Source organism: Mycobacterium sp. GA-1285 (assembly GCF_001499905.1).
In the GTDB taxonomy this organism is placed as follows: domain Bacteria; phylum Actinomycetota; class Actinomycetes; order Mycobacteriales; family Mycobacteriaceae; genus Mycobacterium.
On sequence record NZ_LQIS01000054.1, the window covers coordinates 56,420 to 113,749 of the forward strand.

A 57,330-nucleotide genomic window follows, 5' to 3' on the forward strand; every position below is an offset into this window, starting at 1 on the left:
AGTCACCCGGCCCCCGAGCCCCTCGGTCTTGTCCGCCAGGAACACACGCTCGGGGGCCGACCCATATCTGGCCGCCGAATCGGTGCGGTTCAGCCGGCGGGTCCCGGTGCGAACGTGGCACACGCCTGCATGGCCTCGTTCCACGCGTCGGCGTCGACGCCTGGCGGTGGGCCCGCAGGTCCGGGCGCCGCGGGTACGCCGTGATCGGCCAGGCACTCCGCCAGCGAACCGTGACCGGCAGGGGCTTCGGAGGTGGTGGTCTGAGCCGGCGCCTCGGAGGACGTGGTGGTCTGGGTCGGGGTCTCGGAGGTGGTGGTCTGCGGCTCGGCCGGTGGTTCGGACCCGCAACCTGCGAGCGCTACGGCCGCGGCGAGGCCCCCGACGAACAAAGTCGCGCGCATCATCCGGCGAACCTCGACAGCCGGGCCGACAGGTGGGGGACCAGACCGCCGTCGGCGTCGACCCGCTCCTCGACGTAGGCCAGATCTCCGCCCTCGACGATGCCGTACAGCCGTTTGGCGCCACCGACCAGCATGCCGGACTTGCTGCGTGCCAACGCGTCGGTGGCCAGTTCCCACGACGACTGGGAGCGGGGGCGGCCGTAGAACAGCTCGATGTAGCCCGCGGAATGGGCCAGCAGCAATTCGATGGCCTGGGACTCGGAAGGATCTGTCGGATCGGCGATGAATCGCCAGAAACCGGACTCGCGCAGCGTGTGCGCCTCGTAGTCGCCGGATTCGCTGAGCCGCCACGAGCGCGCTTCCCAGATCAGGTAGTCGCCCCCGTCATGGGCGACCACGATCTGCTGGCCGAACCGGTAATCGCCGTCGGCGCCGCGACCCTCACCCTCACCACGCCAGACGCCGACGAGCGGCAGCAGCGCCAGTAGGGCGTCGTTGAGGTTCGCGCCCTCGCGGAGGTTCGCGGTGTCGGGGGGCGCTGGGAGATCGCCGAAGACCGGGATGTTGCGAGCGGCGGTCGTTTTCGCGCGTTCCGCCGCGGCCGCTAATGCGTCGTCTCCGGACGTCACGACTCGTCGGTGATCAGCCGGTACACCGTGTACAACGCGAACCAGGTGATCACCAGAGTCGCGGCAACGAGCAGGAGTTCGAAGAACAGCACCACGGGCACGAGTCTAGTCGGCCGCGCGGGGCCGAGCGCGTCGGCCCAGGCGCCGGATGAGGCGTCGGCCTTGCGCGCCGAAACTGAACTTGTGTGCGAAATGCTCGCGGTTCGTCGCACACAAGTTCAGGTTCGAGCCGAAACGCGTCAGGCGACCTTGACGTCGACCTCGTGGATACCGGCGCCGGACGGCGCGACGACGGCGTCGCCGTTACCGACCTTCGACAGTGCGCGCAGCGTCCAGGTGCCGGGCGCGGCGAAGAACCGGAAGTCGCCGGTGGCCGACGCGACCACCTCGGCGGTGAACTCGTCCGAGCTGTCGAGCAGGCGCACGAACGCGCCGCCGACGGCCTGACCGGATCCGTCCACGACGCGACCGGTGATCACCGTCTCCTTTTCCAAGTCGACGCTGGCGGGCAACGTCAGTCCTTGCTTAGGGGCAGAGCACATATCAACTTCCCAACTCGATCGGGGCACCCACCAGGGAGCCGTATTCCGTCCAACTGCCGTCGTAGTTCTTGACGTTCTTGTGTCCCAACAACTCCTGCAGCACGAACCAGGTGTGCGATGAGCGCTCACCGATGCGGCAGTACGCGATGGTCTCCTTCTCGCCGTCCAGCCCGGCCTCGGCGTACAACTTCTCCAGCGCCTCATCGGACTTGAAGGTGCCGTCGTCGTTGGCCGCCTTGCTCCACGGAACGTTGATGGCGCCAGGGATATGCCCGGGGCGCTGGCTCTGCTCCTGGGGCAGGTGCGCCGGAGCCAGGATCTTGCCGGAGAACTCGTCGGGGGAGCGCACGTCGACGAGGTTCTTGTTGTTGATCGCCGCGATCACCTCGTCGCGGAAGGCCCGGATGCTGTTGTCGGGCGCCTTGGCGGTGTAGCTGGTGGCGGGCCGCTTGACGACCTCGGTGGACAGTGGACGCCCGTCGAGCTCCCACTTCTTGCGGCCGCCGTCGAGCAGCTTGACGTCCTGGTGCCCGTACAGCTTGAAGTACCAGTAGGCGTACGCGGCGAACCAGTTGTTGTTGCCGCCGTACAGGACCACGGTGTCGTCGTTGGAGATGCCGCGTTCGCTGAGCAGCTTCGAAAACTGCTGCTGGTCAACGAAATCGCGGCGTACCGGATCTTGGAGGTCGGTCTTCCAGTCGATCTTGACGGCCCCCTCGATGTGGCCGTCGTCGTAGGCGCTGGTGTCTTCGTCGACCTCGACGAACACGATGTTCGGTGCGTTGAGATTGCTCTCGGCCCAGTCAGCCGTGACCAGGACGTCGGAGCGTGCCATAGAGGAAATCCTTTCGGTTGCTTCAGGTTTGAAGTTCTATGCGGGTGACGGTGCGCTTGTCTTCCTTCGAACGCGCGCGACGAGCGGGTAGATCCGGCAGCCGAGGCAGATGCCGAAGGCCGCATTGAGAAACGCCGCCACGAGCGCGAAAGCGGTGGCGATCAGACCGAGCAGCGGAAGGCCGCTCGCGAATCCGACGACGCCGGCCACCGCGAACGCGAGCCCGACCAACTGGGCGAACCTCAGCGGCGCCACCGGCTCCTTCTCGCCGACGGGTCCGAGTCGCGGCGCGACGAGCCGGGCGAAGATCTGGCCGTAGGGATGCGAACGCGGCCCGCGCCATGCTCCGATGGCGAACACCGTCGCTTGGGCGCACAGCACGACCGCCGAGACCGCCGGGCTCACGGGCCACAGCAGAAGGGCCGCCGCCAGCGCAGTGGCGGTGAGCCATGCGGCGAACCGCGGGCCCCGCACGTCCACCTGGTCGGGTGTCCGGGCTCGTGTACTCGACATATCTGTCGTTGGCATTCATGTGCTCCTGTTGCGGTCATCGGGTCGGGCTGGCTGAAACGGGAAGGACCGCAAGGGTCGCTCCCGAGCGCGGCGCGAAGAAGGGCGCGGCTACTCAGCAGCTGCAACAACAACAGCAAGAACCCGCGACGCGGCACAGGTCGACTGCGCGGCGCTTGGTGAGCATCGGCTCGAGGCGGGCGGACACGCCGGACAGCTTACCAATCGACATGGTGATCAAGCCAACAGCGGTTCCAGAGCCGAGCGCAGGTCAGCGGCCTTGGGAACGCCATGGGTCCGGTAGCGGGGCCGGCCGTCCCGGTCGAACAGGATGGTCGTGGGAAGCGAGAGCACCGAAAGTCGGCGCGCCGCCTGCGGGTTTGCGTCGATGTCGATCTCGACGTGCGCCACCGCGGGCAGCTCCGCGCAGACCTCGTCGACGATCCTGCGCACCGCGGCGCACGGTCCGCACCACTCGGCGGAGAAATGCACGACCGTCGGTCCGGTCGACGACAGCCCGAGGTCGCTGGTGTCGACGTTGGCGGCAGCTTCGCTCGCCTTGAGCAGTCCGGCTCGAAGCGTGAGCAGCCGCCCGATCACGTATGCGACACCGAGCGCCGCGATGAGCACGGTGATCGCCAACACCCAGGAAGAGCTCATGACAGATGGAACTCCGTTAGCGCGACGGATACTCCATCGGCGATGCCCTCGATGATGATGTCGGAGCCCCGCGCGCCCTGCGCCGTCGGCGCCAGTCCGAACGGCAGCTTTTGACCGGGCAGGCTCGCGGTGAACGCGGCCAGCACGGCGTCCCTCTTGTCGTCGGGCACCTCCTGGTCGGCGGTGCCGGGGCCGGTCAGCACGCCGATGGCCGTCATCACCAGCGTCGTCTGGTCCGGTCCGGCGACCTCGAGGTCCACTGCGATGCTCACCCTTTCGTGGAAGTCGGCCGCGGTGGGTGTTCCGGTGAACACCACGCCCTTGTTGCTGGAGATACCCGATTCGGTGGTGCCGCCCGTGGCGTCGTTGCTCTCTTGCGTCGGCGCCTCGACCAGAAGGTCCGGGATGCCCATGTACCGGCCCAGATGGGTCGAGTCGATGATGATGCGGCTCTCCGCCTTGGCGACCCGCATCGTCGCGTCGGGCTCGACGAGCCACGAATCGCCGGGCAGCTCGATCTCGTGCAGCGTCGTTTCCAGGGAGGCCCTGCCCACCTCCCGATTGTCGACGCCGTTGGCCCTGATCTCGACCTCGTCGAAGTGGCGGTCCATCGCCTGGGTGGCGAACGGGAACCCGAGGATCGCCACCGACGGGTCGTGTTGCAGGTCAGCGGCGGTGCGCACGCTTCTGGCCAGCCGATATTCGGCGTAGATGGCCGCGCCGAAATCGGCCCCGACGGCGCAGAGCGCGACCGCCAGCACCGTCACCAGGACCCCGAGTAGCAGCTTGCGCACCCGCACATTCTGGCCCACGACAGGCCCATCGTTCCGTTCGACGCAGCTGAGAAGCGGGTTGCGCGCTATCGTTAGAAAACCATCGCCCCGGTAACGGGCGCATGTCGAGCATGAATCTGGGAAGTCACCGACCGACAAAGATGTCCAGGCGAGGTCCCCGTGGCTGTTGGAGGGCCAGTTGGATCTACTGCTACTGACAGTCGACCCACACCCCGAGTCTGTGCTGCCGTCGCTGTCGCTACTCGCTCATACGGTGCGGACCGCGCCGACCGAGGTCTCGTCCCTCTTGGAGGCGGGCAGCGCCGACGTCGCGATCGTCGACGCACGTACCGACCTTGCCGCGGCTCGCGGATTGTGCCGGCTGCTGGGCACCACCGGCACCTCGGTGCCTGTGGTGGCCGTCGTCAACGAAGGCGGCCTGGTGGCCGTCAACGTCGAGTGGGGCCTCGACGAGATCCTGCTGCCCGGCACCGGGCCCGCGGAGATCGACGCGCGGCTGCGACTGCTCGTCGGCCGCCGCGGCGGGGTGGGCAACCAGGAGAACGTCGGCAAGATCAGCCTCGGCGAACTGGTGATCGACGAGGGCACCTACACCGCCCGCCTCCGCGGTCGCCCGCTCGACCTGACCTATAAGGAATTCGAGCTGCTCAAGTACCTGGCCCAGCACGCAGGTCGGGTGTTCACCCGCGCGCAGCTCCTTCAGGAGGTCTGGGGTTACGACTTCTTCGGGGGCACCCGCACGGTGGACGTGCATGTGCGACGGCTGCGCGCCAAGCTCGGTCCCGAATACGAATCGCTGATCGGCACGGTGCGCAACGTCGGATACAAAGCGGTCCGCCCGGCGCGCGGCCGTGCACCCGCGTCTGACGCCGCGGTGCCCGACGATTTCGACAGCGTGGACTACGAGGCGCCGGACAGTGTCGCGGAAGCACTTGCCGACCCGCTGCGAAGCCCGTGACGGAACTGCTGTGGCGCACCGGACTATCCGGCGACGAGCAACGTCGCATCCATGAACTGATCGAGGCCGCTACAGCGGCGGACGGCGTCGCCCCGGTCGGCGAGCAGGTGCTGCGGGAACTGCCGCACGACCGCACCCGCCACCTGGTGGCTCGCGTCGACGAGGACATCGTCGGCTATCTGAACCTCGCCGGAGGCGGCGAATCCGCGATGGCGGAGGCGGTCGTGCATCCGCGATTCAGGCGTCGCGGGGTCGGCGCGGCGCTGGTGCGTGTGGGCCTCGCCGAGGGCGGAGACGGTGCCCGGGTGTGGGCGCACGGCAACCTGGAGGCGGCGCGCGCGACCGCGGCCTCGCTCGGGCTGACCGTGGTCCGCGAACTCCTCCAGATGCGGCGTCCGCTGACCGGCCTGCCGCCGACGCCGACGCCCGACGGTGTCCGCATCACCACCTATTCCGGTCCGGCAGACGATGCCGCGCTGCTGCGCGTCAACAACGCGGCCTTCGTCTGGCATCCCGAGCAGGGTGGATGGACCGAGGACGACATCGCCGAGCGTCGCGGCGAATCGTGGTTCGACCCGGACGGGTTGTTCCTGGCCGTCGACGAGGACACCGGGGATGTGCTCGGATTCCACTGGACGAAAATCCACGGCGCCGATCTGGGCGAGGTCTATGTCGTCGGCGTCGACCCGGCGGCCCAGGGTCGTGGTCTGGGTGGCGTGCTGACGCTGACCGGGCTGCATCACCTCGCCGAGCGACTGTCGGCGAGCCCGAATCCCGTCGTGATGCTGTACGTGGAGGGCGATAACTCGGCGGCGGTGAGCACCTACCGGAAGCTGGGGTTCGAGGTGTTCGCCGTCGACACTGCGTACGCGCGCGGTCCCGGCCCCGACCTGTGAGGTCGCCGACCTGTTCACCGTCCGTTCACCGTCCATGTGCGGTCCGTCCACCACGGCCGCATACGTTGCCGGAGAGTGCGAAGTCGGCGACGAAAGTGGGATAAGTGAAGCGCATCAGCATCGGTAAGACCCTGGGTACGACCGCCTCCGCAGCGGCTGTGCTCGCCCTGACGCTGGCCGGGTGCGGCAGCGACAACAACACCGGCACGGGAACCGACGGCACCGGCACTGGTTCGTCGGCCAGCGGCGAGAACTGTGACGGCAAGGCGACCATCAACGCCGAGGGCTCTACCGCGCAGCAGAACGCTATCGGGCTGTTCAATCAGGTGTGGGGTCAGAAGTGTCAGGGCAAGAACCTGTCCTACAACCCGACCGGATCGGGCGCGGGCCGCCAGCAGTTCATCGCCGGCAACGTCGACTTCGCCGGGTCGGACTCCCCGCTGTCCGAGGAGCAGGTCCCGCAGGCCGCCCAGCGCTGCGGTGGCAATCCCGCCTGGCACCTTCCGTTGGTGTTCGGTCCCGTCGCGATGGCCTACAACCTGGAGGGTGTCGACGGCCTCGTGCTCAACGCCGACGTGCTGGCGCGCATCTTCCAGGGCCAGGTCGCCAAGTGGAACGATCCGGCCATCGCGGCGCTGAACGCGGGCAAGAACCTGCCGGATCAGAACATCACGCCGGTCTACCGATCGGACTCCTCGGGCACCACCGACAACTTCCAGAAGTATCTGGCTGCCGCGGCGCCGCAGACCTGGACCAAGGGCGACGGCTCCGAGTTTCAGGGCGGCGCGGGCGAGGGTGCGCAGAAGTCCGCCGGTGTCGCCCAGGCGGTGCAGGCCACGTCGGGCGCCATCGGCTACGTCGAGAAGGGCTTCGCCGACCAGGCCGGCATCGCGTACGCGCAGATCGACAACGGTAGCGGTGCAGTCGCGCTGACCGACGAGTCGGCGGGCAAGGCGATCGACGCGGCTCAGTTCGCGAGCGAGGGCCAGGATCTGGTGCTCGACCTGCAATCGCTGTACGCGAGCAAGGAGCAGGGCGCGTACCCGCTCGTGCTGGCCACCTACGAGATCGTGTGCTCCAACGGTTACGACAAGCCGACGGCCGATGCGGTCAAGTCGTTCCTGCACCACGCGGCCAACGATGGTCAGCAGGGGCTTTCGGCCGCCGGATACGTCCCGCTGCCGGACCGATTCAAGCAGCGGCTGCTGGGCTCGATCGACGCCATCTCGTCGCCTGCCTAGTTCTGCTGGCGAAACGGGATCGCTGCGGCGAGGATGGACGCGTAACCGATGACCGACAGGGTCCAAGTGACAGAACCGAATCCAGCGGAGGCCGGGTCGGGCGCGGCGATGGCCGTGCCCCGCCCGGAGCCGGAACCCATGTCGACAGACCCGGGCCGGAGCTCGAAGGTCCGACCCGGGGACCGCATTTTCCGCTGGTTGTCGGAAGGTTCGGGCATCTTCATCGTTGCCCTGATCGCGGCCATCGGCTTCTTTCTGGTGTGGCGGGCAATCCCGGCATTGGCGCGCAACGAGGCGAACTTCTTCCTCTACGGCGGCACCTGGGTCACCACCGACACCTCGGCGATGCGGTTCGGCATCCTCGACCTTCTGCAGGTAACGGTGTTCGTCTCGGTGTTCGCCCTGATCCTGGCGATGCCCGTGGCGTTGGGGATCGCGATCTTCTTGACGCAGTACGCGCCGCGCCGGGTCGCCGGACCGCTGGCGTACATGGTCGACCTGCTGGCCGCGGTGCCGTCGATCATCTACGGCGTCTGGGGGCTGTACGTGCTCGCTCCCGTGCTCAAGCCGTTCGCGGTGTGGCTCAACGAGAACCTCTCCTGGCTGTTTCTGTTCCAGAGCGGCAACGCATCGGTGGCCGGTGGTGGCACCATCTTCACCGCGGGGATCGTGCTCGCGGTGATGATCCTGCCCATCATCACCGCGGTGACTCGTGAGGTCTTCGTGCAGACGCCGAAGGGCCACATCGAAGCGGCACTCGCGCTGGGCGCCACCCGCTGGGAGGTGGTGCGCACCACCGTCTTGCCGTTCGGCATGTCGGGCTATATCAGCGGTGCGATGCTCGGCCTGGGCCGTGCGCTCGGTGAGACGGTCGCCCTGCTGATCATCCTGCGCGGCACACAAGCGGCGTTCGGCTGGTCGCTGTTCGACGCCGGCTACACCTTCGCGAGCCTCATCGCCTCTGCCGCTTCGGAATTCAACGACCAATACAAGGCCGGCGCCTATATCGCCGCGGGCCTGGTGCTGTTCATCCTGACGTTCGTGGTGAACTCGCTGGCGCGCGCCGCGGTCGCTGGAAAGGACAGGTCCGCATCATGACCGCAACGCTGGACCAACCGGTGAAGGCGCCGACCTTCCACAGCGTGAGCATGAGGCGGAAGTTGACCGACAAGTTCGCCACGGTCCTGGTGACCCTCTCGGTCCTCGTCGCGGTCGTCCCGCTGGTGTGGGTGCTGGTCACGGTGGTGGTCAAGGGCTTCGGCGTGGTGACCTCCCAGACGTGGTGGTTCAACTCGCAGTCCGGGATGACCGCCTTCACCGCGGGCGGCGGCGCCTACCACGCGATCGTCGGCACGCTGTTGCAGGGCCTGGTGTGTGCGTTGATCTCGATTCCGATCGGTGTCTTCGTCGGGATCTACCTCGTCGAGTACGGCGGCGGAACCAGGATGGGAAAGGTGACCACCTTCATGGTCGACATTCTCACCGGCGTCCCCTCGATCGTCGCCGCACTGTTCATCTATGCGCTGTGGGTCGCCACGCTGGGCTTCGAGCGGTCGGGCTTCGCGGTGTCGCTGGCGTTGGTGCTGTTGATGATTCCCGTCATCGTGCGCTCGACCGAGGAGATGCTGCGGATCGTTCCGATGGATCTTCGCGAGGCCAGTTACGCACTCGGCGTTCCGAAGTGGCGAACCATCGTGTCCATCGTGATCCCGACCGCCCTGTCGGGCATCGTCACGGGCATCCTGCTGGCATTGGCCCGCGTGATGGGTGAGACGGCTCCGCTGCTGATCCTCGTCGGATACGCCCAGGCGATCAACTTCGACATGTTCAGCGGGTTCATGGGCTCACTGCCCGGCATGATGTACGACCAGGTGTCGGCTGGCGCGGGCGCCAATCCTGTTCCGACCGACCGGCTTTGGGGCGCGGCGTTCACGCTCATCGTGCTGATCGCGGTGCTCAACGTCGGCGCCCGCTTCGTCGCCAAATTCTTTTCGCCCAAGAAGGTTTAGGAGTCTTCCATGGCCAAGCGCTTCGACCTCAAAGACGTCAACATCTACTACGGCACCTTCCACGCAGTCGCCGATGTGTCCCTGTCGGTGCCGCCGCGCAGCGTCACGGCGTTCATCGGTCCCTCTGGCTGCGGTAAATCGACGGTGCTGCGCACGCTGAACCGCATGCACGAAGTGATCCCCGGCGCTTACGTCACAGGCTCGGTGCTGCTCGACGGTGAAGACATCTACGGTGCGGGAGTGGATCCGGTCGGCGTACGCAAGACGATCGGCATGGTGTTCCAACGGCCGAATCCGTTCCCCACCATGTCAATCCGTGACAACGTCGTCGCCGGGCTCAAGTTGCAGGGTGTGCGGAACAAGAAGGCGCTCGACGAGGTGGCCGAGCGGTCGTTGCGGGGCGCCAACCTCTGGACCGAGGTCAAGGACCGGCTCGACAAGCCCGGCGGCGGGCTTTCGGGCGGTCAGCAGCAGCGGCTGTGCATCGCCCGTGCGATCGCCGTGGAACCCGACGTGCTGCTGATGGATGAGCCGTGCTCGGCACTCGATCCCATCTCGACGCTGGCGATCGAGGATCTGATCGCCGACCTCAAGCAGGAGTTCACGATCGTCATCGTCACGCACAACATGCAACAGGCCGCGCGGGTCAGTGATCAGACGGCGTTCTTCAACCTGGAAGCCACAGGAAAGCCCGGGCGCCTCATCGAGATCGACGACACCGAGAAGATCTTCTCCAACCCGACGCAGAAGGCAACCGAGGACTACATCTCTGGCCGCTTCGGCTGATCCGCCATGACCACCCGCGTCAGCGTGGCGCGGGGATCTCCTCTTCGGTGGGATGCTTGCCGGTGACCTGGAAGATCACCCGCCGGGCGACCTCGACGGCATGGTCGGCGAACCGCTCGTAGAAGCGGCCCAGCAGGGTCACGTCCACCGCGGCGGCCACGCCGTGCTTCCACTCCCGGTCCATCAAGACCGTGAACAGATGCCGGTGCAGGTCGTCCATCGCGTCGTCTTCTTCGCCGATGCGGGCCGCCTTCTCCGGATCGCGGGTCACCAGCACCTCTTGCGCGCTGTTGCCCAATTCAACTGCGAGACGGCCCATCTCGGCGAAGTAGCCGTTCACCTCCTCGGGTAGCGCGTGCTGGGGATGGCGGCGCCGTGCGATTTTGGCGACATGGAGCGCGAGCGCACCCATGCGGTCCACGTCGGCGACGATCTGGATCGAGCTCACGATTGCGCGAAGGTCACCGGCCACCGGTGCCTGCAGCGCGAGCAGTACGAACGCCGCCTCCTCGGCCCGTGCGCTCATCGCGGCGATCTGCTCGTGGTCGGTGATGACCTGTTCGGCCAGCACGAGATCGGCTTGCAGCAGGGCTTGGGTTGCGCGCTCCATCGCCGCCCCGGCCAACCCGCACATCTCGCCGAGTTGGGTGGTCAGGGCTTCCAACTGCTCGTGATACGCAGTACGCATGTCTCCACCCTACGGGCATCACCGGCGAAACGGCATGAAGCGAGCCGTGAACGGAAGGTGAACCCCACCTGCTGAAACGCTGTGACCGGCGCGGTTACTCGCAGCTGGTGTCGGCCGCGTTCGTGACCGCGAGGTCCTCGGGGAGTTGCGTCGGGGTGCTGTTGGATCCGCGCACGACGTGCACCTGAACCGGAGACCCGCTCGGTGACGGTGGGTTCACGGTGTGGAAGTCGCTACCCAGCACCACCCGCACCGTGTCACCCATCCCCGAAGTTCGCTCGACCTTGGCATTGGCGAAGGAGGACGCCACCGTCGCCGCCGCCTCTTCGTTGCCGGGCGAGAAGAACACCGTCGTCTCGTCCAGCGGACCCGGGTAATCGTCGGGGGAGGTGACGTTGAAACCGTGTGTCTGCAGTTCGCCGGCCGCGGTAGCCGCGAGACCGTTCTGCCCGGTGGAGTTGGATACCTGGACCGTGATGTCCGCCGGATCGGTGGTGATCGCGTCCACCAGCTCACCCGACGGTGCGGAGTCGTGGGTCGGCGGGGCCGACTCCGGCTGGGCGCTGGTCGACGACTCGGGCGTGCCGGGCACCGGGGTGTTGTCGGCGTTCTTCTCCTCAGGCAGCGGATCGTCGTTGATGATCGCGTCGAAGATCGCGCGGGTGTCCTCATCGCGCAGATGCTCGTTGCCGTACTCGTCCATGTAACCGGTCGTCGGGACGGTCAGGAACGTGATCCGGCCCGCCGCGATGCCCTGGATCGACTGGCCAAGCGTGACGAGGTCTTTGGTGTCCATGTTGTCGACGTAGCTGTCGTTGATGAACATGTTGACCACGTTGTTGAGCTTCGACAGCGAGAAGAAGACCTCTTTGGAGATCATCGAGCGCATCAGCGACGACAGAAACAGTTGCTGACGTTTGATCCGCCCGTAATCGCCGTTGGTCTCGGTGGTGACCTGGCGGGCCCGCACGTACTGAAGTGCCGTGTGCCCGTCGACGAGCTGCCGGCCCGCGTGGGGGAGCACCGTTCCGAGTTCGTAGTCCTCGAGCGGTGTGGTGCTACACACCTCGACTCCGCCGAGAGCATCCACCATCTTGGAAAAACCCGCGAAATCCACTGCCATGAAACGGCTTATCGACAGGCCGGACATTTTCTGGATGACCTTGACCAGACACTTGGGGCCTCCGACGGCGTACGCCGAGTTCAGCTTGTACTCGGTGTAGACCTCCTCGGCCCCGTACATCGGCGACTCGGGGTCGGTGATCGGACCGTAGCTGCCGGTCTGGGGATTCCACGGCTCGCACTTCATCGGCTCGATCGCCAGATCCCGCGGGAACGACACTGCCACAACACGTTCCCGGTTCGCTGGGATGTTCACCAGCATCACGGTGTCCGAGCGCGCACCCGCGGCGTCCTCGGTGGTCCCCGCGCCCATGCCACTGTTCTCGCCGATCCGGCTGTCGACGCCGACGATCAGGAAGTTCTCGTCACCGAATTGCGCGTTGGGGTCGAGGATGTCGCGGGAGTCGGGATCCAGCGCGGAGATCCTGTTCAGCATGTTGTTCTTCGCCGACTGCCACTGCCAGGCCCCACCGGTCAGCGTGAGTGCGAACACGGCGATCAGCGCGGCAAGCGCGCGCCCGGCGATGAGCGACCGGCGCCGACGGCGGCGGGGCTTCGACGGCTTGCGTGCGGTGGCAGTGTGCGCGGCGGGGACCCGGCTGGGCCTGCGAATCAGCGCCAGGTTGGGCAGTTCGGCATCGGCGCGGACGACCGGCAGGATCTCGGTGTCGCAGTCGTTGTCCTCGCTGTCGGTGGGCTGCGCCGGTGGCGTTGGCGGCTCGGGAGGCTCCGGTACGCGGCGACGTCGGCGGCGCAGTTCCGGCGGCACCGCGTCGTCACCAGACAGTTTGGCGATGAGGTCGGCGACGGTCACGCCGTCGGTGTGGTTACCGGTGGACTCGGTCTCGGCAGCTTCGGCCGACGGGTCCTGCCGACGCGGAATGTTCGCCCGCTCCCAAGGCGCGGCGCCCGGCGCCGGCCGTTGACTCCGGGTCAGCCAGCGGTTGTCCCCATCGGTGGGGTCGGGAGGGCCAGGAGTGGCGTTATCGCCGTCACTCATGTCCTACCGCCTCCGACTCTCGACACGTGGCGAACAGGGTGCTGCGCGCCATTGCCACAGCACCTGGGTGACTCCGCGACGGGAGCGCATTGCGAACGAGACTCATATCGTACTGAGACATCCTGAGAGATGTGATGTCAGAGTCGTCTCAGGACGGAGACGACTGGGAGACGCCGGCAGACGGCTAACCCCCGGAGTGCATGACTTCGGCACCGGCGGGCACCGTGCAGTCGTCGGGATCGGCCAACCAGCCCTCCGGAAGGGCGACCGCGGCAGCGGAGCCTTGACGCCCGCGTGGACCGGTCGCGGCCTCAGGGAAGGGCACGTCGGGATCGAGTCTGCCGAGCAGTTCCTCGAGCTCGGCAAGGGATTTGACCAGCGCCAACGCCCGTCGCAGGTCGGCGCCGGCGGGGAATCCGTGCAGGTACCAGGCGACATGCTTGCGGATGTCGCGCATGCCCTTGTCCTCGCCGAAATGGGCCGCCAGCAGTTCGCCGTGGCGCAGGATGATCGACGCCACCTCGCCGAGTGTGGGCGGTGTGGGCGCGGGACGCCCGGTGAACGCCGCCGACAGTTCAGCGAACAACCAAGGCCTGCCGAGACAGCCCCGGCCGATCACCACGCCGTCGCATCCGGTGGCTGACATCATCGCCAGCGCGTCGGCAGCTTCGAAGATGTCGCCGTTACCCAGCACGGGAACGCCCGTGACGTGGTCTTTGAGCGCCGCGATCTGGTCCCAATCGGCCGTGCCGGAGTAACGCTGAGCCGCCGTCCTGGCGTGCAGGGCGACCGCTGCGGCGCCCTCCTCGGCGGCGATCCTGCCGGCGTCCAGATGGGTACGGTGCGCATCGTCGATCCCGATCCGGAACTTCACCGTCACGGGGACGTCGGTGCCTTCGGTCGCGCGCACCGCCGCGGCGACGATCTGTCCGAACAACCTGCGCTTGTACGGCAGGGCTGCACCTCCACCGCGCCGTGTGACCTTGGGTACCGGGCAGCCGAAGTTCATGTCGATGTGGTCGGCCAGCCCTTCGTCGACGATCGTCTTCGCTGCGGCGTAGGTGTTCTGAGGGTCGACCGAGTACAGCTGCAGCGAGCGCGGGGTCTCATCGGGAGCGAACGTCACCATGTGCATAGTCCCCGGATGCCGCTCGACGAGGGCTCGCGCGGTGACCATCTCGCATACGTACAGGCCGCTGACCGTGCCCGCTCTGGCCAGCTCGAGTTCGCGGCACAGCGTGCGGAAGGCGACGTTGGTCACACCGGCCATCGGTGCCAGTACGACCGGGCTGCGGAGCCGTATCGGGCCGATCAGCAGTTCTGGCTTGTCGACCAGGACCGTCATGATGACGAGGAGGCCAAAACCTTCTTCGCGGAGAGCTTCTCGGCCTTGCGCGCTTCGCGCTCGAGGCGACGCTGCTTGGATTCCTCGAACTTCTGCGAGGCCTCCTCGAGCTCCTCGACGAGAACCCCGAGGTCGTCACGCATGCGCGCGGCCTCGCCGGTGAAGTCTTCGCGTTCGAAGATCCGCCATTTCTTGAGCACTGGCATCACCACGTCGTCGAGGTGGATGCGCGGGTCGTAGACGCCGCCGACGGCGATGATCACGGCCTTACGGCGGAACTCCGGGACCGTGTAACCGGGCATCTTGAAGTTGCGCAGCACGCGGTGCAGCGAGTGCATGGCCTGGTCGGGCGCGATCTCGAAGCCCGCTTCGCTGACGTCGCGATAGAAGATCATGTGCAGGTTCTCATCGGCGGAGACCCGCGCGAGCAGTTGGTCGGCGACGGTCTCGTTGCACGCCTTGCCGGTGTTGCGGTGTGAGACGCGGGTCGCCAGCTCCTGGAACGTCACATAGATGACCGAGTCGAAGAGGCTCTCCGCGAAAAGGTCGCCCTGCTGGTTCTGGCCCGGCGAGAAACCACGCGTGACCTGCTCGACGCGCAGCTGTTCCAATTGCACGGGGTCGACCGCGCGGGTGACGACGAGGTAGTCGCGCAGCGCGATGCCGTGCCGGTTCTCCTCGGCCGTCCACCGGTTGACCCACTGGCCCCAGGCACCGTCCATGCTCATGTTCATCGCGATCTCGCGGTGATACGACGGTAGGTTGTCCTCGGTCAGCAGGTTCTGGATCATTGCCACCTGCGCCACTTCCGACAGTTGCGACTGGTCTGGATCCCAATCCTGGCCGCCCAGGGCGTAGTAGTTCTTGCCGTCCGACCACGGGATGTAGTCGTGCGGATTCCAGTCCTTGCGCATCGCCAGGTGCCGGTTGAGGTACTTCTCAACGACGGGCTCGAGCTCATGCAGCAGATGTAGGTCAGTCAAGTTCTCGTGCATTGATCCTTACTCCTTCTCGCGTGCGAGAGCCCCACCCAAGTTATCTGTACCTATTGGTTGCACTCAATATATCTGTGTCCTCCAGTGACATTCAAGTTCCGGCGCGGGTGTCACAACCGCCCCAGGAGGCGCATCCGTCGTTGTAGTATCCCGTCGGGCAAACGCGTACGCCCGGAATTCGGCCACTGGAGACTCGGAGGACGGGCGTTGCTCAACTTGCGGCATCTGTTGGCAGCGGCCGTCGCCGCGGCAGCGGCGGGTACGGCGCTCGCGTCAGCGGGACAGGCCGCCGCGGTTCCCGACGTCGTCGACCGTCCCTTTGAAGACGCCCAGAAGATCATCCAGCAGTACGGCGGCAAAGCCGTGGTCGCGACGCGGGTCGGAAGCGGCGCCGACGAAGGCAGCTGTCTGGTGACGAACGCGTGGGATGCGGCGGTCCGCCGCCCGAACTCGCGGGGACGTCCGGTCGCCAACAGCGACGTCATGGTGGCGCTGAACTGCAACGCGGCCGTTGCGGCGCCCGGAGCGCCCGGCAACTCGGCGATGAGCCCCGTCGGCCGCGACGCCAAAGCTGACCAGCAACGCCGGGAGGCCAAAGCCGCGCGCGAAGCGGCCATGCTCGAAGAGCGGGAGTTGGCCGCCCCGGTGACGCCGGACAACTGATTTCTCGCAGGTCCCACCTCCACGACCGGCGATTCGCTCCGGTAGCGGTGTATACCGAACCGCAATAGACTGCCGACAGCGTTCACGCGGCGGCATCGCCCGAACACGGAGGTTGGGGTACGTGAAGAAGATCTTGTCTGTCGGCTTGATGTCGGCGATGGGCGTTGCGGCGGCGTCGGTTGTCCTGCTCGGCTCGGGCACCGCCTCGGCCGCTCCCAGCGTCGTGGGCATGAAGTACTCCGACGCTCAGGAAGAGATCGAGAACGCCGGCGGGACCGCGGTGGTCGCCTCTCGGGTCGGTGACAAGCTCGACCTCGGCGATTGCATCGTCACCAACATCTGGGACTCGTCCTTCCTGCGTATCAGCGAGGCCGACGAGAGCGAGATGTCTGTTGCGTTGAACTGCGCCGGCGAATACGCGACCGCCACGAATCCCGGTGCGTCTGTTGCCAATCCGCTCGGACGGGCGGCCAAGTCCAAGGCCGAAGAGGAAGCAGCGAGCGAGGAACAGCGCGAACTGGAAGCGCCCGTGACACCGGACGAATAGGCCCCGGCCTAGTAGCTCGACACCCGGCCAACCAACATCTCCACGCAGTAGTCGATGAAGCGCTCTCGGGTGGCGGCCAGCCTGCCGTTGAGGTAAGCGGTGAACAGCGCGGTCAGGGCCCCGACCAGCCCGGTGGCCGTCATCGCCGCCCTGTCGGGATCGGTGATGCGGGTGAGCTTGCGCTGCAGCAGTTCGATGAAGCTGGGCATCCACTCGGCGCCTGAACGAGTCAGCACCGGCTCGCTGGCCGGCGCGAGCAGCAGCACCCGGCCCCGCGTCGGGTCGTCGACCATCAAGGCGACGAATCGTTCGACGGCGTCGCGCGGGGTCTCCGCCGAGCTCAAGGTGGACATGGCTTTGGCGCAGACGTCGTCGTAGACGGCGCGGACGAATTCGTCGCGGTCGGCGAAGCTCTCGTAGAAGTAGCGCTCGGTCAATCCGGCTGCCCGGCACACGGCGCGGACGGTGAGGGAAGGACCCTCGGCGGCACCGAGAAGCCCCACGCCCGCGGCGATGAGTTTCTCGCGGCGCAGTACCTGACGGTCCTGCAGCGGCACCCCCGACCATCGGCCCCGTCTTTGACCCGAAGGCACATCCCTCCTAAGCTCGGTATGACAACGCCCGTAGTCAGCTTCTGATAAATCCGGACGGAAGTACACCAGTGACTCAAGATACGTCTGAAACGTGCCCCGTGTCCTGGGAGCGCCACCCGCCCGAAGGGCAGGAGGACGCGTCACCGATGGCGTCAGGGTGCCCGGTGACATCCGGCGGCTACGACGCGCCACCGGCGCCGCTCGGCCCCGACTCGCTGACGTGGAAGTACTTCGGCCAGTGGACCGGCCTGTTCCAGGGCACGTGGGCTGGGTCGATGCAGAACATGCACCCGCAGTTGGGTGCCGCCGTTCAGGAGCACTCAATCTTCTTCCTGGAGCGGATCCCGCGGCTGCTGCGCTCGATCTACCCCATCGGCGGCGTGGTCTTCGACGGTCACCGGGCGCCGACGACGGGCGCGGAGGTCCGCGATTACCACATCGGTATCAAGGGTGTGGACGAGCGCGGCCGACGGTACAGCGCGCTGAACCCCGACGTCTTCTACTGGGCGCACGCGACGTTCTTCAAGTCCACCTTGCTGGCGGCCGAGAAGTTCGGTGGCGGGCTGACCGAGGACCAGAAGCGGCAGTTGTTCGACGAGCACATCACCTGGTACCGGATGTACGGGATGAGCATGCGGCCGGTGCCCAAGACGTGGGAGGAATTCCAGGAGTACTGGGATCACATGTGCATCAACGTCTTGGAGAACAACTGGGCGGCCCGCGAGGTGATGGATCTCTCGACGATGCCCAAGCATCCCTCGATGGAGTGGATCCCGGATCCGTTGTGGCGGCTGAACCTCAAAGTGATGCAACGCTTTCTGACGTTCATGACCGTCGCACTCTACGATCCCCCGGTCCGGGAGTTGATGGGCTACAGCTGGTCGCCTCGGCAGGAATGGCTGCACCGGCGCTTCTGCGATGTCGTGACGCTGGCCACCAAGGTGCTGCCCAAGCGATGGCTGATGCACCCGCGCAAGCGTTCGGCGATCGACCGCGCGACCGGTCGACTGCCGGTCGACGCCCCGCTGGTCGAGACGCCGGCGCGCAATCTGCCGCCGATCGAGTACCGCGGTCAGCCGCAGTTCTATTGCCCGCAGGTCTGATTGAGCCGCTAGCGCGTGTGCGCCGTCGATGCGGTTAAAATTCCGCGATAGGTGGCTACGTGACTCGCTAGGCGCGAGAAGTCTTGTGGGTCAGAATGTTCGGCCATTTCGACGATGAGCGGTTACTCGTCGATGGCAATTGGCGCAGCGAACTTCGCACTTTGCGATCTCGGCTTGTATGGCGGCCAGATTCCAGCCGGCGCGTGCCATGGATCCGACGTCACGGAGTTTGTTTCCTGTCACGTGGTCGAACTCGGGCACCACGGTGTCCTCTTCGCCGCAATCGACGCACGGGTGGGTCAGCAAGTACTGCAGAACGTATGCCTTGGCGCCGGCGATCGCCTTCTGTTTGCCCTCGCGGCGCGACGAATTCTTCTCAGGAGTTCGCCGGTAGTACGCCCGGTTGTATTCGCGTCGGCAGTCGGGGCAATACGTGCCGTTGAAGTCCGGGCGATCCTGGCGGCAGCGCGGACAGCGGCTGGATTTCACGCTTCGGTCTTACCGTCAGTGCCCGACAGCAGTGCCCCCACCAGGGCTCGAACCTGGGACCTGCGGATTAAAAGTCCGTAGCTCTACCAACTGAGCTATAGGGGCGCGAGGGACAGGATACTGGGTGGCCGATGCCGACCTCGTTTGAGGATTCCGGTGCCGATAACCTAAGCTATCGAAGCTCCCAACGTCATCGCGTTGCGAGTACCCCGGAGAGATTCGGCTGGCCCCCTTCGTCTAGCGGCCTAGGACGCCGCCCTTTCAAGGCGGTAGCGCGGGTTCGAATCCCGTAGGGGGTACACGCAGCGACCCGTACGATGGGACGCAAAGCAAGGCCCTGTGGCGCAGTTGGTTAGCGCGCCGCCCTGTCACGGCGGAGGTCGCGGGTTCAAGTCCCGTCAGGGTCGCCATTGCGGCGAGGCATCTGGGTTACGCCCGACCGGTGCCTTCCGGGCCAGGTAGCTCAGTTGGTACGAGCGTCCGCCTGAAAAGCGGAAGGTCGCCGGTTCGATCCCGGCCCTGGCCACTTCAGAGGCTATGTCTGCCTCGGTTCCTACCTCGGCTCGACGTTTATTCGTCGTTTATGCCAACCGCTCGATCCAATACATCGGCCACTTCGGCGTGCACCCGGCCGCGACTCATGTACACGTCCTGCGTCATCGAGGGGCGCGCATGGCCTAGCTGGTCCGCGCCGATCCTCGCGGAGAGTCCCGAGTCGTCGATCAGTGTCGCGACTGTCTTGCGGAAGCTGTGGCTTGACACGTCGGGCAAACCCAGCTCGTCGCGAACCTCGCGCCACTGCTTGCCGAAGTCGTCCGGGTCGCGCAGCGTGCCCGCTGAGGACGGGAAGATCACTCCGACGCTGTTTGGCCCCTGCCTACCGCCCTTGCGTCGGTGCAAGACATCGACCGCGAACTGAGGTAGCGAGACCGACCTTCCACCGCCTCCTTTGGTGGTGTCTTGGCGGACTAAGCCTTTCCCCTTCAACCGAACTACCCAGCCGGACACCGTGAGCACTCTGTCGTCGAGGTCGATGTCTTCCCACCGAAGCGCCAGCAACTCTGAGCGTCGCAACCCGGTCGCCGCTAACAGGATCACCGCGTCATGCAAGTCCTTCTGCTCACATAGCTTCGACTCACCGACAGCTTTAAGAAGCATCCGCACCTGCTCGACTCCGAGGGCCGGCGCACCCTTTACCCCGCTTCTCAGTCCTCCGCTTGCGCCGGGTGCCCAGTTCCCGCACTGGATTCGCGCCGATACCCCCGACCATTACTGCATCCGTCAAGACCGCGTTCAGCGCCGCTTTGGTGTGACGCTCGCGGGTCGCGCCGTGATCGCGGGCGGATTCCCCGGAGGATTTCGTCAAGCAGGCCGGGTGTCGCCTCGCTGACTCGAATATCGGCTAGCCGGGATCGCACGGCGTCCCACGTCTTGTCGCGGTATGCCTTTGCGCCGAAGTCGAGGAACTCGCGTCCGAAGGCTGGTTCGCGTGCGATGTAGGCCAACATCAACTCGAGGACGGCGGCCCGCTGCGCCGCGTTCGGCCGAAGCGGGTCGAGGTCGCTCCCAAGCAACGGGTCTCTTGGGTCAGGTGGCTCGACTTGCCAGTCGGGCGGAAATGAATCGTCGCTCATGCGTTTTCCCTTTCTGGTGATCGAGCGGTGCAGTCATCTCGGTGTTCGCTGCTGGTCGCGTAGTAGATGCCGCAACCAGGACAGAACACAGACTTGTTGTGGGCCAGGATCTTCAAGACCCGATCGCGCAACCGTGTTCGCTTAAAGGAGCAATCACATGGCATTGACCACGTCCGGTGGCGCATCCATCCTCACCCCCGAGCAGGTGGGCGCCCTCGTCATCAGACCCCTCATCGAGCAGTCCGTCGCCGCGCAAGTCAGCACCATCGTGCAAACCACCAGCCACGACTTCCGCGTGCCCGTGGTTCGGCTGACCCCACCGCCGCATGGACCGCCGAAGGCGCCGAGATCGCCGCGTCCGACCCAACGATCACCGAAGTTGTTGTGACGCCGAAGAAACTCGCCGGCCTCACCGTCATCAGCAACGAGCTGGCAGGTGACTCGTCCCCGGCCGCGTTGCAGGCGGTCGGCGACGGCGTGGTGCGCGACCTCAAACGCAAGCTCGACGCCGCCTACTTCGGCAACACCACCACTAACGGCCCCAACGGACTCGGCTCGCTGACAACCGCCACAGTCGATGCAGGCGACGCGTGGACCAACCTCGACTGGGCAGAAGAAGCCAAGTCCGAAGCCGAGCAACTCCACACCATGCTCACCGCGTTCGTCGCCAACCCCGCAACCGCGCTCGCCCTAGCCTCACTCAAAGAGCAAACAGGGTCGAACAAGCACCTTCTCGGCGCTGACCCCACCCAGGCCGGAAGCCGCAGCATCGGTGGTGTGCCGCTGTACGTCTCACCGTCCGTAGCCGATGGCACGGTGTGGGGCATCCCGCAGCCGCACAGCATCTTCGTGCTGCGCCAAGACGCCACCGTGGTCACCGACTCCAGCGTCTACTTCACCGGTGACCGCTTGCGGTAAGGGCGACATTACGGGCCAGCTTCGGCTTCCCCCACCCCGGCGCCATCGTGAAGATCACCCTCAGCCCGTAACCTGCTCGGTAGTGACGACCCGACCTACTCACCGCAGCTGCGGCAGTTCGGCACACGCAGCCTCCATTCTCTGATCGGGTCCAGCGCCCTCTGCCTCAATTCTTGAAGCTCCTGCCGCTGCAAGCGTCTGTCTTCACGCACTTCTCTGTTCATCAGCCTCTGGTAGTCCACCATGGTGGCAAAAAGGTCGCCCGCAATGTTGCCTTCTCGGTCACCGTTATTCCCTCTGCTCCATGCGCCGATAACGTCGCGCAGGTCGGTCCTCGTGGTGCCTGCAGTTGATCCGTCGGATGCCGTGGGTCCGTCTGATGTCGTGGGAGCGGGGTCTGCGCTTACGGCAGCGGTCGGGCCGAACAAGACCACCGCGCTGGCTGTCAGCACCGCCCCAGCCACGATTCGTACTCGCATCGTTGGCCGTGCTGCATGCGCGTTCATGTCGACTTCCTCTCTCCGAATCCCAGAACGGTTGTTCTGACCGGAACGCTAAGCGCGGCAACGACGGGTGACTGCAGTAGTCGACTACTGCAATCGGATGACACGTCGAGTTCCTCCCAAAGGACGGGCGAGGCGTCCCCCATGCCACGTCGGTGAGCGCCCCTCCCGTCATAGGCGATGCGAGCGGGAACACATATTTTTTTTCGCAAGCTGACGCCGTGGGGGGTATCTCTCAGCGACCGCCGCTCGCACCTCCTGGCATAGGCGGGAATCTCTCCCCGGAATAATTTCTCCCCCACTTTCTCGAGAGAAAGGACGAGTATGCAATTGGGAATCGTCGCGGCGTGTCGAGAACCCTCGACCGAAAAGCGGAAGGTCGCCGGTTCGATCCCGGCCCTGGCCACCAGAATTTCCTGCCTCCGTACGTCGGCATGGTCCGGCCCCGCAGCCGCGAGCGGCGACTGCGCGAGCGAATCGCCGTAACCGGCCCCTTGTCATCTTCGGTACCTCCGCGTACCGTTCACCGGTACCTCGGTGTACCACGAGTGGACGAAACCGGGTGTCGGTGTGATCGCGGCCCGTACCGTCATCGATCACACCACCGAGCACGACCGCGAAGGAGCCAGGATGAGCAAGCAACGCAGAACGATCAGCGGTCGCACCGCGGTCATCACCGGTGCCGCATCCGGTATCGGACGCGCACTCGCGCAGCGGCTCTCGGCACACAGCTGCCCCGTGGCCATCGCCGATGTCGACGAACAGGGACTCAAGGAGACCGAGGCGTCGCTGCGCGGTCCCGCGCTGCTGCGGGTGCTGGATGTGAGCGACGCGCAGGCCCAGCGTGACTTCGCCGCCGAGGTGCGTGCGTGGGCACCCCGGCCGATCGGCGCGGTGTTCAACAACGCCGGCGTCGCGCTCGGCTCCACCGTGCTCGACGCCGTCGTAGAAGACGACGACTGGTTGTGGAACATCAACTTTCACGGTGTCGTGAATGGGACCAGGGCGTTCCTGCCCATCCTCGTCGAGCAGGACGAGGGCGTGATAGTCAACACGTCCAGCGTCTTCGGTCTGGTCGGCATGCCCGGCCAAAGCGCCTACTGCTCAGCGAAATTCGCGGTCCGCGGGTTCACAGACTCCCTGCGTCAGGAGCTGCGAGGCACCGGCGTGTCGGCGGTCAACGTGCATCCCGGCGGCGTGAACACCAACATCGTGCGCAACGGTCGGTTCCGTGAGGAGCCGGGCGGCCCCACCAAGGACCAGGTGGTCGAGGAGTTCGCCGCGATGACCAGAACCGAGCCTGACAAGGCGGCGGAGATCATCCACCGCGGCGTGGAGGCGGGCAAAGCCAGAATCCTCGTCGGCCCGGACGCCTACATGTTCGACGCCCTGGCGCGGATCGCACCGACGCGCTACTTCGACGTGCTCGAGCGTGTGCAGCTCTCGCTTCGCAAGCGCGCCACGAGGTAGCTAGGCGGTCTCCTTCGCGTACTGCAGCAGCCCCGGATCGTGCGCGCACAGCAGCAGCAGATCGGGCTCACCGCGGCGGTACAACTCGGTCAACCGAGCGTGGTTGTCGCGCACCTGTTTACGGTCGAACGCGGCGACCTTCTCGAACGCGCCGAGCATCCGCGGAATCCGCGGCGGGCCACCGATGGTGTCGGGATGGTAGAAGGCGTCCCCGCAGTGCAGCAGCCAGCGGTGGCCCGCGTCGACCGCGACGCAGGCATGCCCGCGGGTGTGACCGGGCAGCGACATCAGCACGATTCCCGGTGAGACTTCGGTCAGCTCCTTGGCCGCGGCGAACCCACGCCACTTCTCCCCGGCGGGGCTGTGCTCGACGATCTTCGGTCCGTGCTCCCACTGGGCGGGCCGAAAGCGGAAGCGTTCGGCCCGTGTCGGCGGGCGCATCGCCCCGAGTACTTCCGCTGCAGTGCAGTGGATTTCGGCGTCGGGAAAGTCGGAGATCCCGCCGATGTGGTCGACGTCGAAATGCGTGACGACGATGTGGCGGACGTCCTCACGCCGAAAGCCCAGCCGTTCCACCTGCCGGACGGCGGTTTCGTCGCGGTCGAAGAACGGCCGAAAGAGGCGGCGGGTGGGGCCGGTTCGGCGCACCGGCTCGGCACAGTCGGCCAGCCCGTATCCACTGTCGACGAGCACCAGACCGTTGTCGGTTTCGATGAGCAGCACATGACAGACCAGGACGGGAACACCCCATGGATGCATCGATCCGCAGTTGAGGTGGTGGACTTTCACGAGGCGGCCCCGGTGCGCAGCTGCGCGCGGCCCGCGGAGTGCACACGGATCACGTCGGGTCGGCGTTGACGCGGCGCGTCGGCGATCATGCACCGCACTGTACGGCCGCGAGTGTCGTCAGGCCGCAGACTTGACCCCCGCGGCGGTCTCCTGATGGCGGTGTTGCCGCTCGATCGTCGCCAGATAGAACGCCCACGCGAAGGCCGAACTCGCGAACAGGATGAAGCCCAGATACAGCCACGCGTGTTTGACGCCGCGCCTGCGGCCGTCGACGAGCAGCCACGCCGGGAACAGCAGCAGGCTCATGATCGTGTAGTCCTGGCTGGCCGAACTGGCAGCCGGATTGTCGTAGCCGAGCGCGATGAACTCCGACCAGCTACCGGGTCCCCAGATGAAGTTGTGCAGCCCGCCGGGTGGCGCGTACTCGGCCACGAACTGGTTGTTGAAGTAGTAACCGAGGATGACCGAGGCGATGCCTGCGACGTAGTAGAACATCTCGAGCTTGGTCACCCGGGGACCTGAGGTGTAGCGCGCGAAGATCGCAGGATTCGCTTTGACGATGACGGCCAGCGTGGCGAACCCGAGCACCAGGTGAATGATCAACGAAACCATGATCGGAGTCTCATCACCCGGCGAAGTTTTGTCAATATTGACATAACTCGTTTCGGGTACTTTCATGCACATGCCCCGTCCGGCCCAGACCGCGCGCAGTGAGCGCACTCGCGATGCGCTGCGGAAAGCGGCGGTCGTACGGTTCCTCGCGCAGGGGGTCGAGGAGACGTCGGCCGAACAGATCGCGGCCGACGCCGGCGTGTCGTTGCGGACCTTCTATCGCCACTTCGCGTCCAAGCACGATCTGCTCTTCGCCGACTACGCCGGCCTTGACTGGTTCCGCTCGGCGCTGGCCGCCCGCGATCCCACAGAGCCGATCATCGAGGCGGTCCACAGCGCAATCATGGCCCGCCCCTATGACGACTGGGCCGTCGCGCAGACCGCCGCCCTGCGCGCGCAAGAACTCGAGCCCGGCCGGGTGGTGCGGCATATGCGCCAGGTCGAAGCCGACTTCGCCGAAGCGATCACCGAGCACCTCGCCGACGGCCTTGTGCCGGACGTGTCCACCGACGAGCGGATGCGGATCACGGTCACCGCCCGGTGCATCGCCGCCGCGGTCTTCGGGGCGATGGAGGTCTGGATGCTCGGTGAGGAGCGCTCGCTTCCAGAGCTGTCACGGCTCACGGGGGAGGCTTTGCGCGCGCTGGCCGACGGCATCGCCGGCTGACGTTTTGTCATTATTGACAAAACTCTGGAGAGCGTGCCAGCCTCACCCCATGAGCGACTTCGACGCCATCGTCATCGGTGCCGGGCACAACGGATTGACCGCGGCCACCGTGCTGCAGAAAGCCGGTATGCGCACCCTCTGCCTGGACGCGAAGCTCTACGCCGGAGGCATGGCTTCCACGGTCGAATTGTTCGACGGGTTCAAATTCGAGATCGCCGGCTCGGTCCAGATCCCGACGTCGGCGGTGGTCAGCCGCGAACTCGGGCTCGACTCGCTGCCGACCGTCGACCTCGACGTGATGTCGGTGTCGCTGCGAGGAGTGGGTGACGAGCCGTTGGTCTACTACACCGACCCGGTGAAGCTTCTGACGCACATCAACGAGGTGCACGGCGCAGAAGCCGTCAACGGCATGGCCGGGTTGATGGCGTGGTGCCAGGCGCCCACGCGGGCGTTGGGCCGGTTCGACGCGGGCCGGCCCCCGAAGTCGCTCGATGAGATGTATGCCTGCGCGACAAACGAATTCGAGCGCTCGACGATCACCGACCTGTTGTTCGGCTCGGTCACCGACGTGCTCGACCGCTACCTGCCGGACAAGGAGAAGAACGGTGCGCTGCGCGGCATGCTGTCGCTGCTGGCATGCAACACCACCTACCGGGGGCCGGCCACCCCGGGGACGGCCGCCGCCCTCGCGTACGGCTTCGCCGTCCCCGACGAGAACGCGTTACTGGTCAAGAAACTGCGCGGCGGCATCGGAGCCCTTACGTCACATCTGTGTGAGGTGTTCACCGCCAATGGCGGAGAACTGCGGTTGCGCAGCAAGGTCGTGGAGGTCACGGTCGCCGACGGCAGGGTCACCGGAGTCCGGCTCGAGGACGGTACGTCGCTGTCGGCGCCGATCGTCGTCTCCGGCGTCGCACCCGACCTGACGGTCAACGGCCTCGTCGACTCCAACGCGGTTCCCGCGGATGTGCGGGACCGCTTCTCGCGCCTGGACCACCGGGGCAGCTATCTGCAGATGCACTTCGCACTCGACGGCATTCCGCAGTTCGCGCCGCCCTATGAGTTGCTGAACGACCCCGCCATGCAGTCCAACATCGGAATCTTCAGCACCCCTGAGGAACTCCAACAACAGTGGGAGGACGCCAGGCGTGGCATCGTACCCGCGGACCCGGCGATCGCGTTGCAGATCCCGTCGGTGAACGACCCCGGCCTGGCGCCGCCCGGTAAGCACGCGGCCTCGGCGTTCTCGCTGTGGTTCCCGATCCAGGAAGGCGAACAGGGCTACGGCGAGATGAAGGCCGAGATGGGCAGGCGAGTGATCGAGAAGATCACCCGGCTCGCCCCGAACTTCGAGCGCCTCATCCTGCGCCACACGACGTTCACGCCCAAACACATGGGCACCATGTTCGGTGCGCCGGGCGGAGACTACTGCCACGGGCTGATCCACCCCGACCAAATGGGGCCGAACCGGCCCGGGCCCAAAGGTTATGTGGATCAACCCATTCCGATCGACGGGCTGTATCTCGGCAGTGCCGGTTGCCACGGTGGTCCCGGCATCACATTCATTCCCGGTTATAACGCGGCCAAGCAGGCGCTCGCCGACATGTCCTGAGCCTGTTTCCGACCCGTCCGCACCGGGAATGCGGCGTGCATGGGAATCACAGTGGCCGTGACGGGGCCGACGGGTGAGATCGGCAAGTCGGCGGTGCAGGCGCTCGAGGACGTCGCCGAGGTCGACGAGATCGTCGGAATGGCTCGCCGGCCCTTCGAGCCGGCCGAGCACGGTTGGTCGAAGACGACATACCTACAGGGCGACATCCTCGACCGCGAGGCCGTCGACGCGTTGGTCGGACGCGCCGACGTCGTGGTCCACCTCGCGTTCATCATCATGGGCTCGCGGGAGGAGAGCGCCCGCATCAACCTGGCCGGTACCCGCAACGTCTTCGAGGCGACGGTGGCCGCCGAGCGCCCGCAGCGGCTGGTGTACACGTCGTCGGTCGCCGCCTACGGCTATCACAGCGACAACCCGGTTCCCCTCACCGAGGACGTGCCACCGCGCGGGTCACCCGAGCATTACTACTCGGAGCAGAAAGCCGAGTGCGAGGCGGCGCTCGCCGACATCGTCGGCGGCTCGTCGTTGAAGGTGTATGTGTTACGGCCCTGCATCGTCGCGGGTCCGAAGGCGCCCGCCCTGGCCGACAACATGCCGTGGACCCGGCTGCCCGGTCCGGTCAAGCGGTTGTCCGATGCCGTTCCGCTGCTCAAGGTACCGGTCCCGGATCCCGGCATACCGTTGCAGCTGGTTCATCACGACGACGTGGCGGCCGCGATCGCCTTGGCCGCCACCACGTCGGCGGAGCCGGGCGCCTACAACATCGCCGGCGACGGGCTGATCACGGTGTCCGACGTGGCCCGCGAACTCGGCGCTCGTCCGGTGCGGGTGCCGAAGGTGGCCGCGACCGCGGCGTCCGGTGTCGTCGCCCGGCTGCCGTTCGTCCCGTCCGCGCTGGAGTGGCTGCACATCGGCCGGACGTCGGTGGTCATGGATACGGACAAGGCGAAGACTCAACTCGGTTGGGAACCGAAATACACCTCAGCACAGACGCTTACAGATTTGGCCGACTCGCTGCGCTGAGTCACTGGGTGTGGTCGCCGGTGTCGGCGGGGCCGCTCGGTGTCGCGCCGCCCTCGTCCGACCAGTCGACGCCTTCCTCCTCTGAGTCGTCGGTGCCTCTGGCCGGGTCGCTCTGCACGTCGTCGTCGGCATTCGAGGGCCCTGCGTCGGTCTCGGCGGTGTCGGGGTTGTCCTTCTTGTCGTCGCTCACCCGCGCTGAATACCCGCCCAGTCTTCGTTTCAGTCCCTGCGACCGGCGCATCGAAGTACCGCTCGGCGGGACTGAAGTGAAAGACAAAGACTCAGCTAGATCCGATCTCGATGAAGGAAACCAAAGACACTGGGGCGACCAGCGCATCCGGCTTATTGACGAGCTGGTTTGCCCGCCCACTCCCGTTGACAGCTAACACCGGGTCTCTTAGCGTCCCGCGCAGTCTGACGACGACGGAGATGGCGACATGAATTGTGTTCCGGAGCGCTCGCGCGCGGTGATGCGGTCGCGCTCGTCGTCATGCGCACCCGCCTCTCGACGAACGAGGTGATCCGGTGCAGCAGTTGGTCGGTCGCCGATGATGACCGCGGTGGCCTGGTCTCGGCCAGCCGTCGCCATGGGCGACTTCGTGGTGCTCGCGGGCGAGACGTTCGCGGCGATGTTCCGCACGCCTTTCGCCTGGCGGGAGTTGATCGACCAGATCTGGTTTGTCGCGCGGGTGTCGATCGTGCCCACCCTCGTGCTGTCGATCCCCTACACGGTGTTGATCGTGTTCACCCTCAACATCGTGCTGATCGAAGTCGGGGCGGGTGACCTTTCGGGGGCGGGTGCCGCACTGGCCTCGGTGACGCAGGTGGGACCCGTCGTCACCGCGATCGTCGTCTCGGGCGCCGGGTCCACCGCCATGTGCGCCGATCTCGGCGCAAGGACCATCCGCGAGGAAATCGACGCGATGAAGGTGATCGGCGTCAATCCCGTTCAGGCGCTGGTCGTTCCGCGTGTCATCGCCGCCACTTTCGTTGCGCTGATGCTGTATTCGGTGGTGGCGGTCGTCGGGTTGACCGGCAGCTACTTCTTCGTGGTGTTCGTCCAGGACGTCACCCCGGGTGCGTTCGTCGCGGGGATGACGCTGCTTACCGGCCTGCCGCAGGTGGTCGTCTCGCTCGTCAAGGCGCTGTTGTTCGGGCTTTCGGCGGGCCTCATCGCCTGCTACAAGGGATTGCACGTCGGCGGCGGACCGACCGCAGTCGGCACGGCGGTCAACGAGACCGTCGTCTTCGCGTTCATGGCGCTGTTCCTGATCAACATCCTGGCCACCGCATTCGGCGTGAAGGTCGCGCCATGAGCGAGGTCGTCAGCCGGCCGCCGACGGCGAAAGCGACCGACGCCGTGACCGCAGCGATCACCAGGGTCGTCGACACCACGCGCAGGCTGGGAGAGCAGACCGTGTTCTACGGCCAGGCGCTGGCGTCGACCCCCGACGCCGTCCGGCGTTACCCGACCATGGTGCTGCGCCAGATCGCCGGCATGGGAATCGGAACGGGCGCGCTCGCCGTCATCGGCGGCACGGTGGTCATCATCGGGTTCCTCACCCTGTCCACGGGAGCGCTGATCGCCGTTCAGGGTTACAACACCTTGTCCAACGTCGGCATCGAAGCGCTCACCGGATTCCTCGGCGCATTCCTCAACGTCCGGTTCATCGCGCCCGCGACGGCCGGAGTGGCGCTCGCCGCGACCATCGGCGCGGGAGCCACCGCCCAGATCGGCGCGATGCGAATCAACGAAGAGATCGACGCGCTCGAGGTGATGGGCATCCGGGTCATCACCTATCTGGCCTCAACCCGCATCGTCGCCGGCGTGGTCGCGGTCATCCCCATCTACACCGTCGCGGTGCTCATGTCGTTCCTGGCCACCCGGTTCGGAACGACGGTGATCTACGGCCAGTCCGCGGGCGTGTACGACCATTACTTCTCGACGTTTCTGCATCCGACCGACCTGCTGTGGTCCTTCGTCGAGGCGGTGGCGATGGCCGCCGCGGTCATGGCGGTCCACACCTACTACGGGTACACCGTGACCGGCGGACCGGCGGGGGTCGGTGAGGCCGTGGGCCGCGCGGTCCGCATGTCGATCACCGCCGGCGTGTTCATCCTCCTGACCATCACGCTGTCGGTGTACGGGCAGTCCGGCAACTTCCACCTGTCGGGGTAAGGCGTTGAAAGACAGCCGAATCAACCCGTCACGCCGCGGCCGGATCGACCCGATCTGGTGGGCCCCCGTGCTGTTCCTCGTGGCCGCGGCCCTGGTCGCCATCACCGCCGCGCTGTTCTCCGGCTCGTTGCGCAAGTCGGTGCCGCTGACCCTGGTCTCCGACCGGGGCGGCTTGGTGATGGAGGACGGCGCCAAGGTGAAACTGCGCGGTGTACAGATCGGCGAGGTTCGCACCATCGGCGTCGAGCCCGTGCCGGGCGACGACGCCTCGAGGCTCACGCTCAAGATCGATCCCGGCCCGTTCGCGGTGTTGCCGAGCAACGTCGAAGCTCAGATCAAGGCCAGCACCGCATTCGGTGCGAAGTACGTCGAGCTCTCCATCCCGCCCGACGCGAGCACCGAGCCCCTGAAGCCGGGTTCGGTCCTGCGCTCGCGCAACGTCACCGTCGAGGTGAACACGGTGTTCGAGAACCTGCAATCGGTGGTGCAGTCCATCGATCCGGCCAAGCTCAACGCGGTGCTGTCCGCGGTGGCCGGATCCCTGCGAGGTAAGGGTGACGTCATCGGGCAGGCGATCACCGACTCCAACAACGTCCTGCACGCTGTCAACCCGCGGATGGGCACGGTCCGGCGCGACTGGCAACTGTTCGGCGAGACCTCGCGGACGTATTCCGATGCCGCACAGGATATTCTGTCGATCCTCGACTCGTTCACCACAACCAGCGCGACCATCTCGTCGCACGCGGTCGCGCTGGACCAGCTGCTGTTGTCGGCGGTCGGATTTTCCCGATCCGGTATCGACACGATCGGTGTCAACGAGCCCGCCCTGGTACGGGCCGTCAACACCGTGGCACCGACCACCGCGTTGCTCGAGAAGTACTCGCCGACGTACACCTGCCTGTTCATGGGCGCCCAGTGGTTCCTCGAGAACGGCGGACGAGACGCGTTGGGCGGCAACGGCAAATCGGTGATCATGGACGCCGCGCTCCTGGCGGGTGACGACGCGTACCGCTATCCGGATCACCTTCCCAGGGTCAACGCCAAAGGGGGACCCGGCGGTAAGCCGAGCTGCGGTTCACTGCCCGACGTCGCCGAGAACTATCCGGTGAAGTATCTCGTCACCGACACCGGATTCGGGGCGGGGCTGGACGTACGGCCCAATCCCGGAATCGGATTCCCCGGCTTTGCCAACTACTTCCCGGTGACCAAGGCGACACCTGAACCGCCGCGGATCCGCTACCCCGGCGGCCCCGCGCCCGGTCCGCCGGTGTCCGCCCCGCCCCCGGGGGGAGCGCCATGAGGCGGAGAGGAACCGCGCAGGTGCTCGTCCGCGTGGTGTTGTTCACCGCGATGTGCATCGCGTTCATGTTCGTGTTGATGACGGTCTTCGGCCAGTTCCGATTCGATTCGCGAGCCACCTACAGCGCGGTGTTCACCAATGTGTCCGGACTCAAGGGCGGCAACTTCGTGCGGATCGCGGGCGTCGAGGTCGGCAAGGTCAAGAAGATGACCCTGCACAAGGACGGCACAGTCACCGTCGAGTTCGCCATCGACAAGGGACTCACACTGACCGAAGGCACCAAGGCCGCGGTGCGGTACGAGAACCTGATCGGCGACCGTTACCTGTCGCTCGAGCAGGGTGCCGGCTCTGTCCGCAAACTGCTGCCCGGACAGATGATTCCGCTCACACGCACATCACCCGCTTTGGACATCGACGCACTGCTCGGCGGCTTCCGGCCGTTGTTCCGGGCGCTGGATCCCGACCAGGTCAACGCGCTGTCCGGCGAACTGCTGCGGGTCTTCCAGGGGCAGGGCGGCACGATCGCGTCGGTGTTGGCGCACACCTCGACGCTGACGACGACGCTGGCCGGCCGCGACGAGCTCATCGGTCAGGTCATCGACAACCTGAACACCGTGCTGGGCACGTTCGCAGTCCGCGACGACCAGTTCGCCCAAGGGCTGGACAAGCTCTCGCAACTCGTCGAGGGGCTCGCCGCCCGCAAGTCCGACATCGCGACCGGCACGGCCTACATCAACGCCGCGGCCGGTTCGGTGGCCGACCTCCTGACCGAGGCTCGGCAGCCGATCAAGGAAACCGTCACCGAGACCGACCGATTCGCCGGACAGGTGCTTTCCGACCACGAATACGTCGACGACTTGCTCAAGACCCTGCCGGACGCCTACCAGATCCTCGCGCGGCAGGGCCTCTACGGCGACTACTTCGGCTTCTACCTCTGCGACGCGATCCTGAAGGTCAACGGGAAAGGCGGCGAACCGGTGTTCGTCAAACTCGTCGGACAAAGTACCGGCCGGTGTGAGGCCAAATGAGTCGAATCCGATTGCGGCGACCGATGTTCAAACCGCTCGCCGAACGCAACAGGTTGGTCGTCGGTGCCATCGGCATCGCCGTCGTCATCGCCGTGGTGGTCGCCGCCTTCTCCTACGATCGGATCCCCTTCATCAAGGGCACCGCGGACCACTCCGCGTACTTCGCCGAAGCCGGTGGCATCAAACCCGGCAGCGACGTGCGTGTGTCGGGTCTGTCGGTAGGCAGGGTTTCGGGCGTCAGGCTGGAAGGCACCAAAGTGGTGGTCGACTTCACGGTGCGCAACGGGGTCGAGCTGGGCGACCGGGCCGAGGCGGCGATCAAGACCGAGACCGTGCTCGGCAACAAGATGCTCGAGATCACCCCCCGCGGGGATGGCGAACTCTCCGGCGTCATCCCACTCGAACGCACCACGTCCCCGTACGACCTGCCCACGGCGCTCGGCGATCTGACGACGACCATCAGCGCGCTGGACACCACCCAGCTGTCCTCGGCGCTGACGACACTGGCCGATACATTCTCCGACACCCCGCCCGAGCTGAGGGCGGCGCTCGAGGGCGTTGCCCGGTTCTCCGACACCCTCAACACCCGCGACGCGCAGTTGCGTCACCTGCTGGCCGACGCGAACAAGGTCACCGCCGTGCTCGGCAAGCGCAGCGACCAGATTGCCGGCCTGGTGGTCAACGCGAACTCGTTGCTCAGTGAGGTACTGTCTCAACGCGACTCGATCGATGCGCTGATGACCAACATCGCCGCGGTGTCCCATCAGATTTCCGGCCTCGTAGAGGACAACCGCTCGCAGCTCAAGCCTGCGGTCGACAAGCTCAACGGCGTCCTGACGATCCTGGACAACCGCAAGGCCGAGCTGCGACGCGTGATCTATCTGCTGCGCCGGTACGCGATGTCGTTCGGTGAAGTGCTCGGTGCCGGACCGTTTTTCAAGGCGTCCCTGGTCAACCTCGCACCCGGCCAGCTTGCCCAGCCGTTCATCGACGCCGCATTCTCCGACCTCGGTCTGGATCCGAGCGTGTTGCTACCGTCGGAGCTCGTCGACCCCGGCGTCGGGCAACCCGGCACGCCGGCGCTGCCGGTGCCGTTCCCCCGGACCGGGCAGGGCGGTGATCCCCGTATGACGGTGCCGGATGCGATCACCGGTAATCAGGACCCGAACCTGCCCGCCCAGTTCCCCGGGCGCTACCCGTATCGGGAGCCGCTGCCGGGTCCGCCGCCCGGCGGACCACCGCCGGGCCCACCCGCTCTCGGTCCCGCGCCCGGTGAACTGCCAGCGCCGACGGTCGGTCCGCCGGTTCCCGAGGGTCAGGCCGGGGAATGATGACGGTGAAGTCGGACACGGTGCGTGCCGTCCGGATCGCCACGGCGGCAGTGTCTTCCGTGGTGCTGATGGTAGCTATCACGGTGGTGGCCACCCCCTGGTGGGACCGGGTGGCCAAGGACACCTTCGTCGCCTACTTCGCCAACGCGAACGGCCTCTACACCGGCGACGAGGTCCGCATCCTCGGCGTCGAGGTCGGCACGGTGGAGGCCATCGATCCGGAGCCCGACCGGACGAAGGTCACGTTCTCGGTCGACAAGGAGTACCCGCTGCCCGCCGATGTGCGGGCGGCGATCCTGTCGCCGTCGCTGGTCAGTGCGCGCGCCATCCAACTGGTTCCCGCCTATGACGGCGGCCCGAGACTGGCTGCAGGAGCGACGATTCCGCAGGACCGGACCGCAGTACCCGTCGAATGGGACGACTTCCGCCAACAGCTCGAGAAACTCACCGAGTCCCTTCAGCCCACCACGCCCGGCGGCGTCAGCGCCGTCGGCGAGTTCGTCAACACCACCGCAGACAACTTACGGGGCAACGGCGCCACCGCGCGCGACACCGTGATCAAGCTGTCGCAGGCGGTTTCGGCGCTGGGCGACCACAGCACCGACATCTTCAGCACCATTCGCAATCTGCAATTGCTCGTGTCCGCACTCTCGTCGAGCAGTGACCTGCTAGCACAGTTCAACGTCAACCTCGCCGACATCACCACCGTGCTGTCCAACACCCCGAACGAGGTCGGTGACGCGGCGAAAGGCCTCGACGCGGCGGTGGCGGATCTGCGGGGGTTCGTCACCGAGAACCGCGAAGGGCTCGGCGTGACGTTCGATCGTCTCGCCTCGATCACCACCGCCCTCGACGACAGTCGCCAAGACGTCAAGCAGGTGTTGCACATCACGCCGACGGTGTTCCAGAATTTCATGAACATCTATCAACCGGCCCAGAGTTCGGTGACCGGCATCCTGGCTCCGGTGAACTTCGCCAACACCGTTCAATTCATCTGCAGCGCAATCGAAGCGGCAGCGCGGCAGGGATTCGAGCAGTCGGCGAAGCTGTGCATGCAGTATCTGGCGCCGATCATCAAGAACCGTCAGTACAACTTCCCGCCGCTGGGCGTCAATCCGTTCGTCGGAGCGTCGGCGCGGCCCAACGAGATCACCTACAGCGAGGATCGGCTGAACCCGGATCTGCCACCGGTCCAAACCCCCGCCGCCGCCACGCCCACCGACCCGAGCCTCGGCCTGCCCGGCATGATGATCCCGCCGGGCGGGACGCCGTGACGCGCGCGTGGATTGCGGCGTTGACGCTGCTCTCCTTGTCTATCCTGACGGGCTGCGAGTGGCGAGGGTTGAACTCGTTGTCCCTGCCGGGAACCGAGGGCGGTGGCCACGGCGCCTACACCATCCAAGCCCAATTGCCCGACGTCGTTGTCATCCAGCAGAACACGCGGGTACGGGTGGCCGACGTCAACGTCGGCAACGTCACCAAGATCGAGGTGCAGGACTGGCATGCGTTGGTGACCATGCGTATCGACGGCGATGTGCACCTGCCGGCGAACAGCACCGCCAAGGTCGGCACCACCAGCCTGCTGGGGTCGATGCACATCGAGCTGGCCCCTCCGACCGACGTACCACCGCGCGGCGAGCTCGCAGACGGCTCGGTGATCCCGCTGTCGTCGACCGCCACATACCCGACGACCGAGCAGACGCTGGCCGCCGTGTCGGTCCTGCTCAACGGCGGCGGACTGGGTCAGCTGCAGGAGATCAATCAGACGTTCGCCCGTGCGCTGGCCGGTCGCGAGGACGAGATGCGGAGCCTGTTGAACCAGCTCGACATCTTCATCGGCCGACTCAACGAGCAGACCGACGACATCATCACGGCCACCGAGAACCTCAACGCGCTGGCGGGGCAGGTCGCGGCCAAGGACGAGGCCGTCGACAAGGCGCTCACCACCATTCCGCAAGCCATTGCGGTCCTGGCGGATTCACGCGAGACGTTGGCCAACGCGATCGACGCGCTCGGCCAGTTCAGCGCGATCGCCACCTCGACGGTCAACCAGACCAGGGAGTCGCTGGTCGCGAACCTGCGCAGCATCTCCCCGGTGCTGCGTGAGCTGGCCGATGCCGGCCCCGCGCTGACCAGGGGCCTGGACTTCCTGTCCACCTACCCGTGGGTGAAAAGCACCGTGCCCAACTGGTTCCGCGGCGACTTCGCCAACATCACGCTCGTCATCGACCTGACGCTGAGCCGCATCGACGCCGGCGTGTTCACCGGTACCCGGTGGGAGGGCGACCTCACCGAACTCGAGCTTCAGTGGGGCCGCACGATCGGTCAGAAGCCCAGCCCGTACACGGCGGGCAATCCGTTGGTCGCCCCGTACCGGTGGGGGGCCTACTGACATGGTGCGACTGCCGCGCACGACCTGGATTCAGCTTGCCATCCTGGCAGCCGTCACGGTGATCGCCTGCAGCATAATGGCTTTCAACTTCGTCAAGGTTCCCGCACTGCTCGGTGTCGGTCGGTACCACGTGACGCTCGACCTGCCGTCGTCGGGCGGTCTGTATCCGTCGTCGGTGGTGACCTACCGGGGCTCGGAGATCGGCCGTGTGACGTCCGTCGACGTGACCCGAGACGGCGTGCGGGCCGCGCTGAAACTCGACTCGTCCATCAAGGTGCCCGCCGACGTCTCGGCGGAGGTCCACAGCCGCTCGGCCGTGGGCGAGCAGTTCGTCGAGCTGACGCCGGTGCCGGGCACTGACACCGCGACAGCGCCCGCGCTGCGCGACGGAAGCGTGATTCCGTCGGGCAAGGTGAGGGTCCCGCCGGACATCGCCGGTCTGCTCGATGCCACGGACACCGCGTTGCAGGCGATTCCGCAGGACAACCTGCGCACGGTGGTCGACGAGGCGGCCACCGCGGTGGCGGGCCTGGGACCGGAGTTGTCGCGGATCGTCGACGGATCGACCGCGCTGGCGAACGACGCCGGCAAGACCGTCGGCCCCATCACCGCATTGATCGACGAGTCAGAGCCGGTTCTCCAATCTCAAGTGCAAACGACGGACTCGATCCAGACGTGGGCCAGTCGGATGGCCGCGATCACGGGTCAGCTGAAGGCGCAGGACGCTGCGTTCGCCGGTCTGCTCGAGTTTGGGGCACCCACGCTGGACGAGGGCCGCGCGGTGTTCGACCGCATCGCGTCCCCGCTGCCGCTCCTTCTGGCCAACATGGTGAGCCTCGGCGACATCGCCATCGCCTACCGCAACGACATCGAGCAGCTGTTGGTGCTGTTTCCGCAAGGCACCGCGGTCATGTCGGCGATCATCCTTCCCAACGCCAACACCAAGCAGGACTACAAGGGCGTCTACCTCGACTTCAACCTGAACCTGAATCTGCCACCACCGTGTAACACCGGCTTTCTGCCTGTGCGCCAACAGCGTTCACCGTCCGAGCAGGATGCCCCCGAGCGACCCGCCGGTGACCTGTACTGCCGCGTGCCGCAGGATTCCGACCTCAATGTCCGCGGTGTGCGCAACATCCCGTGCGAGACGGTGCCGGGTAAGCGCGCGCCGACGATCGAGATGTGCGAGAGCGACGAGCAGTACGTCCCACTCAACGACGGTTACAACTGGAAGGGCGATCCGAACGCGACCCTGAGCGGTCAGGGCGTCCCGCAGTATGCGCCCGGCCAGGACCCGCGGACGCCGGCGCAGGTCGCGGCCGTGCCCTACGACCCGTCGACCGGCGACTACATCGGCCCCGACGGAAAGCGCTACACCCAGGCCGACCTCGCCGAGCCGCAGGACAAGACGTGGCAGTCGATGCTGGTGCCGCCGGGCTAGCGGGCCATCGTCGAATTCGGCGCGCTCCAGTCGGTGGAGACAAACCGGTGACGGAGCAACCAGTCGTCGCCGACCGGCGCGAACACGTCACGGTAACGGCCGTAGTGGTCGAGGCCGATCTCGGTGAACACCGTGAAGTAACAGGAGACCCGCGCTTCATCCGGCGTCACATCGGTGAAGCGGATGTTCGTCACGTTGTGGCGCACGATGCGTCTGACGTCCGACTCCGACGCGGCCGCGTTCGGCGCCGCGACGGTTCCACCCAGATAGTCCACGATCGCGGCACGGCCCCGCGCGGGCACGGTGCCCCGCACCTCGAGAACGCCGTCATCGCAGAAGGTGGCGGCGAGTTCCGGTAGCCGCAGCGCGTCGCCCGACCAGTTGTAGCGGGCGAGGGTGTCCCTGATGCGTTCCCGTGCGCAAAGCTCCCAAAGTTCCATGCCCGTAACCGTAACGGGGCTATGGTCGCGCCATGGCTACCAGCGATTCCCGCGAGGTCGTAATCGAAGCGAGTCCGGCCGAGATCCTCGACGTCATCGCCGACGTCGAGTCCGCACCGGACTGGTCCCCCCAGCACCAGGGCGCCGAGGTGCTCGACAGGGACGCCGAGGGGCGACCCGGCCGCGTACGGCTGAAGTTGAAGACCATGGGTATCTCCGACGAGCAGGTCGTGCAGTACACCTGGGGTGAGAACACGGCCGGCTGGACGCTGCTCGAATCCAGCCAGCTCAAGACGCAAAGCGCGTCGTACACACTGACCCCCGACGGCGAGAAGACGAAAGTCCGCTTCGAGATCACCGTCGACCCCGCGGTGCCGATTCCCGGGTTCGTGCTGAAGCGGGCGATGAAGGGCGGGCTGGAGGCCGCCACCGACGGCCTGCGCAAGCAGGTGCTCAAGCTCAAGCGGGGCTGACGGGTTTCGACGCGCGCCGGGTTGGCAATGAAACCGGCATGGCTGTCACCGAATCCCGCGAGGTCGTCATCGAGGCGACACCCGACGAGATCATGGACGTGCTGACCGACCTCGAGTCGCTGACCGAATGGTCGTCGGCGCATCAGGAGGTCGAGATACTCGAACGCGACGACGAGGGTCGCCCCCGCAAGTCGCGTCAGGTCGTCAAGATCGTCGGGGTCTCCGACGAGCAGGTGCTCAACTACACCGTTCACGACGACGGGGTCAGCTGGACTTTGGAGAGCTCGAAACAGCAACGCGCGCAACAAGCGCGGTACACCCTCACGCCCGAGGGCGACAAGACGAAGGTTCACTTCGAGCTGATGGTCGACCCGCTGGTGCCGCTGCCCGGCTTCTTGATCAAGAGGGGCGCCAAGGGATTGATGGAGACCGCCACCGACGGACTGCGCAAGAGAGTACGAGAGGTCAAGAGCCGGTGACTGGGCCAGCCGATTCGTCGACGTTCGGCGGGCGATAACTCGCGAAATTCTCCGCCTGGCGGCATGCGCCTTCTAGGCTCGTGACGTGCATTTGTCGTGGCCGTTGACCGGCCGCACGCAAGAACTTCGAATGATCGGGACCGCCATCGCGGCCCCCGACAGCTCGGGCATCGTCATCTGCGGAACAGAAGGTGTCGGCAAAAGCCGGATCACCCGTGAGGCATTGTCGGAGGCGGCGTCGCGCGGTTTGGACACCCGCTGGACAGCGGGAGCATCCTCGGCCAGAGCGATCCCGCTCGGCGCCTTCGCGGCCTGGGCGCCGGCGGGTGTCACCGACACCATCCAGCTGCTGCGCGGGGTCATCGAGAGCCTGGCCCCGGCCTCGTCGAGCGCCGAAGTGGTCATCGGCGTCGACGACGCACACCTGCTCGACGATCTGTCGGCCTTCGTCGTGCACCAGATCGTGCAGCGCGACGCCGCCAAAGTGGTACTCACGATTCGCGACGGAGAATCGGTTCCCGCCTCGGTTCGGGAGATATGGGCTGCCGGTCAGTTCGCGCGACTTGACCTGGAGCCTCTGTCGCTCGACGAAACGGCCGCACTGCTGACGGCGGTATTGAGCGGCCCGGTGCATCCAGATGCCACTCGACGGCTGTCGATGCTCACCGGCGGTAACGTTCTCTATCTGAGGAACATCGTCGAGCAGGAAGTTGCCGACGGCCGGATCGTGCACGCAGACGGCTCGTGGCGTTGGGTCGGTGATCCCGTCATCCCGCCGGGCCTCGTCGAGCTTGTCGAATCCCGCATCGGAATCCTGCCCGCACCGGTTGGCGACGTAATCGACGTCGTGTCTGTCGGAGAGCCGATCGACCTCGTCGCCCTCACGAGCATCACCGATGCGGCCGCCGTCGAGGAGGCCGAAGCCCGAGGGCTGATTGCCTTGGAAAACGCCGGTGGCGGCATCGAGGTACGGGTGGCCCATCCGCTCTACGGCGAGGTCCGCCGACGGCGTGCCCCAACCAGCCGATTGCGACGGCTGCGTGGATCGGTGGCCACGGAGCTCGCAGCATCGACCGACCGCGATGACATTCGCGTCGTTGTGCGGCGCGCGACGTTGAGTCTCGACTCCGACCTCGCGCCTGATCCTGATCTTCTGGTCACGGCTGCGTACGGCGCCGTTTGGCTGGGAGATCTCTCGCTCGCTGATCGGCTCGCTGCGTCCGCATCTGCAAGCGGAGGCGGGCCGGAGCCGAAATTCGTTCGCGCGCATGCGTTGTCTTGGCTGGGCCGTGGCAAGGACGCGGAGGATGTGCTTGCCGGGATCGACCGCAGCCGTCTGACTGGCCACGACCGCGCCAGGCTCACCTTCCTCCGATCCAGCAACTTACTGTGGGCGCTCGGTGATCCCGCACGCGCGAAGGCGCTCGTCGACGATGCGTTGAGTGACACGCTTCCCGGCGATCGCACGTACCTCGATGCCTTCCTGACCGTCTACTGGTTCGCGATGGATCAGCCGGAGAAGGCGCTGGGTGCCTCGAAAGGGTTTGTTATTCAGGATCTCCCCGTTGTCGGTGCCGAAGCGGCCTGGGCACTTGCCCAGATCTGTGCGGACGCTGGACGCACCACTGACGCACTGGCGTACGCGGATGCCGGCTACTCCGTCGCGACTCGTACTCTCGATGCTCCGCAGATGAGGTTCAACATCGCGGACGCTGAAGTCGGTGCGTTGCTTCTCTGTGGCCGGGTGGGGGATGCGACGGCCGTGGCTCAGCGTACCCGGGAACAGGCGGCCGACCTGCCAGGCGTTGCGCACCTGATCGGGTCCGCGGTGGCGGGTCGGGCGGCCCTCGGTGCCGGTGAACTACGCAGTGGATGTCAACTTCTGGAGCAGGCAGTAGAAGGGCTTCGGACGACACATCCCGACGGCTGGGGATACCGCTATCGCATACCGTATGTGACCGCGCTCGCGATGCGTGGCATGGCTCGGGAGGCGGCAGCCGCGCTGACCAAGTTGGCCACAGTGCCGCGCCGATTCCGCTTCCTGGATCACGAGCAAGCCCTGATGCGCGCGTGGGTCGCCGCCAGCCAGGGCGCCGTCAGCGAGGCGATCGCGACAACGGTGTCGGCCGCCGAACGCGCTTGCGCCGAGCAACAATTCGCCGCCGAGGTGCTGTGCCTTCAAACCGCCACGCAGTTCGGCGACCGCAGCAGCGGACCTAGGCTGCGCGAGCTGGTGTCCACGGTCGAGGGGCCGCGTGCCGACCTCGCTGCACGTTTCGCTGAGGCGCTGGACGAAGACGATCCTGTCGGGTTGATCGCGGTGTCAGAAGGTTTCGAGCACATCGGCGATCTCCTCGCCGCGTTGGACGCGGCCGCTCACGCCGCCCTGGCATATCGGCGGGAAGACAAGCGGGGATCGGCGTTGGGATGTGTCACGCGCGCCGTCGCCCTGGCCGAGCGGTGCGGCGCCAGTACTCCCACGTTGCGCCGCGCCAGCGAGCGGTTGCCACTGACGGAGCGCGAAGAAGAGATCGCGATGATGATCGGTGAGGGAATGTCGAACCGCGCGGTGGCTGAGCGACTGACACTGTCGGTGCGCACCGTCGAGAGCCACATTTATCGCGCCATGATGAAGACGGGTACGAACAGCCGCGACGAGTTGGGCGCGCTGTTGTCTCGAGGCACGCCGTCTAAGTACTGACGACGCGGGGTCGCTGAAACTGCAGTGGCGACCTACTGCATTGGCGCCAGCCGTGACGGCTGACGATCAGCGGACACAACGCCGAACGAGGAGGCATGAAGTGTCCGATCTGATCACCCGGCCCGCCGAGTCCCTGGAAGTCGTCGAAGAGATCCAACACCTCGTCGAGGTCACCGACCACCCGCCGGTGCTCATCACGGAGCAACAGGTGGCTTTCAGCACGGCAGCCGCCGCGGCGTTGCCACGCACGAAGCCCGCGCATGGCCTGGTCGCCTCAATACGCGCGATGCTGGCGAGTCACGCGCGGGATGTGGTGTCGGCAGAGGACCATGTTCCGCCGCGGCACTATCCAGGCCGTCGCGAGGCGTTTCTCGAGGATGCCGCGATGGCGCGCGAGATGCGCAGACTGTGACGTTGTTTCAAAGCGGGCTGCCCGCAGATTCCGTCTCGTGCGGATGTTGCGACGACCCGGTTGCGCCGGTACTGAACCTGCGGGGCGTCACCAAGACTCACCGTAGGGGCGACGAGTGGGTGCACGCGCTGCGTGGTATCGACTTGTCCTTGACTGCAGGGGAATTCGTCGTGGTCACCGGGCCGTCGGGCTCCGGTAAATCGACCCTCCTGCATGTCGCCGGTGGTCTGGATACGCCCGACAGCGGCACGGTGGTGGTGGCCGGGGAAGACCTCTGGAACATGAGGCGGGGTGCTCGCGCGGCGTTCAGGCGGCGCAACCTCGGGTTCGTGTTCCAGTTCTTCAATCTCGTGCCGATGCTCACCGCGGTCCAGAACGTGTCCTTGCCGCTGGTGCTCGACGGCATGCCGTCGCGAGCCGCCGACGGGCGTGCTGAGGAGCTACTGGACCGGGTCGGGCTCGCCGACCGAGCCCGGCACCTTCCTGCGGAGATGTCGGGCGGACAGATGCAACGCGTGGCGGTGGCGCGCGCGCTCGTGGCCCGGCCGTCCATCATCCTCGCCGACGAGCCGACGGGGAATCTGGATCGGCAATCGTCTATCGAGGTGCTGGAGCTCCTGCGCTCGCTTTCGGACGACGACGACGCGGCCGTCGTGATGGTGACGCACGACCAGACGGCCGCGTGCTACGGCTCCCGCGAGTTACACCTTGTCGACGGCTGCGTCGTCGCCGCCGACACCGCGTCCGACGGGAACGGGTGATGCGCCGGCTGGGCGCTGCGTGGGTGTCGTTTCGGCGGATTCACCTCGCCGCGTTGATAGCCGACTGGCGCCGGACGCTGTTGAGCGTGATCGGTGTCGCGCTCGGAGTGACGGTGGTCCTCGCCGTCCTGATGCTCAAATCGGAACTCCTACGCCCATTCGAGGCATTCGGCCCGTCGCTCACTCATGCCGCCGACACCGAGGTGGTCGAAATCACGCCGAAGGTGAACGGTCGCTTGCCGATCGAGACGGTCAGCCGGCTGCGCTCGGAGGTGGCAGGTGCGGAGGCGGTCGTCCCGGTCGTCGCCGGTTTGGCACCCGTGGACATCGCGGACAGCAGGCAAGGGTTCTTTCTGCTCGGTGGGTCGTGTCAGATCGAGCTGTTGGTCGGCTCGTTCAATTGCGAGCAGCGGGCCCGCGATACCACCACCACCACAGACGGCCCAGGGGTGCCGTTGCAAATTCCGACGGTCATCGCCGAGCGGCATGGTTTACAGCTCGGTGATGAGTTGCGCATCCCGGGTCTGCCCCCGGGGTCCGCGTACCTCGCCTCGACGTTTCCGGAGTTCGACCGGGTCGAGGGCATCAACGACGGCTACGTGCTGTTCGCGCCGTCGGAGGAGATTGCCGCGCACCTGCTCGGCTCGCCCGGATACGCCACGGCCGCCTTCGTCCTACCGAGGCCGGGCATCGAGAGATCACAGATCATCACCGCCGTCGACCACGTGATCGCCGGCATCGCCACGGCGGGTCCGCCGCGGCCCCACCTCCCCGCCGTTTTTGAGAACGCCACGCAGACCTTCAACCTGACCGCGTTCGCCGGAATCCTGATCGGCCTGCTCATTTCGGTGAACACCATTCTGCTGGCCGTCGAGGACCGGCGGGCGGTGATGGGGACCATCGGCGCCATCGGCGCCAAGCCGCTCGGGTTGTTCGGGAGGATGTTGGGCGAGGGCGCCGTGGCGGGTTTCCTCGGGGGACTGGTCGGCGTTGCACCGGGTTTCCTTCTCGGGACATATCTTGTCAACCGCTTCGGGCGGTCCATGCTGGCCGGTTCCGGTGGCACGATCGCTGCGCACTTCAGCCCCAACATGATTGTGATCGGTGCCCTCGCCGGGACGGTCTCGGGCATCCTGGCGATGACCGGACCGGCCCTCAAGTTGGTTCGCGAGGGACCGTTGGCGTCGATGGCGAGTGTTGGTGGGGCGCAGCGCGCCCGGACGGTCCCCAGGTTCCTGCTGATCGCCGGGGTGTGCTCGCTGGCGACCGCCATCGTCGTGTTGATGATCTTCGAGCGCGGATCACTGCCGCTCAACGCGGGCATCTACGGCATGACGATCGGCTTGTGGGGGGTGGTGTTGGTGACAGCATGGGCGGCTCCGCGTGGCGCAGGGCTGATGATTCCACTGCTGACGACCGCACATCCCGTTGGCGGGCGGCTGCTCGGAGCCGACATGCGGCGATACGCCGTATTGTTCGCCCTGTCGGCCGCGCTCCTTGCGCAGGGCGCCAGTTCGGCCATCAGCTCACACAGCATGCAACTGCTCGGAACCACGCAGATAGCAGAAGAAAAGGCCGACCGACTGCCCACGGCCTTGTTGATCGCTGCCCAATCGGTGCTCGATCAGCGGGACAGTCAGATCGCTGACGCAACCTTCGACCGGGTGACTCTCGCCGCTGACGGGCGCAGTGTGACATCGCGTTGGCGATCGACGATCTCGTCAGGGACACTGTCACGGCTGGTCATCGGCGTCACCCCAGGCGATTGGTACAGCACGGCGCTGTATCAGCCGACGGGCGATGACTTCTGGTCGGCTCTTCGCGACGGGGAGATCGGGCTGAGTCAGATTGCGGCCGGCCGGCTCGGTGCCGTAGCGGGCAGCATTGTCGAGTTGCCGACCGTCGCAGGGCCGAAACAATTCCGGGTCGCCGGGATTTTTCAGCCGCGCATGGTGAACGACGCCGCGGTGGGCGACATCGTGCTGGTCTCTGACAGCGTGGCCCGTACGGATTGGGCAGCCGTGCGCGATCAGATCGCGGTGAACTATCCGTCCGCCGCCGCCGCAACCGCTCACCGCGCCGATGTGGTCGACGTCGGCGCCGGATTGCGGGTGTACGACAATCAGAAGTGGCGCTCGGAAGCCACAGACGGCCTCACCCGATTCCTGGAGCCCTTCACGATCTCGGGATACGTCGTGATGGGTGCCGCCGGCTTGAGTTTGCTGAACGTGTTCGTGTTGGGACTCGTACAGCGCAAGCGTGAGCGAGCTGCGTTGCGCGCGATCGGAATGACCGTCGGCCAGGAACAGACCGTGATCATCGCCAACGCCGGCCTGCTCGGCGTACTGGTCGCCGGACTCGCCGTCCTCGGGGGAGCGGTCCTGACCTATCTGTGGTCGCTGGGCTCACCGGTGTACTACGGCATCAAGATCGATTGGGGCCTGCCGCCACTGGCGTCGGGGACCGGGGTTGCAGCAGTGTTTCTTCTCGTCATGGCGGCGGCGGTATATCCCGTCATCCATGCGCGGCGGCTGGAGACAGTCGAGGTGTTGCGAAGCAGTTGACCGCGCCAGACGCTAGCCGTGGACTTCGCGGTGCAATCGTGGAATGTCGTCGCAGATCCGCCGGAAGCGGTGCATGTATGCCCGAATCAAGGGGCTTGACATCACCTGGAACTCTCTGGGCGGCAAGCTCATTTGAAAGACCAGTCCGCGGCCGTCGATCCCTTCCATGATGGCGCCGAGTCCCGCAACGGGTAGTTCCATCAACAGCGTGCAATAGGACGTGAAGGTGTCTTCGAACTGGATGCGATAAACGCCGAAGTTGCTCAGGTTCGTGATGAGTGGGTTCCACCGGGCCGGATTGAAGGCATTGGTGACACAACGAGCGGCCTGCCACGCGTTGGCGGCATCCAGGAACTGTTGGTTGATGCGCATATCGCAGTGTTCATCGGCGAACTGGTCCACGCTGTGGCGGATGCGCTCGGCAATTGAACGTGCGGCCTCTTCACGTCGTAAGTCCACGTTCAGCGTCGTGACGATATTACCGAGGAGCATGGGATCGAGGCCGCAACGATGCCGTGCATTCACGACGACCGCCAGAGTGCGGCGATCCACGGCGGGATCCGCCATCATGAGAGCTGCCGAGACATGTGCGCACACAACGTCGTTCGCTGACAGCCGCATGCATTCCCCATATCCGTCGCGCATGCGTACGATCTCGTCTTCGCCGAAGTAGAAGCCCACAGTCCGCTGCTTTCGCGCCTCCCTGGCCAGGTACCGCGCACTACGCGCTATTTCTGCCACCCCGAGACAACGCACCCCGGGCTCCCGAGCGCCATCGGCAGGCAGATGCTCGTCGAGGTAGGCAGCGCGGTCTTCGACGATCAACGGCTCAGCGAGGGGTTTGTCGGCGGCGGTGGCGGCCCATGCATTCATGAAGTGCATCAGCGTCTGCATGTCGCCGATGGCGTGATGCCACGAGAGACCGATCGCAGTCGCATCGTCCGCAAGGTGGGTGACACGCACCTTGCAAACCGGACCCCACCCCCAGCGAGCCGTAACGCCGTTCACCGGATCGATGAGCCACCGTCCGTTGTCTTCTGACACCGAACCGATCGCCTGACGCAGCGTGCGGTCAGATGACACCGAGGTGACGGGCACACCCTGGCCCGAACATCGAATTCCCATCCGACCGTCGATCAGGGCGATCCGCCCTGCAAAGAGCGGATAGCTCGTGAGCGCTTGCGCAAGTGCACGGGTGAGCGCAGTGGTGTCGAGAGCCCGCTCAAAGAAGAAGACGATATGGATAGCCAGGTTCGCCACAATGGCGTCGCCGACATTGCAGCGGATCTCCAACCGCTGTACGTGCGTTGGTCTGATCAACTGGGTCGACACCGGTCTACGTTCCGACGGTTCACAACCACGCGGCCGCCGCGCCTGGGAACATGCGCGACTCCACGGAAATACGATTTCTCATCGGCGGAGGCATCGGTCTGTATCTGGAAGTGTTGCAGCACCGTCCGCAGCACGATGTCCATTTCGGTGATCGCGAAATCCGCGCCGATGCACCTGCGTGCGCCACCACCAAATGCCAACCATTCGGGTGCCGCCGGCCTGGCGCCACCGAAGCGATACGGGTCGAAACGCTCGGCGTCCGAAAAGACGTCCGGATTCATGTGCAGGTCGGCAATGCGCACGAGCACCGTGCGACCAAGAGGAATCCGCCACTCACCGAGATCGAAGTTCGACGCACTAACCCGGCGACCGATCACATCGAGCACAGTGCGGACTCGCAACAATTCGAGAATCGTGGCCCGACGAAAAGCGCTGCCCCCCTCGTCGACTTCTTTCACAAGATCAGCCAGCACGATCGGATGGCGCCGCAGCCGCTCGAATGTCCAACTCAGCGCTGACGCGGTCGTTTCGTGGCCCGCGCCGATGAAGGTCAACAGTTCGTCGCAGATATCCTGCCGCGGCATCGCGGTTCCGTCGTCGCGCATGCTGCGCAGCAACAACGCCAGGGCGTCCGCCCGCTCGCCGAGACCCGGATCGGCCTCGGCTTCCTCGATCAGCGTGAACACGATCCGGTCGAATGCTTTGTGCAACTCATCGAGCTTGCCCCACGGAGTGTGGCGTCCGGTAAGAAATCGCGGTGCCGGCACGAATGCCACCCGTTGTCCTAGTTTCATGAAGGGCGGAACGATGTCACGAAGTTCCTCGAGTCCCGCCCCATCAGTGCCGAAGAGGGTCCGCAAGATCACATTCAAGGTGATCCTGTTCATCGGTTCGAGGGTCCGGATTTCCTTGCCCTCAGGCCACGTCGCGATCTCACGCAGTGTTTCGTTCTCGATGATCTGCTCGTAGCTCTTGAGGCTCTTACCGTGGAAAGCCGGTGCGAGAAGCCGACGCCGTTCCCGATGCCGACTGCCGTCAAGTGCGAATATCGACCCGGGTCCAAACAAACTACTCAGATTCGGCTGCACGTTGACCAGTCGATCGGCACTCGCAGTGCACACCGACCGCACCAGAGCCGGGTCTGACACGACGACGGACCGACCAAAGAATGGGACGTTCAATTCGAACAGGCGTCCGTGTTGTCTGATCCACTTGCGCATTGCCTTGCGCCGGAACACAGCGAATTCAAGCCCCTGCAGGAGTTTTGGTGAGCGGACCGGCGGTGGTTTCATCCGGTCCGGCGCCGCCGTTCCGATCGGGTCGGCCATGGCGAGGTCGGTCATGCGGCCCCCTGGTTCGATGAAGCTATCGTCAAGGGCAGCGTCGCTCGTGTGGGATGAAACGGTCGCAGTAGTGCGCTACTGGACTGTGCCCCTGGCCGAAGTGGTACTACTTAGCCCGGAAACGGATCCGTCACCGCTTCATTGCCGACGATTCCGCGGCATCCATCTCGTCGGCCCAGGCGAGGTGTCCTTCGAAGCCAAGCGATTCCGCAAGCCTCCGATAGCGATTCACCAAATCCCGGTACACAGCTTCATTGCCGTGGGCACGCGACAGCAGAGCCCGCAGCCGCAACAGGGTGATGGCAAGCATCGCCGAATCGTCCTCGGCCTGCCGGTCAGCCAATCGGCTTATCGCTTGTTGGGCTTCTGCCAAATCGCCTTCGGCGCCACGCTCGAGCAGCGCCTCCACTAGGAAGCTGGTCCCGAGGACGCCCCACCCGTGTCGTCCTGCGTGGCGCAGCTCGTCGGCGGCTTGCCGGATCATCGGTATGGCGGCATCGCGGTCGCCACGCCTGGCCCTTTCACGGGCAACCAATACCTCGGCGACCGGGACCAGCGAGGGCACGCGACGGGGCAGCCACACATCGCGGGCGTGCGTCAGCATTGCCAATCCGCGATGACGGTCGGTCGCGGCGTCCTGATACAGCAGCGCGACGCCTAGATTGAACTCGGCTCCGACCAGTGCGCGATCATTGCCGGATGCCTCGGCGATCTGCATCGTTTCCTCGACGGCTCGCCTCGCGGACTCATCGGCCAGGAGGACGCCGTAGGGTATCGCCACAGCGTAGGTCCAGGCGACCACGAAGCCGAAAGTTGCCGGGTCGCTGTTTCGGCCCATCGCGAGGGCGTCGTCCAAGTCCTGCCGCCATCCGGGATGGCCCAGCCACCACCGGCTGAGGCCGCGAAACGCCACAGCGATCGCCAGCGGAGATCCCATGCCGAAGCCGGCGCCCTGGGCGGGGTCCCCCGCAGCCAGGTCGATGACGGTTTCCGACCACCGCAAGATCTCGCCGAACTTGCCGACGTTGAACCAGTTGACGAACGCTACGAATGACAACCCGATGGTCAATGAGGGATCGCCGATCGACTCAAGCAGCGCCATCTGCTCAGACGCCAGTCGCGACCCTTCGCCGGGGCGCCCGGCGTACAGCAGTTCACTTTCCAGTCCGGTCATGGCGATGGCGAGCGACACTTTGTCTCCGGCCGCGTCGCACATCTCCCGCAGCTCCGCGAATCGGCCGCGGCTCTCATCCACCGCTCGCGCTTGCCAATCGGTGGCACACAGCATTGTGGTGGGGGCGATGCGTTTCGACAGTTTCTCGGGTTCTTCGTCGGGTAAACGATCGGCGATGTGGCGGGCCCGCTCCCAGCTGACTCGGGCGGCGTGGATGTCGCGGTTGGCTGACCATGCGGCAGCGCGCATGTGCCAGGCGTACGCGGCATGGACCTCGCCGGCGGCTTCCAGGTGTTCGGCGATCAGGGCCGCGTTCTGCTCGGTTGCTTCCGGGTTGCAGGATTCGAAGATCATTGCCAGGCGCCGGTGCCACTGCGCCCGATTGGTTTTCAGCTGTGATTCGTAGGCCACCGCGTGAATCAGCGGATGGCGGAAGGCGTACTCGGCGCTCGGGGTGAACCGCACCTGATCGATCAGGTCGACCTTGAGGAGTTCGTCGAGCACCGCATTGATGTCCAACGCGGCGAGCAGGTCGGCGTCGAAGCGGACGCCGATCACCGACGCCGCATGGAGGGTTTCCTTCGCTCCGACCGTCAGCCGGTCGATGCGCGCTTCGATAGCCGCCTGCACCGTGGCAGGCACCGCGACCTCGGCAATATCCGTGTGACAGGAGTAGTCGCCGAGCTCGCCGCTCAGCGCGCCCCTCTGCGCCAATTCGCGGACCATCTCCTCGGCGAAGAACGGGTTGCCCTCCGCGCGCTCGGCGATGATCGGGACCAGGTCGACGACCGAGGAATCCGAGCCCAGCAGCTCGTTGATCAGGGCCGCGCTATCCGAATCTTTCAATGAGCCAAGCGCTACAGTCTGCGCGCCGTGCACATGCATCAGCGCACCGTCGTACTCGGGGCGTGCGGTGATCAGCACGACCGAGGGTGTGCGCGGGATGACCGCGAGGAGATCGGCGATCAGCGATTCGCTGACGTCGTCGATCCAGTGCACGTCCTCGAGGACGAGCAGCGTCGGTTCGGTCCGCGTCAGTGACGCGGTGTTGATCAGTGCGGTCAGTCGGCGCCGACGCGCGTCCGGATCGATCTGGGGCGGTTGCACGTCCGGGTCGGCGATGCCGAGCAGGTCATCGAGCAGTAACAGATCTTGCGGGTCGGCGCCCGGAAATTGCGTCCGCACCTGGCTTCTCGCAGCATCACCTGTGAGGTCGGTGACTCCCATCTCTGCGCGCAATAGGCGGGCCGCCACATGGAAGGGCACGTCGCTGGTGTGTGACTCGCAGAAGGCCCACAGCACTTCGAGCCTGCGGGCGGCGGCCAGCGCCGCCATCTCCCGGGCCAGCCGGCTCTTGCCGATGCCCGGCGGACCAACAACAGACGCCACAACCCCGCGGCCGGTGATTGCCCGTTCCATGAGGGCGGCGAGAGCGGCAAGTTCCCAATCCCGCCCGACGAGTCTGGCCTCGGCGCGTGCGACCGCTCCTTCCCGTGGGTGGATCGCCAGCAGCAGCCGTGCGCGCACGGGTTCGTCAGCACCTTTGATACGCACCCACTCCGGTTCGCCCAACATCACGATGTGCTCGACCAGTCGCGCGGTCGACTCCGAGAGCATCACCCCACCGGGCGGCGCTACGGATTCCATCCGTTGTGCCATGCCGACGTGTTCGCCGGTGGCGGTGTAGCCCAAGCTTCGCGACCCTGCGTCGCCGGCGATGACCTGACCCGAGTTCAGCCCTACCCGCACGCGCAGCTCGACGCCGTCGCGGTGCCACACTTCTTCCGCCAGTCGTCTGGCCTGTTCTTGGATGGCCAATGCGGCCAGGCATGCGCGAAACGCGTGATCCTCCAGAGCGATTGGTGCTCCGAAGATCGCCATCACCCCGTCGCCGGTGTACTCGACGACTCCACCGCCGTAACGCTGCACCGCGGCGGCGGCGCGCTCGACCAGGTCGGTCATGATCTCGCGCAACCGTTCCAAATCGAGCGTGGCTGCGATGCGCATCGACCGCACCACATCGGCGAACAAGACCGTCACTTGCTTGTACTCGGCCGCGTCGGCCACTGGGACAGTCGGAGTCCCGCACTCGTCGCAGAACTTGGCGCTGCGCCGAAGCCCGTTCCCGCACGATCTGCATGCGACGTCCGCCGTCATCGGTAATCACATCGCCGCGGCCATTGCGATATGGCCCTCGAAGCCAAGCGATTCCGCCTTCGCCCGGTAGCCGCTAACCAGCTCTCGATACTCGGCGTCGTCACCGCGGGTACGAGCGAGCAGCGCGCGAAGCCGCAACAGTGTGATCTCTAACGCTGCCGAGTCTGCTGTTCCCGGAAGATCCGCCAGCCGGTCGATCGCAGCCTGTGCTTCGACCAGGTCCTCCTCGGTGCCACGCTCCAACAGCGCTTCCACCAAGACGCCGGAACCCCAAACGCCGTACCCCAACCGTCCTGCCTCATGCATCCCATTCAGTGCTTGGCGTATCACCGGTATGGCAACATCGCGCTCGCCTCGGCCGGCCTGCTCACGGGCGGCGAACAAATCGGCGACCGGAAGCATGAAGTGCGCACGCTCGCGCAGCCATATGTCGCGTGCCTGCATCATCACCTCCAGCCCGCGACGGCGGTCGACCGCGGCGTCCCGATTGAGCAGCGCGATACCCAGCGCGTACTCGGCCAGGCTCAGCGCCGTATCGTTGCTGGTTGCCTCGGCGGTCTTCACATCCTTTTCAATTGCGCACAATGCGGAGTCATCGGCCCGTGACACGCCGTACAGAATCGCGGATCCGTACGTCCAGGCGGCGATTCCGGCGAGGGTCGTCGGATCGGTGCGTCGGCCCATCACGACGGCGTCGCGCTGGTCTTGACGCCACCCGGGACGGCCCAGCCACCAACGGGCAGCGCCGCGAAATGCCAACGCGACTGCCAACGGTGACCCGATTCCGAAGGCGGCGCCCTTGACGGGGTCACCGTCGGCTAGATCGATGGCGGTCTGCGACCACCGCAAGATCTCGTGGAATTCACCGGCATCGAACCAGATGCAGAATGCCCCGAAAGCCAACCCCACGAGCGGGTTGGGATCGCCGATCGACTCGAGCAGCGCCATCTGTTCGGATGCCAGGCGCGAGGCCTCACGTGAACGCCCGGCGTAGAGGAGCTCGGCTGCTGGTCCGATCGCGGCGATCGCCAGCGAGACTCTGTCGTCGGCAGCGCGGCACAACTCCCGCAGCTCCGCGAAGCGGCCCCCGACTTCAGGGATTGCCAGGCCCCGCCAGGCGGTGGCGCACAGCATGGTCCGTGGGGCGATGCGCAGTGATAGTCGCTCGGGGTCGTCGTCAGGCAGAGCGTCGGCGATGCGGCGTGCGCGCTCCCAGCTGACCCCGGCGGCGGCGAGATCGCGGTTGGTCGCCCACGTGCCGGCGCGCATGTGCCAGGCGTACGCCGCGCGTAGCTCGCCCGCTGCCTCAAGGTGTTCCGCGACCAGCGCGGCGTTCTCGTCCACCGATTCAGGCTGACGTTCCTGAATGGTGGCGGCCAGGAGCCGGTGCCACTTCGCACGATCGGTTCTCAGCTGTGATTCGTAGGCCACCGCATGGATGAGCGGGTGGCGGAAGGCGTACTCGGGGGTGGGGGTGAAGCGCACCTGGTCGATCAGTTCGACGCTCAGCAGTTCGTCCAGCGCCGCATCGATGCCCAGGTCGGCCAACAACCTCGCATCGAAGCGGGCGCCGATCACCGATGCCGCGTACACGGTGCGCTTGGCCGCCGTGCTCAGTCGGTCGATGCGTGCTTCGATGGCGACCTGCACGGTGGCGGGCACGCGAAGCTCGGTGACGTCTTCACGACACGTGTAGCCGCCGAGCTCACCGGTGAGCATGCCGCGCTGCGCCAATTCGCGAACCATCTCCTCGGCGAAGAACGGGTTGCCGTCCGCGCGCTCGGCGATAATCGGAGCCAAGTCAGCGACCGACGGATCTGAGCCCAGCAGCTCTTTCAGCAAGGTTGCGGTGTCCGAATCGTCAAGTGAGGCAAGCGCTATGGTTTGCGCGCCGTGCACATGCATCAGCGCGCCCGCGTACTCTGGGCGGGCGGTGACCAGCACGACCGAGGGCGTGCGGGGAATGACTGCGAGGAGATCGGCGATCATCGACTCGCTCACCTCGTCGATCCAGTGCACGTCCTCGATGACCATCAGTGTCGGTTCGGTGCGTTCCAGCGATGCGGTGTTGATCAGCGCGGTCAACCGGCGTCGTCGCGCGTCCGGGTCGATCTGAGGAAGCGGCGCATCCGGGTCGGCGATGCCGAGCAGGTCATCGAGCAGCAACAAATCCTGCGGGTCGGCACCGGGGAACTGCGTCCGCACTTGGTTCCGGGCGGTTTCGCCGTCGACGTCAGTGATCCCTGTCCCTGCACGAAGTAGGCGCGCCACCACATGAAAAGACACATCGCTGGCGTGCGACTCGCAGTACGTCCACAGCACTTCGAGACCACGTTCGGCGGCGGACACCGCAACCTCTCTGGCCACTCGGCTCTTGCCGATGCCAGGCGGGCCTACCACAGCGACGACACCGCCCCGCCCCTCGATGGCGAGGTCCACCATTGCGCCGAGCGCGGCCATCTCCCAGCCCCGTCCGACCATGCGGGCCTCGGGACGTGTTAGCACGCCGTGACGCGAACCGGAGGCCAGCAACCGACATGCCCGCACGGGTTCCTCATACCCTTTGATGTGCACCCACTGCGGATCGGCCAGCACCACGGTGTGCTCGACGAGGCGCACGGTGGACTCAGAGAGCATCACCCCGCCGGGCGGGGCCACCGATTCCATGCGTTGGGCCATCCCGACGTGCTCGCCGGTTGCCGCGTAACCCAGTCCACCCGAACCGATGTCGCCAGCGATGACCTGTCCGGAATCCAGGCCCACGCGCACGCGTAAGTCCACGCCGTCGCGGACTCGCACATCGTCCGCTAGTCGCTGGGCCTCTTCTTGGATGGCCAGTGCGGCAAGACATGCGCGAGACGCGTGGTCCTCCAGGGCGACTGGAGCGCCGAAGATGCCCATCACCCCGTCGCCGGTGGACTCGACGATGCCGCCGTAGCCGTGCACCACCGCTGCTGACCGCTCCACCAGGTCTGTCATGATCTGTCGGAATCGTTCCAAGTCCACCGCGGCCGCAATGTGCATGGAGCGCACCACATCGGCGAACAGCACCGTCACCTGCTTGTACTCGGCCGTATCGGTCGATGTAGTTGTCGGGGCGCCGCATGCTGCACAGAAGCGAGAACCGTCGTGTGGGACCGCCCCACACGACCGGCACGTTACAGCTGCCGACGTCACTGGATAACCGCCGATCCGGGCAGCGCATTCTTGGACAGCCCGATTCGGCAAGCGTATGGCCTGGGTCGACCGAACAAGGCGGAATTGTCGTAAACGTCAGTGGCTCCGTGGCCGTCGTCGACGCGAGTAGCCTGACCTGCCATGACGACTGCGGGACCTCTCGCCGGGGTGAAGGTCATCGAGCTCGGCGGGATCGGCCCCGGACCCCACGCCGGAATGGTGCTTGCCGACCTCGGCGCCGACGTGGTGCGCGTGCGTCGGCCCGGTGGCCTGCAGATGCCGCCGGAGAACGTCGACCTGCTGCACCGCGGCAAGCGCGTCGTCGACCTCGACCTGAAGAAGGACCCCGCTGCACTGCTGGACCTCGTCGCCAAAGCCGACGTGCTCATCGACGCGTTCCGGCCCGGCACGTGCGAACGGCTCGGCATCGGTCCCGACGATTGCGCGGCGGTGAATCGGCGGCTGATCTTCGCCCGGGTCACCGGTTGGGGCCAGCACGGCCCGTTGGCACACACCGCAGGCCACGACATCAACTACCTGTCGCAGACCGGCGTTCTGTCAGCGATCGGCTACCGCGACCGGCCACCGGTCGTACCGCTGAACCTGGTCGCCGACTTCGGGGGCGGATCGATGCTCGCGCTGCTGGGCATCGTGGCGGCGTTGTACGAACGCGCCCACTCGGGTCTCGGCCAGGTGATCGACGCGGCGATGGTCGACGGTGTTGAAGTGCTCGCTCAGGACATGTGGACCGTGAAGTCGACCGGCAGGCTGCGCGACGAGCGAGAGTCGTTCCTTCTCGACGGCAGCGCCCCCTTCTACCGCACCTACGAGACCGCCGACGGCAAGTACATGGCTGTCGGTGCGATCGAACCGCAGTTCTACGTACAACTGCTGACCGGTCTGGGGTTGAGCGCCGACGAGCTGCCATCGCAGATGGACAGGGCGGCGTTTCCGGAAATGCACAGATTGTTCGAGGAGCGGTTTGCGCGCAAGACCCGCGACGAGTGGACCGAGGTCTTCGCGGCCACCGACGCGTGCGTCACGCCGGTATTGACATGGACCGAGGCGGCGCACAACGACCACTTGCGTGAACGGTCAACGTTGGTGCAGGCCAACGGCGTCGACCAGGCCGCACCGGCGCCCCGGTTCTCCCGAACTCCGGCAGCTCCGGTTGGAACTCCGCCTCAGGCGACGACGCCGATCGGTGATATCGACTGGTGACGATAATTTGCTGGAAAAGCCTGTGCACAAGGCAGCCGACTTAGCTACGATTTGCCGCATGGCTGTGCAGGCGTCGAGGGAAGTGGTCTTCGAGGCACCCAAGGACGCGATCATGGACACACTCGCCGATATCGATTCCGTACCGACGTGGTCGCCCGTGCACAAACACGCCGAGGTGCTCGACCGCCATCCCGACGGCCGCCCTCATCACGTCAAGGCGACGTTCAAGATCATGGGCGTCACCGACAAAGAGGTTCTCGAATACCACTGGGGCGACGACTGGGTGGTCTGGGACGCCGAAGCGACGATGCAGCAACGCGGGCAGCACGGGGAGTACAACCTCACCCCCATCGGTGAGGACCGCACCCGCGTCCGTTTCGACATCATCATCGACCTCGCGGCGCCGATTCCGGAGTTCCTGCTGCGCCGTGCCAAGAAGATGGTGCTCGACGTCGCCACCGAGAATCTGCGGCGCCGGGTGATGGCCGCGGTCAGCTAATCCCCGCGCAGGACCTCCAACCGGCGAATCGCCTCATCGAGGGTGTCGTCGCGCTTGCAGAACGCGAAGCGCACCAAGTGATTCCACGCACCGGCGTGTTCGGCGCCGGGATCGCAGAACGCCGACATCGGAATCGCCGCCACGCCCGCACGGTGCGGTAGGTCGGCGCAGAACGCGGCGCTGTCACTGAATCCGAGCGGACGCGGATCGGCGCACAGGAAGTACGTGCCGAAGCTGTCGTGCACCTCGAAGCCGAGGCCCGTCAGCGCCTCACCCAAGCGGTTTCGCTTCTGTTGCAACGATTCCCGCAGCGCCGCCACCCACGCCTCTTCGTTGTCCAGCGCGTGCGCCACTGCCGGCTGAAACGGTGCGCCACCCACGTAGGACAAGTACTGCTTGGCCGCACGCACACCGGCGATGAGATCGGCTGGACCACAGGTCCATCCGATCTTCCAGCCGGTGACGTTGAACATCTTGGCCGCGCTCGAGATCGTGATCGTGCGGTCGGCCATGCCGGGGTAGGACGCAAGCGGGATGTGCCGGCGCCCGTCAAAGACCAGGTGCTCGTAGACCTCGTCGGTGATCACCAACAGGTCGGCTTCGACGGCGAGGGCCGCCAGCGCCCGCAACTCGTCGTCACCTGCCACCATGCCGGTCGGGTTGTGCGGCGAATTGACGATCAGCGCCTTGGTTTTCGGTGTGATTGCTCGGCGCAGGCCGTCTACGTCGATCCGGAAGCCGCTGCCGGCCTGAATCAGCGGTACGGCCCGGCGTTCGCATCCGGCCATCGCGATGACAGGGGAGTAGGAGTCGTAGAACGGCTCGATCAGCAACACCTCCGAACCGGGTTCGACCAGGCCGAGGACCGCGGCCGCGATCCCTTCGGTGGCGC

Annotated in this window: 54 protein-coding genes and 4 tRNA genes (1 of these 58 running past the window's edge); 33 read left to right on the top strand and 25 right to left on the bottom strand. The window is 66.0% G+C overall.

Going from position 1 to position 57,330, the window contains the following annotated elements; translation table 11 throughout:
* Positions 1-89: 89 nt before the first annotated feature.
* The 8 genes from AU193_RS21090 to lmeA all read right to left on the bottom strand — a co-directional run bounded on the left by AU193_RS21090 (position 90) and on the right by lmeA (position 4,371).
* Positions 90-401: a hypothetical protein gene (locus tag AU193_RS21090; RefSeq protein ID WP_064424428.1), complete on the bottom strand. Its 312-nt coding sequence runs from the start codon at positions 399-401 to the stop codon at positions 90-92.
* A complete protein-coding gene (locus tag AU193_RS21095) occupies positions 401-1,030 on the bottom strand; it encodes an FABP family protein (protein WP_064424336.1) in 630 nt (209 codons plus the stop codon). The genes AU193_RS21090 and AU193_RS21095 overlap by 1 nt, the downstream gene beginning before the upstream one ends.
* A gap of 239 nt (positions 1,031-1,269) precedes the next feature.
* On the bottom strand, positions 1,270-1,572 hold the full coding sequence (locus tag AU193_RS21100; RefSeq protein ID WP_059098314.1) for a DUF1416 domain-containing protein: 303 nt from the start codon (positions 1,570-1,572) through the stop codon (positions 1,270-1,272).
* A 1-nt stretch (position 1,573) separates the two neighbouring features.
* Positions 1,574-2,407: a sulfurtransferase gene (locus AU193_RS21105; protein ID WP_064424337.1), complete on the bottom strand. Its 834-nt coding sequence runs from the start codon at positions 2,405-2,407 to the stop codon at positions 1,574-1,576.
* A gap of 36 nt (positions 2,408-2,443) precedes the next feature.
* Positions 2,444-2,935, bottom strand: coding sequence for a DUF4395 domain-containing protein (locus tag AU193_RS21110; RefSeq protein WP_064424338.1), 492 nt, complete (start codon positions 2,933-2,935; stop codon positions 2,444-2,446).
* 97 nt (positions 2,936-3,032) lie between these two features.
* Positions 3,033-3,149 (bottom strand): Ms5788A family Cys-rich leader peptide, encoded by a 117-nt coding sequence (locus tag AU193_RS23885; protein WP_353612086.1) that lies wholly within the window; start codon positions 3,147-3,149, stop codon positions 3,033-3,035.
* A 5-nt stretch (positions 3,150-3,154) separates the two neighbouring features.
* Complete coding sequence (locus AU193_RS21115) at positions 3,155-3,577, bottom strand: thioredoxin family protein (protein ID WP_064424339.1); 423 nt, start codon at positions 3,575-3,577, stop codon at positions 3,155-3,157.
* The gene (gene lmeA / locus AU193_RS21120) at positions 3,574-4,371 is read right to left on the bottom strand and encodes a mannan chain length control protein LmeA (RefSeq protein ID WP_064424429.1); all 798 of its coding nucleotides are present in this window, start codon (positions 4,369-4,371) and stop codon (positions 3,574-3,576) included. The genes AU193_RS21115 and lmeA overlap by 4 nt, the downstream gene beginning before the upstream one ends.
* A 178-nt stretch (positions 4,372-4,549) precedes the next feature.
* Between lmeA and AU193_RS21125 the strand changes: the two genes are divergently transcribed.
* From AU193_RS21125 to pstB, 6 genes are all read left to right on the top strand, one after another.
* Entirely contained in the window at positions 4,550-5,329 is a 780-nt protein-coding gene (locus tag AU193_RS21125) for a response regulator transcription factor (protein WP_064424430.1), read from the top strand.
* Positions 5,326-6,225 carry a mycothiol synthase gene (gene mshD, locus AU193_RS21130; RefSeq protein ID WP_064424340.1) on the top strand — a complete coding sequence of 300 codons (900 nt, stop codon included), beginning with the start codon at positions 5,326-5,328 and terminating at the stop codon, positions 6,223-6,225. The genes AU193_RS21125 and mshD overlap by 4 nt, the downstream gene beginning before the upstream one ends.
* 104 nt (positions 6,226-6,329) lie before the next feature.
* Positions 6,330-7,466 carry a phosphate ABC transporter substrate-binding protein PstS gene (gene pstS / locus AU193_RS21135; RefSeq protein ID WP_064424341.1) on the top strand — a complete coding sequence of 379 codons (1,137 nt, stop codon included), beginning with the start codon at positions 6,330-6,332 and terminating at the stop codon, positions 7,464-7,466.
* Between the two features lie 48 nt (positions 7,467-7,514).
* Positions 7,515-8,564: a phosphate ABC transporter permease subunit PstC gene (gene pstC / locus AU193_RS21140; RefSeq protein ID WP_064424342.1), complete on the top strand. Its 1,050-nt coding sequence runs from the start codon at positions 7,515-7,517 to the stop codon at positions 8,562-8,564.
* Positions 8,561-9,475, top strand: a complete 915-nt coding sequence (gene pstA, locus AU193_RS21145) for a phosphate ABC transporter permease PstA (RefSeq protein WP_064424343.1) — start codon at positions 8,561-8,563, stop codon at positions 9,473-9,475. Before pstC ends, pstA begins: the two co-directional genes overlap by 4 nt.
* Positions 9,476-9,484: 9 nt before the next feature.
* The gene (pstB, locus tag AU193_RS21150; protein ID WP_064424344.1) at positions 9,485-10,261 is read left to right on the top strand and encodes a phosphate ABC transporter ATP-binding protein PstB; all 777 of its coding nucleotides are present in this window, start codon (positions 9,485-9,487) and stop codon (positions 10,259-10,261) included.
* A 19-nt stretch (positions 10,262-10,280) separates the two neighbouring features.
* Here pstB and phoU read toward each other — a convergent pair whose 3' ends face one another.
* The 4 genes from phoU to AU193_RS21170 all read right to left on the bottom strand — a co-directional run bounded on the left by phoU (position 10,281) and on the right by AU193_RS21170 (position 15,411).
* The gene (gene phoU / locus AU193_RS21155) at positions 10,281-10,949 is read right to left on the bottom strand and encodes a phosphate signaling complex protein PhoU (RefSeq protein WP_064424345.1); all 669 of its coding nucleotides are present in this window, start codon (positions 10,947-10,949) and stop codon (positions 10,281-10,283) included.
* 94 nt (positions 10,950-11,043) lie between these two features.
* Positions 11,044-13,071, bottom strand: a complete 2,028-nt coding sequence (locus AU193_RS21160) for an LCP family protein (protein ID WP_064424346.1) — start codon at positions 13,069-13,071, stop codon at positions 11,044-11,046.
* Between the two features lie 184 nt (positions 13,072-13,255).
* Positions 13,256-14,416 carry a tRNA dihydrouridine synthase DusB gene (gene dusB / locus AU193_RS21165; RefSeq protein ID WP_082683091.1) on the bottom strand — a complete coding sequence of 387 codons (1,161 nt, stop codon included), beginning with the start codon at positions 14,414-14,416 and terminating at the stop codon, positions 13,256-13,258.
* Positions 14,413-15,411, bottom strand: coding sequence for an acyl-ACP desaturase (locus tag AU193_RS21170; RefSeq protein WP_064424347.1), 999 nt, complete (start codon positions 15,409-15,411; stop codon positions 14,413-14,415). Before AU193_RS21170 ends, dusB begins: the two co-directional genes overlap by 4 nt.
* A gap of 207 nt (positions 15,412-15,618) precedes the next feature.
* Here AU193_RS21170 and AU193_RS21175 point away from each other — a divergent pair, with 207 nt between their 5' ends.
* A complete protein-coding gene (locus AU193_RS21175) occupies positions 15,619-16,074 on the top strand; it encodes a hypothetical protein (RefSeq protein ID WP_253868001.1) in 456 nt (151 codons plus the stop codon).
* Positions 16,075-16,195: 121 nt separating this feature from the next.
* Positions 16,196-16,621 (top strand): hypothetical protein, encoded by a 426-nt coding sequence (locus AU193_RS21180; RefSeq protein ID WP_253868003.1) that lies wholly within the window; start codon positions 16,196-16,198, stop codon positions 16,619-16,621.
* A gap of 8 nt (positions 16,622-16,629) precedes the next feature.
* On the opposite strand, the gene AU193_RS21185 is transcribed toward AU193_RS21180, so the two are convergent.
* A complete protein-coding gene (locus tag AU193_RS21185) occupies positions 16,630-17,214 on the bottom strand; it encodes a TetR/AcrR family transcriptional regulator (RefSeq protein ID WP_064424348.1) in 585 nt (194 codons plus the stop codon).
* A 68-nt stretch (positions 17,215-17,282) separates the two neighbouring features.
* Between AU193_RS21185 and AU193_RS21190 the strand changes: the two genes are divergently transcribed.
* Complete coding sequence (locus tag AU193_RS21190) at positions 17,283-18,317, top strand: oxygenase MpaB family protein (RefSeq protein WP_064424349.1); 1,035 nt, start codon at positions 17,283-17,285, stop codon at positions 18,315-18,317.
* A gap of 90 nt (positions 18,318-18,407) precedes the next feature.
* On the opposite strand, the gene AU193_RS21195 is transcribed toward AU193_RS21190, so the two are convergent.
* A complete protein-coding gene (locus AU193_RS21195) occupies positions 18,408-18,806 on the bottom strand; it encodes a hypothetical protein (protein WP_064424350.1) in 399 nt (132 codons plus the stop codon).
* A 32-nt stretch (positions 18,807-18,838) separates the two neighbouring features.
* Positions 18,839-18,911: transfer RNA gene (locus AU193_RS21200), tRNA-Lys, on the bottom strand.
* A gap of 121 nt (positions 18,912-19,032) precedes the next feature.
* Between AU193_RS21200 and AU193_RS21205 the strand changes: the two genes are divergently transcribed.
* The 3 genes from AU193_RS21205 to AU193_RS21215 all read left to right on the top strand — a co-directional run bounded on the left by AU193_RS21205 (position 19,033) and on the right by AU193_RS21215 (position 19,332).
* Positions 19,033-19,105 (top strand) — tRNA-Glu (locus tag AU193_RS21205).
* Between the two features lie 34 nt (positions 19,106-19,139).
* A tRNA-Asp gene (locus AU193_RS21210) sits at positions 19,140-19,216 on the top strand.
* A gap of 42 nt (positions 19,217-19,258) precedes the next feature.
* Positions 19,259-19,332, top strand: a tRNA-Phe gene (locus AU193_RS21215).
* Between the two features lie 44 nt (positions 19,333-19,376).
* On the opposite strand, the gene AU193_RS21220 is transcribed toward AU193_RS21215, so the two are convergent.
* Complete coding sequence (locus AU193_RS21220) at positions 19,377-19,964, bottom strand: site-specific integrase (protein ID WP_253868005.1); 588 nt, start codon at positions 19,962-19,964, stop codon at positions 19,377-19,379.
* 542 nt (positions 19,965-20,506) lie between these two features.
* Between AU193_RS21220 and AU193_RS21225 the strand changes: the two genes are divergently transcribed.
* Positions 20,507-21,358, top strand: coding sequence for a phage major capsid protein (locus tag AU193_RS21225; protein WP_082683092.1), 852 nt, complete (start codon positions 20,507-20,509; stop codon positions 21,356-21,358).
* 1,133 nt (positions 21,359-22,491) lie between these two features.
* Positions 22,492-23,331 (top strand): SDR family oxidoreductase, encoded by an 840-nt coding sequence (locus tag AU193_RS21230; RefSeq protein ID WP_064424433.1) that lies wholly within the window; start codon positions 22,492-22,494, stop codon positions 23,329-23,331.
* On the opposite strand, the gene AU193_RS21235 is transcribed toward AU193_RS21230, so the two are convergent.
* Both AU193_RS21235 and AU193_RS21240 read right to left on the bottom strand, forming a co-directional pair.
* Positions 23,332-24,120 carry an MBL fold metallo-hydrolase gene (locus AU193_RS21235; protein WP_064424352.1) on the bottom strand — a complete coding sequence of 263 codons (789 nt, stop codon included), beginning with the start codon at positions 24,118-24,120 and terminating at the stop codon, positions 23,332-23,334.
* 117 nt (positions 24,121-24,237) lie between these two features.
* Entirely contained in the window at positions 24,238-24,732 is a 495-nt protein-coding gene (locus AU193_RS21240; protein WP_064424353.1) for a DUF2834 domain-containing protein, read from the bottom strand.
* Between the two features lie 70 nt (positions 24,733-24,802).
* Here AU193_RS21240 and AU193_RS21245 point away from each other — a divergent pair, with 70 nt between their 5' ends.
* From AU193_RS21245 to AU193_RS21255, 3 genes are read left to right on the top strand one after another with little or no spacing between them, the layout of a single operon-like run.
* A complete protein-coding gene (locus AU193_RS21245; RefSeq protein WP_064424354.1) occupies positions 24,803-25,399 on the top strand; it encodes a TetR/AcrR family transcriptional regulator in 597 nt (198 codons plus the stop codon).
* A 49-nt stretch (positions 25,400-25,448) separates the two neighbouring features.
* Entirely contained in the window at positions 25,449-27,011 is a 1,563-nt protein-coding gene (locus AU193_RS21250) for an NAD(P)/FAD-dependent oxidoreductase (protein WP_064424355.1), read from the top strand.
* Between the two features lie 39 nt (positions 27,012-27,050).
* Positions 27,051-28,034 (top strand): NAD-dependent epimerase/dehydratase family protein, encoded by a 984-nt coding sequence (locus tag AU193_RS21255; protein WP_064424356.1) that lies wholly within the window; start codon positions 27,051-27,053, stop codon positions 28,032-28,034.
* A 1-nt stretch (position 28,035) separates the two neighbouring features.
* On the opposite strand, the gene AU193_RS21260 is transcribed toward AU193_RS21255, so the two are convergent.
* Positions 28,036-28,224, bottom strand: coding sequence for a hypothetical protein (locus tag AU193_RS21260; RefSeq protein WP_064424357.1), 189 nt, complete (start codon positions 28,222-28,224; stop codon positions 28,036-28,038).
* Between the two features lie 361 nt (positions 28,225-28,585).
* Here AU193_RS21260 and AU193_RS21265 point away from each other — a divergent pair, with 361 nt between their 5' ends.
* From AU193_RS21265 to AU193_RS21300, 8 genes are read left to right on the top strand one after another with little or no spacing between them, the layout of a single operon-like run.
* Entirely contained in the window at positions 28,586-29,350 is a 765-nt protein-coding gene (locus tag AU193_RS21265; protein WP_064424434.1) for an ABC transporter permease, read from the top strand.
* On the top strand, positions 29,347-30,213 hold the full coding sequence (locus AU193_RS21270; RefSeq protein ID WP_253868007.1) for an ABC transporter permease: 867 nt from the start codon (positions 29,347-29,349) through the stop codon (positions 30,211-30,213). Before AU193_RS21265 ends, AU193_RS21270 begins: the two co-directional genes overlap by 4 nt.
* Before the next feature lie 4 nt (positions 30,214-30,217).
* Positions 30,218-31,513, top strand: a complete 1,296-nt coding sequence (locus tag AU193_RS21275; protein WP_082683093.1) for an MCE family protein — start codon at positions 30,218-30,220, stop codon at positions 31,511-31,513.
* Positions 31,510-32,541: an MCE family protein gene (locus AU193_RS21280; RefSeq protein WP_064424358.1), complete on the top strand. Its 1,032-nt coding sequence runs from the start codon at positions 31,510-31,512 to the stop codon at positions 32,539-32,541. Before AU193_RS21275 ends, AU193_RS21280 begins: the two co-directional genes overlap by 4 nt.
* The gene (locus AU193_RS21285) at positions 32,538-33,872 is read left to right on the top strand and encodes an MCE family protein (protein ID WP_064424359.1); all 1,335 of its coding nucleotides are present in this window, start codon (positions 32,538-32,540) and stop codon (positions 33,870-33,872) included. The genes AU193_RS21280 and AU193_RS21285 overlap by 4 nt, the downstream gene beginning before the upstream one ends.
* Positions 33,872-35,146: an MCE family protein gene (locus AU193_RS21290; protein WP_064424360.1), complete on the top strand. Its 1,275-nt coding sequence runs from the start codon at positions 33,872-33,874 to the stop codon at positions 35,144-35,146. The genes AU193_RS21285 and AU193_RS21290 overlap by 1 nt, the downstream gene beginning before the upstream one ends.
* Positions 35,143-36,264 (top strand): MCE family protein, encoded by a 1,122-nt coding sequence (locus AU193_RS21295; protein ID WP_064424361.1) that lies wholly within the window; start codon positions 35,143-35,145, stop codon positions 36,262-36,264. Before AU193_RS21290 ends, AU193_RS21295 begins: the two co-directional genes overlap by 4 nt.
* A gap of 1 nt (position 36,265) precedes the next feature.
* Positions 36,266-37,705, top strand: a complete 1,440-nt coding sequence (locus AU193_RS21300; protein WP_064424362.1) for an MCE family protein — start codon at positions 36,266-36,268, stop codon at positions 37,703-37,705.
* Here the strand turns inward: AU193_RS21300 and AU193_RS21305 are convergent.
* Positions 37,702-38,145 carry a nuclear transport factor 2 family protein gene (locus AU193_RS21305; RefSeq protein ID WP_064424363.1) on the bottom strand — a complete coding sequence of 148 codons (444 nt, stop codon included), beginning with the start codon at positions 38,143-38,145 and terminating at the stop codon, positions 37,702-37,704. The two genes, AU193_RS21300 and AU193_RS21305, sit on opposite strands and share 4 nt — an antisense overlap.
* A 32-nt stretch (positions 38,146-38,177) precedes the next feature.
* Here AU193_RS21305 and AU193_RS21310 point away from each other — a divergent pair, with 32 nt between their 5' ends.
* The 6 genes from AU193_RS21310 to AU193_RS21335 all read left to right on the top strand — a co-directional run bounded on the left by AU193_RS21310 (position 38,178) and on the right by AU193_RS21335 (position 45,535).
* On the top strand, positions 38,178-38,618 hold the full coding sequence (locus AU193_RS21310; protein ID WP_064424364.1) for an SRPBCC family protein: 441 nt from the start codon (positions 38,178-38,180) through the stop codon (positions 38,616-38,618).
* 38 nt (positions 38,619-38,656) lie between these two features.
* Complete coding sequence (locus AU193_RS21315; protein ID WP_064424365.1) at positions 38,657-39,097, top strand: SRPBCC family protein; 441 nt, start codon at positions 38,657-38,659, stop codon at positions 39,095-39,097.
* A 130-nt stretch (positions 39,098-39,227) separates the two neighbouring features.
* Complete coding sequence (locus AU193_RS21320) at positions 39,228-41,798, top strand: helix-turn-helix transcriptional regulator (RefSeq protein WP_172798381.1); 2,571 nt, start codon at positions 39,228-39,230, stop codon at positions 41,796-41,798.
* A gap of 100 nt (positions 41,799-41,898) precedes the next feature.
* A complete protein-coding gene (locus AU193_RS21325; RefSeq protein WP_064424367.1) occupies positions 41,899-42,210 on the top strand; it encodes a hypothetical protein in 312 nt (103 codons plus the stop codon).
* Positions 42,207-42,971 carry an ABC transporter ATP-binding protein gene (locus tag AU193_RS21330; RefSeq protein WP_371259263.1) on the top strand — a complete coding sequence of 255 codons (765 nt, stop codon included), beginning with the start codon at positions 42,207-42,209 and terminating at the stop codon, positions 42,969-42,971. The genes AU193_RS21325 and AU193_RS21330 overlap by 4 nt, the downstream gene beginning before the upstream one ends.
* Entirely contained in the window at positions 42,971-45,535 is a 2,565-nt protein-coding gene (locus tag AU193_RS21335) for an ABC transporter permease (protein WP_064424368.1), read from the top strand. The genes AU193_RS21330 and AU193_RS21335 overlap by 1 nt, the downstream gene beginning before the upstream one ends.
* 12 nt (positions 45,536-45,547) lie before the next feature.
* Here AU193_RS21335 and AU193_RS21340 read toward each other — a convergent pair whose 3' ends face one another.
* From AU193_RS21340 to AU193_RS21355, 4 genes are all read right to left on the bottom strand, one after another.
* Positions 45,548-46,867 (bottom strand): acyltransferase, encoded by a 1,320-nt coding sequence (locus tag AU193_RS21340; RefSeq protein WP_172798382.1) that lies wholly within the window; start codon positions 46,865-46,867, stop codon positions 45,548-45,550.
* Complete coding sequence (locus AU193_RS21345; protein WP_064424370.1) at positions 46,852-48,210, bottom strand: cytochrome P450; 1,359 nt, start codon at positions 48,208-48,210, stop codon at positions 46,852-46,854. Before AU193_RS21345 ends, AU193_RS21340 begins: the two co-directional genes overlap by 16 nt.
* A 130-nt stretch (positions 48,211-48,340) precedes the next feature.
* Positions 48,341-51,541, bottom strand: a complete 3,201-nt coding sequence (locus tag AU193_RS21350; protein ID WP_064424371.1) for an AAA family ATPase — start codon at positions 51,539-51,541, stop codon at positions 48,341-48,343.
* Between the two features lie 6 nt (positions 51,542-51,547).
* Complete coding sequence (locus AU193_RS21355) at positions 51,548-54,718, bottom strand: AAA family ATPase (protein ID WP_064424372.1); 3,171 nt, start codon at positions 54,716-54,718, stop codon at positions 51,548-51,550.
* 141 nt (positions 54,719-54,859) lie between these two features.
* Here AU193_RS21355 and AU193_RS21360 point away from each other — a divergent pair, with 141 nt between their 5' ends.
* Both AU193_RS21360 and AU193_RS21365 read left to right on the top strand, forming a co-directional pair.
* A complete protein-coding gene (locus tag AU193_RS21360) occupies positions 54,860-55,939 on the top strand; it encodes a CaiB/BaiF CoA-transferase family protein (protein WP_064424373.1) in 1,080 nt (359 codons plus the stop codon).
* Positions 55,940-55,997: 58 nt separating this feature from the next.
* On the top strand, positions 55,998-56,438 hold the full coding sequence (locus AU193_RS21365; RefSeq protein ID WP_064424374.1) for an SRPBCC family protein: 441 nt from the start codon (positions 55,998-56,000) through the stop codon (positions 56,436-56,438).
* On the opposite strand, the gene AU193_RS21370 is transcribed toward AU193_RS21365, so the two are convergent.
* On the bottom strand, positions 56,435-57,330 hold the 3' portion of the coding sequence (locus AU193_RS21370; protein ID WP_064424375.1) for a pyridoxal phosphate-dependent aminotransferase. The gene runs 277 nt beyond the window's last position; only the last 896 of its 1,173 coding nucleotides appear in the window; the start codon falls outside the window, past its right edge; its stop codon occupies positions 56,435-56,437. The genes AU193_RS21365 and AU193_RS21370 overlap by 4 nt on opposite strands.

Bases quoted from the DNA above. Each gene is read 5' to 3' on its own strand.
- AU193_RS21090 (WP_064424428.1), bottom strand. From the start codon at position 401: ATGCGCGCGACTTTGTTCGTCGGGGGCCTCGCCGCGGCCGTAGCGCTC.
- AU193_RS21100 (WP_059098314.1), bottom strand. From the start codon at position 1,572: ATGTGCTCTGCCCCTAAGCAAGGACTGACGTTGCCCGCCAGCGTCGAC.
- AU193_RS21105 (WP_064424337.1), bottom strand. From the start codon at position 2,407: ATGGCACGCTCCGACGTCCTGGTCACGGCTGACTGGGCCGAGAGCAAT.
- AU193_RS21110 (WP_064424338.1), bottom strand. From the start codon at position 2,935: ATGCCAACGACAGATATGTCGAGTACACGAGCCCGGACACCCGACCAG.
- AU193_RS23885 (WP_353612086.1), bottom strand. From the start codon at position 3,149: ATGTCGATTGGTAAGCTGTCCGGCGTGTCCGCCCGCCTCGAGCCGATG.
- AU193_RS21115 (WP_064424339.1), bottom strand. From the start codon at position 3,577: ATGAGCTCTTCCTGGGTGTTGGCGATCACCGTGCTCATCGCGGCGCTC.
- pstC (WP_064424342.1), top strand. From the start codon at position 7,515: ATGACCGACAGGGTCCAAGTGACAGAACCGAATCCAGCGGAGGCCGGG.
- pstA (WP_064424343.1), top strand. From the start codon at position 8,561: ATGACCGCAACGCTGGACCAACCGGTGAAGGCGCCGACCTTCCACAGC.
- pstB (WP_064424344.1), top strand. From the start codon at position 9,485: ATGGCCAAGCGCTTCGACCTCAAAGACGTCAACATCTACTACGGCACC.
- phoU (WP_064424345.1), bottom strand. From the start codon at position 10,949: ATGCGTACTGCGTATCACGAGCAGTTGGAAGCCCTGACCACCCAACTC.
- AU193_RS21160 (WP_064424346.1), bottom strand. From the start codon at position 13,071: ATGAGTGACGGCGATAACGCCACTCCTGGCCCTCCCGACCCCACCGAT.
- dusB (WP_082683091.1), bottom strand. From the start codon at position 14,416: ATGACGGTCCTGGTCGACAAGCCAGAACTGCTGATCGGCCCGATACGG.
- AU193_RS21170 (WP_064424347.1), bottom strand. From the start codon at position 15,411: ATGCACGAGAACTTGACTGACCTACATCTGCTGCATGAGCTCGAGCCC.
- AU193_RS21220 (WP_253868005.1), bottom strand. From the start codon at position 19,964: ATGCTTCTTAAAGCTGTCGGTGAGTCGAAGCTATGTGAGCAGAAGGAC.
- AU193_RS21225 (WP_082683092.1), top strand. From the start codon at position 20,507: ATGCCGCAACCAGGACAGAACACAGACTTGTTGTGGGCCAGGATCTTC.
- AU193_RS21230 (WP_064424433.1), top strand. From the start codon at position 22,492: ATGAGCAAGCAACGCAGAACGATCAGCGGTCGCACCGCGGTCATCACC.
- AU193_RS21240 (WP_064424353.1), bottom strand. From the start codon at position 24,732: ATGGTTTCGTTGATCATTCACCTGGTGCTCGGGTTCGCCACGCTGGCC.
- AU193_RS21245 (WP_064424354.1), top strand. From the start codon at position 24,803: ATGCCCCGTCCGGCCCAGACCGCGCGCAGTGAGCGCACTCGCGATGCG.
- AU193_RS21250 (WP_064424355.1), top strand. From the start codon at position 25,449: ATGAGCGACTTCGACGCCATCGTCATCGGTGCCGGGCACAACGGATTG.
- AU193_RS21255 (WP_064424356.1), top strand. From the start codon at position 27,051: ATGGGAATCACAGTGGCCGTGACGGGGCCGACGGGTGAGATCGGCAAG.
- AU193_RS21265 (WP_064424434.1), top strand. From the start codon at position 28,586: ATGACCGCGGTGGCCTGGTCTCGGCCAGCCGTCGCCATGGGCGACTTC.
- AU193_RS21270 (WP_253868007.1), top strand. From the start codon at position 29,347: ATGAGCGAGGTCGTCAGCCGGCCGCCGACGGCGAAAGCGACCGACGCC.
- AU193_RS21280 (WP_064424358.1), top strand. From the start codon at position 31,510: ATGAGGCGGAGAGGAACCGCGCAGGTGCTCGTCCGCGTGGTGTTGTTC.
- AU193_RS21285 (WP_064424359.1), top strand. From the start codon at position 32,538: ATGAGTCGAATCCGATTGCGGCGACCGATGTTCAAACCGCTCGCCGAA.
- AU193_RS21290 (WP_064424360.1), top strand. From the start codon at position 33,872: ATGACGGTGAAGTCGGACACGGTGCGTGCCGTCCGGATCGCCACGGCG.
- AU193_RS21300 (WP_064424362.1), top strand. From the start codon at position 36,266: ATGGTGCGACTGCCGCGCACGACCTGGATTCAGCTTGCCATCCTGGCA.
- AU193_RS21305 (WP_064424363.1), bottom strand. From the start codon at position 38,145: ATGGAACTTTGGGAGCTTTGCGCACGGGAACGCATCAGGGACACCCTC.
- AU193_RS21310 (WP_064424364.1), top strand. From the start codon at position 38,178: ATGGCTACCAGCGATTCCCGCGAGGTCGTAATCGAAGCGAGTCCGGCC.
- AU193_RS21315 (WP_064424365.1), top strand. From the start codon at position 38,657: ATGGCTGTCACCGAATCCCGCGAGGTCGTCATCGAGGCGACACCCGAC.
- AU193_RS21320 (WP_172798381.1), top strand. From the start codon at position 39,228: ATGATCGGGACCGCCATCGCGGCCCCCGACAGCTCGGGCATCGTCATC.
- AU193_RS21335 (WP_064424368.1), top strand. From the start codon at position 42,971: ATGCGCCGGCTGGGCGCTGCGTGGGTGTCGTTTCGGCGGATTCACCTC.
- AU193_RS21345 (WP_064424370.1), bottom strand. From the start codon at position 48,210: ATGACCGACCTCGCCATGGCCGACCCGATCGGAACGGCGGCGCCGGAC.
- AU193_RS21350 (WP_064424371.1), bottom strand. From the start codon at position 51,541: ATGACGGCGGACGTCGCATGCAGATCGTGCGGGAACGGGCTTCGGCGC.
- AU193_RS21360 (WP_064424373.1), top strand. From the start codon at position 54,860: ATGACGACTGCGGGACCTCTCGCCGGGGTGAAGGTCATCGAGCTCGGC.
- AU193_RS21365 (WP_064424374.1), top strand. From the start codon at position 55,998: ATGGCTGTGCAGGCGTCGAGGGAAGTGGTCTTCGAGGCACCCAAGGAC.